Origin of the sequence: Streptomyces cynarae (assembly GCF_025642135.1) — a bacterium.
Classification (GTDB): Bacteria; Actinomycetota; Actinomycetes; order Streptomycetales; family Streptomycetaceae; genus Streptomyces; species Streptomyces cynarae.
In genome coordinates this window covers 7,219,779-7,277,449 of record NZ_CP106793.1, presented here as the reverse complement: position 1 = coordinate 7,277,449, position 57,671 = coordinate 7,219,779, and the positions used below count along the sequence as shown (strand labels likewise).

The window sequence follows — 57,671 nt, the reverse complement described above, 5'->3', positions numbered from 1 at the left end:
CCCCGCAGGCTGCACGTCCACTCCTCGAGGTGGTGGCCGCGGCTGAGATAGTCGTACGTCGCCTCCGGCGGGCAGTCGACGTACTCCTGGATGGTGCAGTACTCGCCGTAGACCTGCTGGTGCGGGTAGACGTCCGAGGTCATCTCCAGGCAGCGGGCGGCCAGTTCCTCCGGGCTGGTGTTCTCCACCCGCACGAGGCCCGGGATGTCAGCCAACGTGGATCGGTCGGTCATGGGTGTTCTTCTCCTCGTCATGGATCGGCCGGTGTCCGGGCGCGTCGGCGGCGCCCGGACCGGCTGCGGAGGCGGTCAGGAACGGCTGGAACGGTGGTGTCTCGCGGTGGTCGAGGTCCACGGCCACCAGGGCCGGTCCCCCGCAGTCGTTGCTGTGCAGCAACGCGGATCGCAGCTGTGCCGGGTTGCCGGCCGAGGCGACGCGCAGCCTGGGGAACATCGCCGACGCGCCGGCTGCTATGCGGGACGGGTGAAAGACGTTCTCGAGGCGGGCGCCGCCTTGGAAGAACTCCTCGCGCGTGACGCACATGGCGTGCGCGTTGTTGTTCAGGATGACGAAGGTGACCGGCGCGCCGTACTCGATGGCGGTGTGCACCTCCATGCCGTGCATGAAGAACGCGCCGTCACCGGCCACCACGTACGTCCGTCGGCCCGTGGCCAACGCGGCGCCTGTCCCGGCGCCGAAGGTGTAGCCCATGCCTCCCATGCCCACCGCCACGACGAAGCGTCCGTCACGGGGGGCCGGCAGAGCGTGGATGGCGGCGGCCCCCACGTTGCCCGCGTCCACGAAGACATGGGCGTCCTGTGGCAGCGCCTCGGCGATCGCGCCGATCACCGAGGTGTAGCCGGGGGTCGGACCGGAATCCCGAGCAGGGCGCAGGAGGGACGGCGGGTGATGGGCCGCGCAGGCCGGTGGCCGCGGTGACAGGTGGCGCTCCAGCGTCCGCAGAGTGTCCGCCACCGGCCCGAGCAGCGGGATTCCCGGAACGAAGGGCGGCTCCGGACCGACGCAGACCACGGGCATCCCGGTGAGCAGCGACTCCAGTCCTCCCCGAGCCAGGACGGGCAGACGCGTACCCACCAGCAGGCAGGCGTCGGCGCGGCGCAAGCAGTCCTCGACCTCGGGATGGCCCATGACCCCCGCCACGCCCACGAACCGGGGACTGCGGTTGTCGTAGACGTCCTTGGCGTCCGGGGACACAGCCACGCAGGCGCCCAGGTGCCGCACCAGACCGGCCAGTTCCTCGCGCGCCCTCGCCCCGGCCACGCCTTCGCCGGCGATCACCATGACGTGGGAGGCTTCCTCCAGCACGCCGACCGCCTCGCCGAGGCTGGCGGGATCCGGCTGCGGGCCGACGGGCGCGTGAGGCGTCCCTGCCGGCTGCGCCGCCCTGCCCGCTCCTCTCGCCGCGAGGGGTGTGTGCGCCGCCGTGCGTTTTCCCGAGGTTCGCGCGGCACTCGCGGGTGCTCCGGTGTTCGCGGGTACCGCGGACCCGGTGACCGCCGGCACCTCGAGACGTCCCTGCTGGGCGTCCTTGGGCAGGAGCAGCACGGCGGGGCCCCGGGGCTCGGTCTGCGCCACGGTGATCGCGCGGGCCAGCAGCCCGGGGATCTCGTCGGGTTCGGTCACCCGGGCGCAGAAGCGTGAGACGGGTGCGAAGACGTCCAGGGCGTCGAAGGAGCCCGCCTTGCCGCTGGAGTCCTGGAAGGCGCCCCGACCCTCCTGAAAGGTGGGCGGCTGTCCCACCAGGGCCAGTACCGGGATGCGCGAGGCGTGGGCCTCCGCCAGTCCCGGAACCAGGTTCATCGCACCGCCCCCTGACGTGGCTGCGACGACGCCGAGGCGCGCGGTGGTCCGGGCATACCCGTCCGCCATGGTGACCGCGGAGAACTCGTGTTTGGCCACGACACCGCGGATGCGGCCGGGGGCACGGTGCACCGCTTCGTACAGGTCCTCGATGTTGGCTCCACCCACGCCGAACACATACCGGACACCGATCCGCTCCAGTTCGCCCGCGACGTAGTCCACGAGACGCATCCGGCACGTCATGCCGACCTCCGTTCCGCCCATGGCGGCTCGACGGCCGGGCCGGAGTGCGTCCGCAACTGGAAGTGGTGCCGATACTGTGCGGGGGTGAGACCGACGACGGCGGCGAATGCGCGCAGGAACGTCTCGATTGCGGTGAATCCGCAGCGGCTCGAGATCTGGCGCACCGAGAGATCGGTCGCCTCCAGGAGTTGACGGGCCCGGGCGATACGTAATCGCCGTACGTACTGACCCGGTGTCATCCCCACCGCCTGCGCGAAGACACGGGCGAAGTGACGTGGACTCATATTCGCGCGTTCGGCGAGTTCGGACACCGGCAGCGTGCGATGGAGGTTCTCCTGGATCCAGCCCTGAAGGGACCGGATCGGCTCCTGATCGGTCAGCTGTGTGTCAAGAACCATGCTGAACTGCGTCTGGCCACCGGGCCGTTTGAAGTACAGCACCAGGTACTTCGCCGCCTCCAGGGCGCACGCCGCTCCCAGGTCGTCCTCCACCAGGGCCAGGGCCATGTCGATACCGGTGGACACGCCCGCCGAGGTGATGTAGGGGCCGTCCCGGACGTAGATCGGCTCGGGATCAACCGTCACCTCGGGGTAGCGACGCGCCATCTGCTCCCCGAAGGCCCAGTGTGTGGTGGCCCGTCGTCCGTCGAGGAGACCGGCCTCCGCCAGCAGGAAGGCCCCGCCGCACACGGAGGCCACGCGTCGGGACCGTGCCGCGGCGCGCCTGATCCACGTGACGAAGGACGTATCCGTCAAAGTCTCTTTGAGGCCCGGTCCACCGGGCACGATGAGGGTGTCGATCGCCCCCTCCGCAGCGTCCAGGGGGTCGGTCTGCACGACGAGACCCGCAGAGGTGGCCACTGACGGGGAATCAGGGGAAACGCACTGCAGACGGTAGGCGCTTGCCTGCTCGGCCATCAGTCGGTTCACCGTGTCGAAGACTTCGAGCGGTCCGCTGATGTCCAGGGTCTGGGCACCGGGATAGACCACGATAACAACACGTCGTTGTCTCATGGTGACAGCCTGTTCCCAGCGGAGGACCGTCCACAATGACGGGCTGTTGACCATTCCTGCCACGCGCCGGGCTCACTGCGCTGACCGGGCAAAAGACTCCGGGCGAGCGCAGGGTGAGACACATCACGGAAGATGCGTGACACCAGCCGGCCGAAGGCCACTGCCGGCCGGGCGAGGCAGCGGCGGCCGGCGAGCCGCAGGCAGGCGGGGTTCCGACTGCAGCGAGGCAGCAACGGCGAGGCGGTCACCGGATGGTCACCGCGCCCCTTCACCCACCGTGTTCGCCCTTCGACCATGCGGAGCCATCAACTCGCTTCGGCATACGGGGGCGTGCCTCGCACGGGGACCTGTCCTTGCCGGAATTCTCATCCGCCCTGGCCGATGCGGTTGCGCGGCATCAGGTTCTTCAAGAGGAACGCCGTCATCAGGGGGTCGTCGACGATCACGGCAGACTCCGAGGATTCTCAGCGCTCGTGGTTGTGCATGACGTGCTTGGTGCAGCCGTCATGCTCGAACTGATCGTGAGCTTCACGTGGCAGCAGCATTCGGCTCTGCCACTGGACCGTGACTGGTCCCATGCTCGGCTGGCCGACGCACTGCCCGCCCACGAAGACGGGAAGGCGACCGCCGACCGGCTGACCAGTGACCGGGGGAAGTCCGGGTTGAGGATGTTCCGGCGGTGTCCGTCGTTGGGGGGCTGTTCGGCGAGCATCTGCTTGGTGATACCGACTTGGTGATGCCGACGACCATGCTCGTGATGTCCGGCTGCGCGTCGGCCACCGGGGCACCTTCACCGATGTTTTGGCCGGCACGCCTACGGACCCGAGCTGGCCGCCCAGACCGCTGAGTGCAGACCTGCCGCCACGAGTTCCTCGACCGCACCTTGAACTGGAACCAAGCCCACCTGCTCCACGTGCTCGGGGAGTTGGAGTCGATCTACGATCAGCATCGGCCTCACCGCACTCTGCGCCGCGCAGCTCCCCTGCGGCCGCTTCCCGGACCAATCACCGGAACGGAAAGACTCGGCTGCCTCGACGTCCGTCGACGCGACCGGCTCGGCGGCCTCCTCCACGAGTACACGCATGCCGCCCGACCAGATCGGACGTCATATTCGGCACCCGCACCGACCCCTACGAGACGCTCGCCGTCGTCCTCTGCGGCGCCAACACCGATCCCATCGACCGGTCTCACTGATCCGGCGCCACTGCCCGATGGCCATCGCGGAGCTTCCGCGCATCCACGTCGGACCGAACCCTGACGGTCGGGCGCAGGCCGGCTTCGGCCGAAGCAGCACCGGTCGGCTGCCGAGCCCCTCGGCCGGAAGACCGGGATGCGGTGGCGGAGGAGGGCGAGCCCGTGCCGTGGGTCCGCCTCCCCCTACGCGGCACGTGGTCCGTCGTGGTGGATCGTCGTCTTGGAATCAGTCAGGGGGACACCCGTCCCTCCGCGCCGGGTCGCGACGATCTCCGCCGCGATGGACAGCGCGGTCTCCTCGGGCGTACGGGCGCCGAGGTCCAGGCCGATCGGCGACCTCAGCCGGGCCAGTTCATGATCGCTCAGGCCGGCTTCACGCAGCCGCCGGGTGCGGTCCTCATGGGTGCGGCGTGAGCCCATCGCGCCGACGAACGCGACCGGCATCCGCAGGGCCGACTCCAGCAGAGGGACGTCGAACTTGGCGTCGTGGGTGAGCACGCACAGGGCCGTGCGTCCGTCCGTCGCCGTGCGCCGCAGGTAGCGGTCCGGCCAGTCGACGACGATGTCGTCGGCCTCGGGGAAGCGGGCCCGGGTGGCGAAGACGGGGCGGGCGTCGCACACGGTCACGTGGTAGCCGAGGAACTTGCCCGCGCGTACGAGCGCCGCGGCGAAGTCGATCGCGCCGAAGACGATCATGCGGGGCGGCGGTACGTTCGCCTCTACGAGCAGCGTGAGACCGCCGGGGCAGCGCGAACCGTCCTCGGAGAGACCGACCGTGCCGGTGCGCCCGGTGTCCAGCATGGCCCGGGCCTCGGCCGCCGCCGTCCGGTCCAGCTCCGGGTGACCACCGAGCCCGCCTTCGTGCGTTCCGTCCGGGCGTACGAGCAGGGCCGCACCGAGGAGGCGGCCGGGCCCCGGGCGACCCGGACGACGGCGACCGGCTCGCCCCGGACGGCGGCCGACAACGCCTGCCGGAACACCGCCGCGGCGGGCGCGTCCGCGCGGACCGGCGTGATCATCACGTCGATGACCCCGCCGCAGGTCAGCCCGACGGCGAAGGCGTCCTCGTCGCTGTAGCCGAACCGCTCGAGGACGGTTTCGCCGTCCTCGAGCGCCTGGACGCACAGGTCGTACACCGCTCCTTCCACGCAGCCGCCGGAGACCGAGCCGATGACCGCGCCGGCGCTGTCGACCGCCAGGGCGGCCCCGGGACCCCGGGGAGCGCTGCCGCCGACGGCCACGACGGTGGCGACGGCGAAGTCCCGTCCCTCCTCCATCCAACCGTTCAGCTCGGAGGCGATGTCAAGCATTCCGGCCCGCCATGAGGACGCGGTCAGGCCGGATGGGCAGGTTCCGGTGGCGGGTCCCCGTCGCGTGCCAGACCGCGTTGGCGACCGCCGCCGCGGCACCCACAATGCCGACCTCGCCGATGCCCTTGATCCCGACCGGGTCGTCGGGGTCCGGGTCGTCGATCCAGTCCGCCTCGATGTGCGGCACGTCGGCGTTGACGGCGACGTGGTAGCCCGCGAGGTCGGCGGCGTAGTGGCCACCCGAGGCCCGGTCCCGGACCGCCTCCTCGTGCAGGGCCATGGAGAGGCCCCAGACCATTCCTCCGAGGAACTGGTTACGGGCCGTCAGCGGGTTGATGATCCGGCCCGCCGCGAAAATTCCGAGCATGCGGCGCACGCGCACCTCGCCGGTGGCGGGGTCCACAGCGACCTCGGCGAACTGCGCTCCGAAGGAGTGCCGTTCCTTCTGCGCGAGGGCTGCGAGGGCCTCGGTGGTGTCCGACCGTACGGTGATGCCCTCCGGGGGGATGTCGGCGCCCGGCACGAGCCGCTCCCGCAGTTCCCCGGCCGCGGCCGTGACGGCCCAGGACCAGGAACGGGTGCCCATCGAACCGCCGGCGATCCCAGCCGGCCCGAAATCGCTGTCCCCGATGCGTACGTGGACGCGGTCCGGTTCCGTCCCCAGCGCGTCGGCGGCGACCAGGGTGAGTGCGGTCCTGGCGCCCGTTCCGATGTCCGCCGCGTTGATCCGTACGGTGAAGGTTCCGTCGGCCTCGGCCGTCACGGCCGCCGTGGACGGCATGGCTCCAGCGGGGAAGGACGCCGCCGCCGTGCCGGTACCGAGCAGCCAGCGCCCGTCGCGGCGCAGGCCGGGGCGCGGGTCCCGGTCCGCCCAGCCGAACCTGCGGGCGCCCTCCCGGAAACAGGCGAGCAGATTGCGGCTGCTGAACGGCAGCCCGGAGACGGGACCCCGCTCGGGCTCGTTGCGCATCCGCAGCGTGATGGGGTCGATCCCGCACTTCTCGGCGAGTTCGTCGAGCGCCGACTCCACGGCGAACGACCCCGGTGCCTCACCCGGCGCGCGCATGAACGTCGGCGTCGGCAGGTCGAGCCGCACCACCCGGTTGGCCGTGTGGTGGGCGTCGGCGTCGTACATCACCCTGGCCACGCCGGCACACGGCTCGACGAACTGGTGCACGGTCGACGTGAGGCTCAAGGAACGGTGCTCCAGCGCGCGCAGCCGCCCGTCGGCGTCGGCGCCGAGCCTGATCCGCTGCGTCGTGGGGCTTCGGTAGCCGGTGAGGGAGAACATCTGCCGGCGTGTCATGACGACCCGGACCGGACGCTGGAGGACGGTCGCGGCCATCACGGCGGCCACCTGGTGTGCGCGGACGCCCTTGCTGCCGAAACCGCCGCCGACGTGTTCCGACCGTACTCGCACCGACTCCGGGTCGAGCGAGAACAGGTTCGCCAACTCGGACGCGACCCAGGTGGTGCCCTGGTTGGAGTCGACCACCTCGAGCCGGCCGCCGTCCCAGCGGGCCGCCGCCGCGTGCGGCTCCATCATGCCGTGGTGTTCTTCGGGCGTGGTGTATTCCTCGTCCACGACGAAGGCGGACGCGGCGAGTTCCGCGTCCAGGTCGCCCTTTTCCGCCACCCCCGGCATATGGCCGTCCACCGCGTAGGCGTCCGGGCGGTCCGCGGAGAACGCGATGTCGTGCGGCTCCTGCTCGTAGTGCACCACGAGCGCCTCGGCGGCCTCCCTCGCCTGCTCGGAGGTCTCGGCGACGACCAGACCGACCGGCCAGCCGAGGTACGGTACCCGGTCGTGCTGGAAGACGGCCACGGTTGGGTCCGGGGCTCCAAGCATGCCGACGTAGTCGGTGTCGAGGCGCGGGGCGTTGTGATGGTGCAGCACGGTGAGAACGCCCGGCATCGCGAGAACGGGCTCGGTCTCGATCGACCGGATGCGGCCCCGGGCGACGGTGGACAGCACGAGCCAGCCGTGGGCGAGGCCCGCGAAGGGGATCTCTCCGGCGTAGCGGGCAGCGCCGGTGACCTTCTCGCGACCCTCCACACGGGTGTGCGCGGTGCCGACGGAGCCCTTCGCCGCCGTAGTGCGGGGTGTCGCGGTGGTCATCGGGCGGTCTCCTCGGCGAGTTCGGACAGGACGGCCACGACGAGGTTGCGCAGCAGGGTGACCTTGTATCCGTTGTGAGGCAGCGGCTTCGCCGCCGCCAGTTCGGCGTCCGCGGCGGCGGCGAACGTCTCGGGACCGGCCGGTGCCCCGGTCAGTACCCGCTCGGCCGTCCGGGCCCGCCAGGGCCGCGACGCGACGGCCCCGAAGGCGAGGCGCACGTCGTGCACGGCGCCGTCCCGCACGTCCAGCGCGGCGGCGATCGATCCGATCGCAAAGGCGTACGAAGCCCGTTCGCGTACCTTCCGGTAACGCGAGCGCGCAGCGACCGGGGAGGGCGGCAGGGTGACGCCGGTGATCAGCGCGCCCGGGGGTAGGGCCGTCTCCAGGTGCGGGGTGCCGCCGACAGGCAGGTAGAACTCGGCGAGTGACACCTCGCCGGGCCCGTCGGCGGTTTCGTACGCCACGACGGCGTCGAATGCGGTCAGGGCCACGGCCATGTCCGAGGGGTGTACGGCCACGCAGCGGTCGGAGGCGCCCAGGATCGCGTGGTTGTGATGCTCACCTTCGATAGCGGGGCAACCGCTGCCGGGTACACGCTTGTTGCAGGGTTTGGTGACGTCGGTGAAGTAGCCGCAGCGGGTGCGCTGCAGCAGATTCCCACCGACCGTGGCCATGTTGCGCAGTTGCCCAGAGGCGCCTGCCAGCACCGCCTGCGCGAGCGCCGGGTAGCGGCGCCGGATCTCGGGGTGGGCGGCCAGGTCCCCGTTGGTGACGGTCGCGCCGACGCGCAGACCGCCCTCGGGCGTCGTCTCGATCTGATCGAGCGGGAGTTCACGGATGTCGATGAGCCGGGCGGGTCGCTCGGCACCGGACTTCATGAGGTCGACGAGGTTGGTGCCGCCGCCGAGGAAGCGTGCGTCCGGATCGGCGCCGAGCAGTGCGACGGCGCCGGCGACGTCGGACGCCCGCTGATAGCCGAACTCCCTCATACCACGGCCTCCTTCGGACCCGCTGCGGGGTTCACGCGTCCCTCGCCCGTCCGGGATTCCGCCGCGCGGGCCACCGCCTCGACGATCGAGACGTACGCGCCGCAGCGGCACAGGTTGCCGCTCATCCGCTCCCGGATCTCGTCGGTGGTCAGGGCCGGTGGCCCCGCTTCGGGACGGACGTCTTCGGTGACGGCACTGGGCCAGCCCGCCGCGTGTTCCTCGATCACCCCGATTGCCGAACAGATCTGTCCGGGAGTGCAGTAGCCGCACTGGAAACCGTCCAGATCCAAGAACGCCTGCTGAACGGGGTGCAACCGCTCACCGTCGGCCACGCCTTCGATGGTGGTGATCTCGCGGCCCTCGGCCGCGACGGCCAGTTGCAGGCAGGCGACGGCCCGGCGCCCGTCGAGCAGAACGGTGCAGGCGCCGCATTGCCCCTGGTCACAGCCCTTCTTGGTGCCGATGAGATCGAGACGCTCGCGCAGCGCGTCGAGCAGGGTGGTGCGGTGGTCGACAGGCAGTGTGTACTTCTCGCCGTTGATCTTCAAGGTGATGACACTGGACGTCGATAAGGCCATGGGGTGCTTCTTTCGCGTTTTCCAGGACAGACGGGAGAGGGTCGGCAGCCGGAGTGCCGGGCGCGCGGAAAGTGCATCGTGCGGGCGTGCACCATGAAGGCGAAGCAAGCGTGCGGATTCTCGGACCGAACAGTGGCAGTTGGCGACTGCCGCAGTGTCGCGTCCACAGCTATGGTGAACGTAAGCGGACAGGTGTCCACTACAGGAAAATCTAACGGACAGCTGTCCGCTTAGCAAGGGCGAGGTTCGGTCGCGAACCATCGAGGAGGACGAGTGCCTCAGCAGAAGGACTCACCCCGGCGCTCGGACGCGCAACGCAACCGCGAGCGCATCCTGCAAGTGGCTCTCGCCGAACTGTCGCACTGCGCGGACACCCCGCTGAGCGCGATCGCCAAGAAGGCCGGCGTCGGACAGGGCACGTTCTATCGCAACTTCCCCAATCGCGGATCACTCGTCCTCGAAATCTACCGCCACGAAATGCAGCAGGTCGCGGACTGTGCGGACCGCCTTCTCGTGACCCGGGCACCCGACGAGGCCTTGCGCGCCTGGATGGACCGGCTCTCCGAGTTCGCCATGGCCAAAGCCGGACTGGCCGACGCGCTCCGGCAGGTGACCGGCACACCGGGCGGCCCGGCGAAGCCGTCCCCCACGCCGGTGGCCTCCGCGGCGGAACGCCTGCTTCGCGCCAACGAGGAAGCCGGCACCATCCGGCCCGGAGTCACCGCGGACGACTTCCTCCTCGCCATCACAGGTCTGTGGCAGCTCGACCCGCACGACGACTGGCATTCACGCGCCACCCGGCTCTTCGACCTGATCATGGACGGCCTGCGGACAGGAGCGCCCAACACGTGAGTGTCGCGCCGCCGACGGCGGACGAATCACCCCCCTCTTGGCATGCCCATACCCGCGTAATCGGATCTATGACTGAACAGTCAGCCTGAAGTCGCAGGCCAGGATGGCGTCGGCCTGGGAGTGCAGGACGTCGGACCAGGTCGTGGCGGCCCGGTTCGGGCGCGGGGTCGATCCCCTCGTTCTTGAGGATCTCTCAGACGGTGGAGGCGGCGACCCTGATGCCGAGGGTGGCGAGTTCGCCGTGCACCCTGCGGCAGCCCCACGAAGGGGTCTCCCGGACCAGGCGCAGGATCAGGATGCGGATCGAGCGAATGGTGGGCGGGCGGCCCGGCTCTGCGGTCGGCAGGTGCGGGCATGGCGCTCCTTGATCAGGTGGCGGTGCCATCGCAGCACGGTGTCGGGCTGGACCAGCAACCGGAGCCGACGCAGAACCTGGCGCGGCAGCGGCACCAGCAGAGCGGCGAGGAAGGCTCGGTCTTCCGAGGCGAGCTTCACCCGGTCCTTCCCGAACTGTCGCTCGAAGACCATGGTCTGGTGGCGCAAGGCAACAGCGCGCCCGCGCCTACCAGCGGCAGGAACGCCCCAACCGGCGAAGCGGCCGGCGGCCCTACGTCCTGCGAGGACGGCTGAAGTGCACTCTGTGCGGACGCGAGATGCAGCCCTCTTCGATCACATCGTCTGCCGGGCACTGGATGCATGGATCGCCCGCGCCTCCGCCCCCAAGCGGCTCACCGCCACGATCACCGCACTCAGCCAGGCCAGCATTGCGGCAAGCGTCGCGCAGCCCCAAACCCCCGAGCAGGCCCGAGCCCGCCAAGCTCTCAAGGAATGCGAGCGGCGTCTTGCCCGCTATCAGGCCGCCCTCGACTCCGGAGCCGACCCAGCCGTCGTCACCCAGTGGATCAACGACGCACAACGTGACAGGGAAGCGGCACAGAAGAAGCTCGACGCACTGCCCAGCGTCACCCGGAAGAAGGAACCACCCCTCACCGCCGATCAGATCCGGAGATTACTGAGAGACTCGGAGACATCGCTCAACGTATCCAAGCCGCCGACGCTGACAAGAAGGAACCCCTCTACGACGCCCCGGGCATCACGATCACATACGACAACGCAACAAGGACCGCGACCGTTAGGTCGAGGCCCTCGCTTGCGTATCGTTATAAGGAGTGTCCGAGGGGCGAGTTGACCGCTGACGATACGGCCGCGGTGGCGCAAGGGAAGCTCTTCCTCTGAGACACCTGTCGGCGTATGCCAAGAATCTGCTGCCGAGACCGCCTCATCCGTGCCGCGAATACCACCTGAGCACAGACACCGACCTGCAAGCCCAGGCATGACGAACTGGCGTCTGCTCAGGCGTGAGCGAGCGGTTCAACAGGCGCGACAGCGCGTAACCCAGTGATACTAATCCCGACGAAGCGTCAGCGCGGAATCATCACCCATCGAGGCGCGGTCGCGGTCGCCCCGGACAGAGAGGAACGCCGCCTTCCCGCCTTCCTCGTTCTCCACTTTTCCGTAGATCGAGGTCGTCTGCATTTCCTGCCAGCGCAGAGGTCTCTCACACCGCCGGCACAGCGGCAAGGTAATTCAAGCATCCCAGGCCATTTTGAAGCGTCGAACTCCGGCGACACCTACCGCTCCAAACCGAAAGGAGAGGTACGAATCCATGCCGCCAAAGCGGGCAACATGTTTGCCGGTAGGCTCTGTTATCAGTTCAGAAGGACCCTCGTAGCCATATCCACAAATAGCCAAGTCACTTACCTGTTCAAAAACGACACTGAATCTTACCGCATTCAATTCCGAATCGTCATCAGGGTTCGGGGACTCGAAAGTCATCACAAGTTCGATCGGGTCGGGGCCGACATGCACTGAAATCAGGCTGAAGCCGGACAGCGCAGCAAGTGAATTGGGTCCGATGCATTCACCCGATAGCTTTGCAGAAAAACGGACAAATTCATCAAAGCTTCCCATGGAATGCCTCCTCCCACGGATCAGGAATCGCCTGATAGCGCATACTGTCCACCACCCCCAGGAAGAAATGCCTCCGACTTTTTTCAGCATCGTCTGAGACAGTGCGGCGGTATGCGCTCACATGCCCAGCGCGCAGTCGTCCTACAGCATGGAACCGCACATCGATATCCTGGCCAGTGACCTTGAAGGCAGCCATCTGCCCACCCAGGGAGCGCCCAGAGATCTCGACTTCCCTGGGTAGTCGGGGGAGCGACGCACTAACCTCTTCTACGGCCAGGAATTCTAGCGTCGCTTGCACCGTGTCACAGCCAGCTTGAACCCATGCAGCCGGAACTTTCTCAGGAAAGGTGGGAAGGTCCACCCTCATGAGGATCGTCGGACCCGCAGGCCTGAGGTGCAACGATTGCAGTTGCACCTCAGATCGCTCCGGAAATTTCCCATAGAGATCCCGAATGCGACTATCGGGGTCCAAGAAACTAACCCAAGGATGGATCATAGTAATAGTGCTCCTGGGCGCCAGGGACTACCCCGTTGCGCTGGTCATCGTACGGACGGACATGCACATGGGGAGGCTGATCACCGACCCCACCGGCACCATAGCTGTGACCTGTGTAATGGTCCTGGTAGACCACGATTTCCCCATCGCCTGTGAGATAGAACTCCTCGGGGAAATGAATGGGCTGATAGTTCTCGTCGAACAACTGCTTACCGCCTTGCGATTCTTTCGTTGTCGACGGCGTGAACCCCGACTCCAGGGGATCCGACCCCTCGGGAACTCCAGCATCCGAAAGCGCCTGCGCCTTCGCTGCTGACCGCGGAATTCCCTCGCCTGGTCCACCGGCCGCCGGAACAGAGCAGGCAATAGTAGGGCCGTTACTGTTGTGTACCAGGACCGGTGTGCCGGCCGCCAGCACATAGTACGTGTGGAGCTGCTGAACGGTGAGGTTCCAGCGATTCGCCGTGCCCGGTGTGGTGTGGGTGGCGGCGACGTAGACGTGGCCGTTCGTCGCGGTGCTGAGGGCGTCGCCGTGGCGGAGCTTTCCGGCGGGGACCCAGCTGTGGGTGGTGTCGTCCCAGAAGGGGTGGTTGGCCGTGGTGTGAAGGGTGGCGGTGTGGCCGTCCTTGGTGCGGATCGTGACGTCGAGGAGGTCGTGGTCGTGATTGATCCATACGTGCTGGACGGTGCGGGGCCCCCGGCGTTTGCCGGTTGTCGGGTCTCCGGCTTCTACCTTGTCGCCGGGTTTGACCGCAGCGATCGCCTTGGTCTTGCCTTGCGCTAGCAATACGCGGGTCGATGGGCTGAAGCTGCAGCCTCCTTCACCGTTGCCGGAGGCTCCGGTGCTGGGCTTGCTGGGAACTGCGGCGGTTGCTGTGGCTTCCTCCGTGGTCTCGCTGATGACGTTCTTGACCTCGGCCGCGGCTGCGATCGCGTCCTGGGTGTCGCGGGCGTCGGCGATGGCCGCGACGGCTCCCTCAGGGGCATCGCCGCCGCTGGCTGCCACCTCCAAGATGACTGTCGTGGCTTTGCCGGCCTTGTACGCGTCCGTGTTGGTGTGTGCGTGCAGGGCGTGCGCTACTGCATGGCGCGGCGCTACGTACGCCGGCGGGCCCACAATGCCCGGGGCCATACCGTTCGCCAGGTCATGTGCGGAGTTCATCATCGCCCCGCCCGGCGAGAGTTGCTCAAGCTGCTGTAGGGCCTCATCGAGCATGCCGGCCACGAAATCCTTGAGCTTTCCCGAAGTTGGCGGCCCGTGATGCCCCATCTGGTAGGCGTTGTAGACATCGCAGCCGAACTTCGACGCGACGTTGCAGGCCGGGGCAGCGGCCGGAGCCGCTGTGGTGTCTCCGCTGGAGGAGGTGGTGCCGCCGCCCCCTGTGCCGCCACCGGAGTTATCGGTGCCGCTGCTACCGCAGTCGATGACGCACACGTTCATCGACGGGTCGTTGTACCAGTCGTCGTAACCAGTCGGGTCGCTGCTGCTCGCGGGGTTGTCGGCGGCGTAGGAGTAGCCGCTCATCTGGTTGGGGTCGCCAGCCTCCATCAGGGGGTCGGCGGTCAGGAATCGGCCCTGGACGGGGTCGTAGTTGCGGGCGCCGAGCAGGTCCAGACCGGTGGTGGCATCGGTGGGTTTCCCGAGGTAGCCGTGGTTGTCTGCCCAGGCGGTGGGCTGGGGGCCGCGGGGGTTGCCGTAGGGGTCGAAGTAGCGGCGGGTGACCGCGAGGTTGGAGGCGGCGATCTCGGTTGTCGCCGTTCCCTGAACGTTGGACACCTTGTAGGCCAAAGTGCCGTCGGAGGAGCGGACCTCGGTGACGCCGTCCGGACCGGGGTAGTAGCGCAGGCCGGAGACTGTTCCCGCGCCCGTGGTGAGGGTGAGTTGCTCGGCGCCGCCGAAGAGGTAGAGGATCTTGCTGGTCGGCGTCGTCTGCAGCAGCAGGCTGCCGCCTGCGTCGTAGAGATAGCTGGTGGACTGGTCCTTGCCGCCGGACGGAGTCGTCACCGAGGCCGTGCGGCCCTCGGCGTCGTAGGCGAACGACTGCGTGGCGCCGGGCAGGACATTGCCCATCGTCACGTTGGTCCAGCGCTGCGCCGACGTCGCGTTGCACGTATAGATCTGCAACTGTGTGCCGTTGGTGGTCGAGGACGACGGATCGTCCAGGCACTTTCCGGAGGCCGGGTTGACCAGTGAGCCGTTCGCACCGGCCTTCCACTGCTGACCGGCACCTCCGTTGCAGGTGTACAGGTCGATCTTGGTGCCGTTGGCCGTTCCACCGCCTGACACATCAAGGCATTTACCGAGCACGCGAACCGTGCCGTCGGTGCCCATCGTCCACTGCTGGGCGCTGGTGCCGTTGCACGTGTAGATCTGGATCTTGTTGCCGTCGGTGGTGCCGGACGAGGAGTCGTCGACGCACAGCTTCGTGCCCGAGCGGGTCAGGCCGGAGACGAGCGGACCCGTCGTGGTGACCGTACGGCCGGTGGTGTTGCCCACTCCGTCGTAGTGCGGCGTCATTGTCGCCGTGCCGTTCGGCCCGGTGGTGGTGATCTGGGTGGCGGTGTTCGGCAGGGTGGCGGCGGTCGTGCCGCTGCCCGGGTAGGTTGCCGTCCGGGTGAGGTCGTTGGCGGTGTTGCCGGAGGTGTCGTGCTGGACCTGCTGGGTGCGGTCGCCGAGCGCGTTGTAGCTGTAGGACTGCCAGTACGGGGCGGGGCCGCCGATGGTCGACGCTGCTGGGGTGCTGGTCGTGCATCCGCCGGTGCTGCCGACTCCGGCCGAGGTCAGGCCCGCCGTGTCGGTCCACGCCGTCGTCAATCTGTTGAGCTGGTCGTAGGTGAAGCACTGGGTGTCCGTGGTACCGCCGGACTGGCTGTCGGAGATGGCGGTGACGTCTCCGGCCTGGTTGTAGCGGTAGCTGGTGACGTCGAGCGCGGAGGTGGAGCTGGTCTGCAGGTTCACGCTGGATTGCGTGACGCGGCCGGTGGCGCCGTCGTAGGAGAACGTCGGCTCGACCTGTTCTCCGTACAGCCCCCACCTGGTGTCGGTCACCTGGCCGAGCGGGGTGTAGTTGGTGGTGTCGAGGTAGGTGCTGGTGCCGCCGAATCCGTCGAGCAGGCCCTGCAGGTCGTAGCCGTAGCCGACGGTTTCGGCGGGGAGGCTGCCGTCCGCGCCGTAGTCGGTCTCGGAGAGCAGTCCCATGATCGGGGTGTAGCTGTACTTGACGCTGTAGGTGTTGGAGTTGGTGCCGGTGTTGTTGCTGGGGAAGCCGGTTGATGTCGGGATGGTGGTGGCGGCGCCGGTGGGCTGGTAGTCGGTGGTGTAGCCGGTGATGGCCTGGGTGTAGGCGTCTCCGCCTGCGCCGCCCACGTAGCGGGTCGAGGAGGTGGGGTGTCCCTTGGCCAAGGTGTCGTAGCTGAAGGACGCGAGTTCCTTGCTCGTGTCCGGGGTCGCGGACCAGGCGCCGGAGTACTCGGCGGTCTTGCGGTCCAGCGCGTCGTAGGTGTATGAGAGCGTCTGGCCGCGCGCGTCGGTGGTCTGCAGCAGGTTGCCGAGCTGGTCGTACTTGTCGAACGTCGTGGTGCCGGTGTCCGGGTCGGTCTGCTTGATCTCTTGGCCCAGCAGGTCGTAGGTGTAGCTCCAGGTGTTGCCCGCATTGTCGCTCATCGTGGCGACCTGGCCGGCGGGCGTGTACGTGTAGCTGGTGACGATCGCGTCCGATGCCTTGCCGGTCGGAGTGGCCGTGTCGTCGTACTTCCAGGTCGCGGTCGTCTGGCCGAGGGCGTTGGTGAAGGCGGAGGTCGCCGTGCCCCCCTGGGCGGGAGTGGTGTCGGTGCGGTCGACGCCCGGGTAGGCGATGGTGGACTGCCACTGCTGCGTTCCCTTGGACCACAGTTGGGTGGCGGTCGTGCGGCCCTGTCCGTCGTGCACGGTGACCTGCTGCGAGGGCACCTGGGTGTCGTTAGCGACCCACATGGTGGTGGTCGGAGAGGTGGTGCTCTCGTAGTAGGTGTTGTTGGCCTTCCGAGCCCAGCCGTGGCTGTCGTAGAACGTGTCGGAGATCAGCCGTCCGGCCTGGTTGTTGGCGGTGGTGGACTGCTCCTGGCGCGGCTGCAGCATGCCGTCGTAGATGGTGATGGCAGTGCTGTAGTTGCCGTCGTCGCGCAGGGTGTTGGTGGTGACTGTGGTGGGTGCTGTCGTGCCGTTGACGGCGTAGGTGAACGTTCTGCTGGCGCTTTGTGAGGTCGGGCGTCCCGGTAGCCACATCGCGGTGCGGCGGCCGAGTGCGTCGTAGTCGACGGTTGTGACACGGCCGTTGGGGTCCGTGCTGGTCAGCGTCAGGCCGCGCAGCGGGTCCATGACGGAGGTCGTGTTCCAGCCCTGCGGGTTGGTGGAGACGACCTGAGTCGGCAGCTGTCCGGCGGTGGGGGTGAAGGTGGTCTTGGTGGTGTTGGCGGCCGCGTCCTGGACCTGGGTGGCGCGCCCGTACTTGTCATAGGCGGTTGCCTGGGTCGTGCGGTACGTGGCAGTGCCGCTGCTGTAGCCCGTGATGACCTGGGTGGCCGTCAGGTTGCCGGTGGTGCCCAAGTGGCCGAGTGTTCCGGGGTTGGCGACGGTTCCGTCGCCGTCGTAGAACACCCGCTTGTCAGAGACTGTGTTGCTCGCGCTCGGTGTGGTGCCACAAGGGCCGGCGACCGTGAGGATCTCGTCCGGGTAGGCGAGCATCATCGAGTTGCCGCTGGGCGGGGTGGCGTAGCTTGTGGTGGCGCACTTCTCCTGGGATGCCACGCTGACGTCGCCCTTGGCGTCGACCGTGGTGGGCATCGCAGCGTTGTTGTACGACGTGTCTGTTTCGGACTGGCGCCACATGCCGCTCGAGAGAAGCCCGTAGTTCCGCTGCTGACTGGTCTTGATCATGCGGGCGACGAGCGCGGGCAACGAGGAGCCGCGGCTGTGGGTCGCGGTGGTGGTGAAACTCTGCGGGAGATTAATGTGTTTGGCGTCGACGCTGCCGCTAGCCTGCGAGTAGGTATCGGCTTCCAGCGGGGTCCCAGTCAGCCAGTCGCTGTCGGTGACGTTGTCGCCCGCACTGTCCGTCACGGTGACCGAGCGCTTGGATCCGTCCGCGCGGAGGTCGCCGTCCATGCCCTGCAGGTACGTGGTGGTCGTCTGCGTGATCGGATCGGGGGCTGCACCGGTGGTGACGGTGACGGTGCGGTAGCCGCGGAACTGGTCCCACGTACGGTGGGTGTCGTCGGTCAGTTCGGAATCGTCGCGGTGCCAGGCGGGTCCGGAGTAGGTGTAGTTCGAGACCTGCATGGGCGAGCCGGCACCGGTGGCGTCGGAGACGTCGACCGTCTTGACCCTGGTCTTGTTGAACCAGTCGGAGACCGGGTTCACACCGCCAGGGGTGGTCCAGTACACGTTGTAGCAGGACATCGTGTCGGCGTCGGGTGCCGACGGCATCGTGTTGTTCAGTCGGGAGCAGTCCGGATCGTCGTAGGTGACGGCGATGGACTTGCCGGTCTCTGTGGTGATGGAGGAAATCCGCGGGTGAAACAGCGGGGGCTGGCTGCCGCCGTCGACCCGGTTGTCGATTTCGGTACCGAGGAAGCTGACCTTCGGCAGTGTGATCGCGCTGCTGCTGCCACCGCCGGTGGTGTCGTCACCGGTGTGCTGGATGGAGCTGAGCCACATTACCGACTGCAACTCGCCCTGGTCGGCCGAGTCCTTGCCGGACTGGCCGGTGACCGGATCGACCGTGCCTCCGGCATCGGAGTAGGTCTGGTTGAGCTGATAGGTGTCGACATTCGTCAGCGTGCCGCCGGCGTTGACCTGCGTGACGATCGAATCCAGCCGGTAGGTGGACCAGAAGGAAGGCGCGGTTGTCAGGCAGACGTTCGATCCGGTGCCGGAGGTGACGTCCGTGGAGGGACAGTTCAGGTCATAGGGGACGTCCGGCCAGTTGGTGGCGGTCGAGTTGTTCAGGTTCGAGTACGAGCAGTCGGTGAACGTCGACGAGGTCTGGCAGCGCTGGGCCGTATTGAACAGAACGCGCGCGCCGGGCTTGCTCCCGGCAATCTCGTCCGTCAGTTGATAGCCGTAGTCGATCTCTGTCAGGTAGCCACCGCGGATGTACTTGGTCAGCGTTCCTGAACCGCCGGAGGCCGCCACCTGGCCGCCGCCCCGGTCGTAGTAGTTCGTCTCGGTGGCGTAGGTGTACCGCTGCACGTTGCTGTGCGGGTCGACGACGAAGTCGAGGTTGAACCGGTACCCCATGGTGCACTGGGAGTTCTTGCCCTGACTGGAGTCGTAGCAGGGGTCTTGCGAGTTGGGGCTGTAGACCGGCTCACCCCAGGCGCTGTTGGTGGCCGGGTCCGAGGTGGTCCCGGGGGCGTGGTTGAGCCCGAAGTAGTAGGCGGTGCCGTCCGTCGTGGTGACCTTGAAGTACTCGCCGTTCCACAGGCCGTTGCCCGCCCCGCCGAGTTCCTCGACCTTGGTTCCGTCGTCCCCCTGCAGGTGCCAGGTCTGAGTCGCGGTCGGCGTGGCCGAGTTGCTGGAGTCGTCGCGAACCAGGGTGCCGGAGTGGCCGTTGAGAGAGAGGGTGGCGGCCCAGCCGCCCCAGCACAAGTCGCTGGAATTGCTGATTCCGTCCTGCTTGCAGGGCTTGTAGGACCGCTCGATGAAGCCGGGTGAATACGACCAGCCGTCACCGACCCACGATGACTGTGAATTGCGGGCCGAAGTCTCGCCGTCCTCGGACTGGGAGTCGTAGGAGAGGGCGACGCCGGGCGCGGATCCGCCGAGCGAGCGCGGCACGGAGATCGGGTACGAGTAGGTAAACGCGCCGGTCCCGGTCGCGCTCCAGGCGCCCGAAGGGGCCAGGCTGGTCGCCGTGTAGTCACCTTGCGAGCCGGAGGTACCGGAGATCGCCTCGACGGCGGTCATCGGCGCCATCGAGGTGGAGCTGGACGTGGTGTCGGCGTGGATCCCCGCGCGGACAGTACTTGAAGACGTTGCGCCGGGCAGGTCGAGAGTGGCCGTGAGTTTCTTGGCGACCGGGTCGTTGGCGGAGGTGAGCGGGGTGCGCACCCGGCAGGCGGCCTTCTGAGGCGTCGTCAGGATGCAGCCTGGTACGGACACCAGATGCAGGCGGGATGCCCACCCGCCGCCGTATGCCTTGTCCAGGGCCGAGTAGTCCAGGGTGATCGCCACCCGCCCCGACGACGGAGCGCCATCGCCGCGTCCGAAGCCGACCAGCATCCCGTTGGCTCCGGCCGCCTGGACCTGAGCATGGCTGGCCATTCTTACGCGCACCGAAGTCGGCGTTCTCGAGCCCGCTCCCGCCTTCTTCGCCGGGCCGACCCACACCGGCAGAGCCCCGGCCCGCACCGGGGAGGCCGCGGGCTCGCCACCGGCCTTGTGCTTCGAAGCTGACCTCGAGGACTGAGTCATACGCATCAGCGCGACCGTGCTGCTGCCGGCGCTCGGCCACGCCGGGCGGGCCGGCCGGTAGGTCCGCAGCGGCTGGACGCTCTTGGGGAGTTCGACGGTACGTCTTGTCAGGGGATGCCCGCCGACGCTGGGCGTCTTGTAGGTCGGCCCGGCGCTCCACAGCTTGCCCTTGTAGTGGTACTCGGGCACCCCTTGGGCGACGGCCATCTGCACGACCATCGCGGAAGCGGCGACGGTTGCCGTCGCCACCGTAAGTCCACGCCCCCATATCCGTCTGCGCACGGTCGCAAACCACCGCAGGCCAGAAGCCACCTCGACGCCCCCTCTTACCGAGCGCCTCAAGGAGAAGTGATGAGCAACCTGTGATGGCGCAGTGATCTTAGATCGGGGGAACCTTATTGATCGGCCATCAGTTCGGCAATACCCTGTGCCGGCGGTCCCGTCTGGAACTGTGGCCGCTTCTGTCACCCAACTCGCCCGTCCGTGGTCGGGCGACCATACAGGAAATACGTCCAGTCCACCCGCGTACGCGTGGCTTCGGCTCACTGAGGCCTCGTAGGACACGACGCCTGTCCTGATCCACACCTCGAAGGGGTTCCCATGGGGGGAAGAACGCGCCGGTACCGCATGCGATGGCATACGGTGCCGCACCATCCGGCCGTCATGGCGATCCTTGTGGCGTTGGTCTTCGCGGGAGCCCCGACCGCCGCCGCGGACAGCCGCGGTCCCACCCCCGGCAACCCGACCCAAAGTGCCCTCCTGCAAGCCCAGTCGACCGGCAAACCCGTCTCGATCGACTCACTGACCAGCGAGACATCGACCACCACGGCCAATCCGGACGGATCGCTCACAACCACCGAGTACGTCCAGCCGGTGCGAGTGATGAAGAACGACGTCTGGATGCCGGTGGACGCATCACTGGTGAAGAACTCCGACGGTTCGTTCAGTACGGCGGCCACACCCAACGGCGTCACGCTCTCAGGTGGCGGCAACGGGCCTCTCGTCAACCTCACCGACCCGGCGGGGCGCAGCCTCTCGCTCTCCGTGCCGTTCACCTTGCCGGTCCCAACCGTCAACGGGAACACCGCGCTGTACTCATCGGTCCTGCCGGGCGTCGATCTCGAGGCCACCATCACCGAACAGGGCGGCTTCAGCGACGTGCTGATCGTCCACGACGCCACGGCCGCCACCAACCCCGAGGTGCGCCGGCTGACCCTGGCAGCCACCACCCACGGACTCACCCTGACCGGTTCGGCTGACGGCGGGATGTACGCAAACGCGGCGGACGGAACCACCGCCTACACAGCCAGCGCCCCCATGATGTGGGACTCCGGCACCACAACGGCCAGTCCGCAAACCGCGTTTATGCGTATGGACGACGCCACGACCACTACCTCGCCCACCGACGGTCCTGCGCCGGGGGCCGATGTCGCGCCGGTGACCATGACGACCACCAGCAGCGGCCTCACCCTTACCCCCGACTCGTCCATGCTCACCGGTAGTAGCACCAACTGGCCGGTGTACATCGACCCAGGCGTCGCCCCGAGCGAGACCACCAACCACTACTTCGAGGCCCAGCAGGGCTGCAACTCCTCATCGGCCAGCTCTCACGAGTACGACTACCCGCAGCGCTTCGGCGAGGGCGTCGGCTACCAGCGCTACGCCTCCTCCAACGGCGACTGCATCGGAGCCGAGCGCACCTTTTACGAGCTGAACACCAGCAACCTCAACAGCAGCATGCACATCATCACGGCGTACCTCAACCTGAGCGAGACCTACGCCGAGGCCTACAGCTGCTCCCACACCGCACCCCTCACCCTCAAGTGGACCGGGCGCATCTCCTCCGGTATGTACTGGGACACGCAGCCGAGTGTGGTCTCCACCATCGGCACCCAGAGCCCGTCCAGCGCCTACAACGGCGCCTACGTCAGCCAGCCCACCAGCTGCGGCGACCAGAGCGTGAAGTTCACGGTGACTGACAAGATCGCATCCATCGCCGCAGCGAACGACTCCACCTGGACCGTGGGCCTGTACGGCAACGAGGACTCCTCCTCCAGCGACATCGACTTCATGCGCTACTCCACCAACCCGTACATCACCACCACTTACGACATCCCGCCCGACACCCCCACCGGCGAGGCCACCACACCCGACGCGCAAAACCCCTCCGGCGCCAACTGCGGAAGCAGCACACGCGGCTGGCTCGGGCAGACAACGTTGAACGGCAACACCAGCGACATCACGCTCAACGCCAAGCTGACCTCCAACGTCAGCGGCGAAAACGTCAAGGCCGACTACACCGTCTGGGATGACGAAACCGCCAACAGCAGCGGCAACCCGGCCACGGTCTCAACACCGAGCAGCGGCTACGTCGCCTCAGGCACGACAGTGCGCACCAACATCGGAACATCCGTGCAAGACGGCCACCAGTACGGATGGCAGGTCCGCGCCTACGACGGAACCCTATATTCCGGGTGGAGCAGTCCGTGCGGGTTCATCGTCGACCTCACCCCACCCTCCCAGGCCGCGGTGACCGCGCCAAGCGCTGTGTTCCCGCCCTCCGGAAGCAACCAGACACCCACCGGATACGCCGGCCAGACCAGCAGCATCACTGTCACCAGCAGCGACCCCACCCCCACCGGGTGCACCCGCGGCACCTGCCTGTCCAGCGGCGTCTGGCGCTTCTGCTATGCACTCGACGTACAGCCAGCAGTCAACTGCCCCGACTATGTCACCGCGACCAACAACTCCAGCGGCACACCCAGCGCGTCGATCCCGCTCAAACCGACGACGTGGGGCACCCACACCCTCTACGTCGAATCCCAAGACCACGCTGGCAACACTCAGGCGCTACCGGCGACATACACCTTCTACGCCCCCTGGAACCCAGCCACAAAGGTCGCCGCAGGCGACCTCAACGGAGACGGCGTCCCCGACCTGCTCGGCACTACCAAGAGCGGCGAGCTCACCCTCCTGCCGGGCAACACGGACCCAGGCAATTCCCCCACCGTCGCCTCCACCGCTTCCCAGAGCCCTGACGGCAAGAGCGTCTGGAACAACTACCTGATCACCCACCGCGGCAGCATCAAACAGGACGGCATCGACGACCTGTTCGCGTACAACGAGAACAGCCACAACCTGTATGTCTACAAAAACGACGGTGCCGTCTCCGGAGGAACCGCCGGGCACTTCACCAACACCGCGGACGTCTACGGCCCTCTCGCCAGACCTCAGTGCCTCGCCACGGCGGACAACACCGCCAACTGCGCCACCTACAACCAGACTGACTGGTCCTCGGTAACCCAAATGATCGCCCCCGGCGACATCTACGGAACCGGCTACCCCGACCTGATCACGATCGAGAACAAACAACTCTGGCTCTACAAAGGCTCAGCGCAGGACAGCAGCTACTTCGGCCCCGCCACCGGCGGCACCGCCAGCACCACGCCCGTGCTGCTCGGCACCGGCGACTGGTCCCACTTCACACTCATCGCGCCGGGCACCGTCAGCAACACACCAACGCTCTGGGCCCGAGACAACAACACCGGGACGATCTACACCTTCCCCCTCACCATTGACAGCAACAGCTTGCCCCCGTTGCTGACCGCACCCAGCTCATCTGTACTGAACTCCGGCCTGACCGCCAACGGCGGCTCCAACCTGTGTGCGGACGACTACCACTCCGCCACACAGAACGGCAACAAGATCCAGGTCTGGAGCTGCAACAACTCCCTCGCCCAGTCCTGGACCCCCGCCGCAGACGGTTCGATCCGCGTACTCGGCAAGTGCTTGGACGTCACCCACAGCGGCACCGCCAACGGCACCCTGATCGACCTGTGGACCTGCAACGGCACCGGCGCCCAACAGTGGACGCTCGGCTCCAACAACTCGCTGGTCAACCCCCAATCGGGCAAGTGCGTGGACGACCCCAACTCCTCCACCACCACCGGGACCCAGCTGCAGCTGTACACCTGTAACGGCAGCAGCGCCCAAAGCTGGACATCCAGCGCACCAAGCACCTGGTACAACAACCGTGCCAACACACTGCCCGTCACCCTTGCGACCAGCGACTACCCGACCATCGCCTCGCCCGGAAACCTCAACGGAACCACCGCCGGCTACCCCGACCTCTACACGACCACGCCCGCCGGCGAACTCATCGAATACCCCGGCGCCGCCCCCGACACCAATGGCGTGGCCACCTTCGGCTCGCCCGTAACAGTCGGTTACTACAACTCCGCGAGCGCCGCCTGGCCCCTGAACGACGGCAGCGGCACCACCGCAACCGACTCCGTCGGCACCAACAACGCCACCCTCAACGGCGCTGCCGCCTGGACCAACGACTCGAGCCAAGGAACCGTCCTCAGCCTGGACGGCAACACCGGCTACGCCGCAAGTACCTCCAGTGCCCTCCAGACCGGCACACACACCGACCCCGTCGACGGCACGACCACCGACAACAACAGCTTCAGCGTCTCAGCCTGGGTCAAGCTCAACAGCCTGGCCAACAACTCCACCTTCGTCTCCCAGTCCGACAGCGCAGGCAGCGCCAACGCCTTCCAGCTGTACTACTCCTCCGGCGCCCAGGTATGGGCCTTCAACCGCCACAACGACGACACCACAAGCACCAACTTCACTGCCGCCTACGGCTCCAAGGCCACCACCGGCGTATGGACCCACCTCGTCGGCGTCTACGACGGTCCCACCAACACCCTCAACCTCTACGTCAACGGAGTCCTCACCGCGACCAAGACCTTCGGCGGCACACCCTGGCCCGCCACCGGCCCAGTCCAGATCGGCCGCCGCCTCTACCAAGGTTCCTACGGCGAATACGCCAACGCCTCCATCAGCAATGTCCAGCTCTACAACACCGCGCTCTCCTCATCCGAAGTAGGCGCACTCGACTACGACCAGACCCCCTACACACACCTCAGCTGAACCACGCCCACGTCGACGGGCCCCCGACTCATCAGAGACGGGGCCCGCCTCGCTGTGGGCATACGCGCCCCTCTCCGGCCTCCCCCGCCCTCGCGATTGTCAGCCTTGTCCTGCCCCAACCACCTCGGCCACTCCACCTCATGGGACACGGTCACAATGTTGCGTAAAAGATCCTCGGCATTTGTCATAGGCATCGCGATGCTGCCTCTCGTCCTGTGCTCCTGCTCGCCGTCGCCCAACAGGATCAGCCCCTCGGAGGCCAAGGCCCAATCCGAGGACCCCGACCACAACGTGTGGACTGGAGAAGACCTCAAAGCCCTCCTACTCCCTGTGAACGTACTACCCAAAAAATACAAGCCCAACAAGGACCTGACGGCCGACAGCGGAACCCACTTCGGCCCCACGGGGCAAAAACCCATTTCCACGGACTGCACGTTGCTTCAACGCACTTCTTGGGTTGATGCCGCTGGTACCGGCCTCGCCTCCTGGGCTCAGGCCGACTTCCGTAGTTCCTCCCAGGAAGAGTACTCCGAAGAGATCGACTCCTTCCGCGGCACCGACGCATGGACCGCGATGACCCGACTCAAGAAATACGCGGAGAGCTGCACTGCCTTCAAAGACTCCTACGACGGCACGACCGCGACGTACAAGGCGATAACGAAAACGGTGCCTGGACTGGGAGACGAAAGCTTCGAGACCGTCATGACGACCGCCGTCTACGACGGCGGAATGACCACAGTTGTCTCCCGGGTCGGCCACGACATCGTCTTCTCCAGCTACGACGTCCGCTCCAGCGACCTGGGGGCACCGGCCGTAGGGTTCGCCAGAAAACTCGTAGCCAATGTGAAGGCCAAGACCGGGAACTGAACCGCCGCCACGGTCGTGACCGTAGACCTGACCGCGCAGCAGCTGCTCATCCCATTCGTGCCGTTCAGCCTTGCAGCCCGCCACCGACAGCGAGTGCTTGCCCACAGTCGCCATGGGTTTACCCGCGTCGCCTGGGTGGCCTACCTCAATGCCTCGCCCGATGAATCTGCCCGTCCGCGCCTGCGACGAGCCGGTGTAATCTCAATCGTTCGCATGGGAACAACAGTCCGTACGCTTCTATCTTCTATCTCCACAGAACCGCGCAGGCGCGGATGAGCCCATGCCTTCAACACTGTCAGCAGCAATAGGAGGAACAGGTGGGCCAACGCCCCCTCAGACGCGGCTCCATCACGGTAGCCGCAGCGACCGCCCTGGTCTCAGGGCTCACCTCGTTCGCCGCGCCGATGGCCGTAGCGGACGCCCCGAGTGAGACCGTGGTTCCGGCGGCGATGAACCCGGATCCCGTCCCGGACACCGTCCTTTTCGCCGGACCAGGCGGTTTTCTCCACCAACGACAGTCCCAAAACGTGTGGACAAAGTACGCGGGAGGCCCGGACGTCCTCGTTTCAGGGGTTCACTATCCTGCGGTCGGCAACTCCGGGGCCGGTGCGGACATAGTGTCCACCGTCACCAGTAGTGGCGTTCATCTTCAGGACATGGACAGCGGCACGACGTCCACCATTCCGCTGCCGGGTGGGCAGCGTTACCGCGGGACCTTCGGATCCCGGGTGCTCACCGACACCTATCACACCGGTGCAGGCACCACCTATGACGTGCTGTCCTTGGTGAACGGACAGGTGGTCGACACCCCGGTCACCGGACTGCCCGCCGGGACGTACGTGAGCACCCTGCGGGCCGCTGACGCCAACTCCGTCGCAGTGATCTACGGCGCCAACGGCCAGTACCAGCTGGGACTGCTCGACATGGCCTCGGGGCAACTGGCACCACTGAACTCCGGCCCAGTAAGCCAGGGCACCCTCGCTGTGCTCACCGCTAACCGCATCGCATGGTACGACCCCACCGCCCAAGACCCAGTACTCCATCTACTGGACCGATCGGACCTCTCAGCACCTGAAACCACAGTCACGGTGCCCACACCGCCGCTGCCCGCCGGCTACACCGCATCGGTCCGGCAGATCGGCATCACCGGGAACTCGCTGCTCGTCGCGTACGCAGTGACACACAGTGGTGCCAGCACCACGGACGACACGCTCGGTTATCCGCTGTACTCCATGCCGCTGACCGGCGGAGAGCTCAGCACGGTCCTCGACCACGAGCGGGGCATCATCGAAACCTATGCCGACGGCGCCCTGGCGGTCGGCGGTCCGTCGCCCGCGGACTGGGCTGCTCGCCGGCTGGCACCCGCCTCCGATGGCACGTTGGGCTCTACCGCCCTGGACAACGACGACGCCAGGCCCTGGCCCATCAACGGTCTGTCGCTGGCCGGTGGCCAGCTTCTCACCATCGAGGGGACCTCGAGCGTCTACACGCGCAGCGTCCAACTCGGTACCCAGCCGACCTACGGGGCGCACACCGCGTTCGGGACCGCTGCGGTACCCAGCAACTGCGGCGTCGCCGGCTCGTGCGCACCGCCGATCGGCTCCGGCGACGGCCGGATGTCACAGCTGCAGGTCGGCACCAGCGGGGACTCGGCGACAACCCAAGGCCCCAAAAGCACCTCCAGGATGACCCCGGGCGCCCAGACCGGCGGAAGCCTGGTGGACTCCAACGGCCGTTACGTCCTGTACGGCAACACCTCCACCAGGGAGTTGTTCGTGGGCGACATGACGATGAACCACAGCTCGAACGTGCGCTACTACGAATCGCTCACCGCCTCCGCGCTGTCCGGCCAGACACTGTGGACCGCCAGTTCCAGCGCTGGTGTCCTCAACTCGCTCAACCTGTCGACGCTGCAGCCAGGACGGACCATCACCACCGGTCCGACGTGCAAGCCCACCGAGCTGCAGACCGCAGGCGGCCGCTGGATCTACTGGTCATGCGGTGCGTCAGGCCCGGCCGGCGTGTACGACCTGGCCACGGGCAAAGACATCTCTGTGCCCTCCGGGCCGTCCCAGCTCGGTGAAGGCTTCGTCGTCGAACACGATGCCACCCGCGGGAAACTGGTCCTCACCGACGTCCAAACCGATGCGGCGGTCACCACCGACCTCGCCGACCTCCCCGCACCGACTGCGCCGCTCACCGATGACCGGCACGTGACATGGGCGGTCGACAAGTACGACGGCGGCATCGCCTACCTTGACGCCACTGAGAACATCCACATCGTCGACCCCCACATCTCCCCCTCCCCAGCGTCGGGCTACCGCATCCTGCCAGGCCAGCGCCTCAACCCCGGTAACAGCCTGACCAGCGCCAGCATGAGACTGGTGATGCAGTCCGACGGCAATCTGGTGGCATACCTCAAACCGGGCGGCAGCGCCGCCCCGGCCGAGTGGTCCAGCGGAACCTGGGGTCACCCCGGCGCCTACGCAATGATGCAACCGGACGGCAACTTCGTCGTCTACAGCGCCGACGGCGGCCCCGGCACCGGCGGCGCGCTGTGGTCCAGTAACACCTCCGGCAACCCCGGCGCCTACGCCACCATTCAAGACGACGGCAACCTGGTCATCTACCGCCAGGGCACCACCGACCCGGCCAATGCACTCTGGTCCAGCGGCTCGTACGCACGCCCCCAGACCGTTGCATCCGGGCAGACCATGAAGCCCGGCTGGTGGACACAAGGCCAGTACACCTTCCTGGTGATGCAGCGGGACGGCAACCTTGTCATGTACCGCAAGCGCGACGGCGCGGCCATCTGGTCCACTAAGACCTGGGGGCACTCCGGCGCCTACGCGATGATGCAGAGCGACGGCAACCTCGTCGTCTACCCCAAGGGCAAGTCCGCCAGCACCGGCGGGGCCCTGTGGTCCACCAAGACCTGGGGGCACTCCGGCGCCTACGCGGTCATGCAGGACGACGGAAACCTCGTCGTCTACCCCAAGGGCAAGTCCGCCAGCACCGGCGGCGCGCTCTGGGCCAGCAACACCTGGAAGACCGCCTACTGACAAAACTGTGAAGGCGCCAGGAACGCCGTGATCGGCCTCGGCCTAACCAGCCGAGGCGGATCACGCCTCACAGGCACCCCAGGCACCCTCACCGGCCTCTACCAGCAGGCGCGCGTCTTGCCGCAGGCCATGACAGCGAACCGTGGCCAGTCACCCGGCAAGGGGTGAGCTGGGGCGAGTGAAGACCAGGACATCCTCGCGCTGGATGACGGCAAGGGGGATGCCAGCGCGGCGGGCGTCGCGGACGTTCTTCATCTGGAAGAAGGATGGGCGGGTGACCAGCCTGCCGTCGCGGATACCGGCCAGGAGCGCGACGCAGCGTTCTGTCGGGGTCAGCCTGGCGGCCTTGCCTGCGCCCAGGACGGCGGAGGGAAGGTCGATAAGTTCACCGTACTGGCGCCACGAGCGGGTGGTCACGGCCACCGTCCCGCCGGGCCGAAGAACCCTTCGGCACTGGGTGAGGATCTCCGTGAACGCTTCCAGCAGCTGGTCGGTGGAGACGTGGGCGAGGTTGGCCGGGTCGTGGCTGTAGCGGTGGTCCTTCTTGACCAAACCGCGAGTGCCGGTCTCCTTGGTGGAGCGGACCTGACCGTGTACCGAATTGCCGTAGGGAGGTGAGGTGACGACCAGGGCAATCCGACCGTGGTGTTCCTTGCCGATAAGGGTGGTCAGGCGGCGTGCGTCGCCGCAGACGACCTCGCCTCGGCCGGCCCCGGTGCCGGTGACGATGTGCTGGACATTGGCGGCGACCAAAGCAGCCCAGCGAAACTCGTATTTGGTGCCGATGGCCTGGCGGCCAAGCCGGATCGCTTCGACGAGGGTGGTGCCGATGCCGCACATCGGGTCGAGAACGAGGTCCCCGGGGCGGGTGTAGGTGGAGATCGCGTGGGCGGCGATTCGGGGCAGCATCTTGGCCGGGTGGGCGGCCGATCCTGGCACGTAGTTGTTCTTCGCTGCTTGGGCGCGGATGTGGGGGCGGTGTTCCAGATCGAGAAGGGAGGGGTCATGGGCTCTTCTCCTCGTGGACGGTGGGCTACGTGTGGCGGATGACGCCGAGGGCGATGAGGTCGCAGTGGGTGACGCCCGGGGAGGCGTCGGAGGGGGGCACCGGCACAAGTTGGTCGCCGTCCGGGTGGGCGTAGGCGACGACGATGTGCTGCAGGTAGCGGAAGCCCGCGGTGCGGGTGGCGGCGATCAGGGATCCGAGCGGGTCGGTGAGACGGCCGGAGTCCCGGCGCTGCCGGGTGGCCAGGAGCAGGTAGCCGTCGTCAGGGAGGAGTCGGTGGGCGCGGTGGAAGAAGCCGGGCCAGCCGTCCTCCGTCGTACCGGGCATGTCACCGGCGGTCGGGGTTGTGGATTCGCTGGGGGCGGGGAGCGCATCGGGGTGGAGTTCGGCCAGGAGGATATGCATGCGCTTGGGGGCGTCCTCGGTTGCCGGGTGCGCGGTGAAGGCGGTGGCGGGGATGCGGGCGTGGACGCCTGGATGCATGTCGCGAATCGCGATCTTCAACAGCGGCACAGGCAGGTGGTCGGGGTGCCCGACGAAGTCGGTGCGGACCTTGTCGATGGCCCAGACTGGGAGGCCACAGCCTGGGATCGGGGCGGTGTTGGGCTCGTCGGCGTCCGGAAGCCAGATTGTTGTCGGCAACGGGCTGCCGTGGTCGTGCGTCTTGCGGGGGGCGGTGGACTGGTTCATGGCAGGCGCGGCGCCGACGACCAGGCGACTGTGCTCATGCTGACACCAAGTCATAGAGAACTGCGGCCCGCGAGTTGCCATGGGGCGGGGCACATTCGAAAAACACGGTTTCGGGCAGCACGAGGTGACCAACGCATGACCCGCCTCGTCAACAGCAGGGGCCTGGTCGGCTGATGTGTATGAGAGCCAGTGCCGGTCCATGGGCGAGCCAGGCCCGGACCACACTTTCGGCCGCGTACGTGTGGCAAGACTCGGCCGCAGGATTCTTCTTAGTTCGATTTCTTGGACTTCGTGCGAAAAGTGCGGCAGGCCATTGGGCATGGTCGTGGGCGGCATCTCGTACAGGCCGGTCCATTTGTCCGGGCGTGCCACTGGGGTGGTCTGCCGGTGGGCCGGGGGCGGTTCGACGGCCTGACAGACGTGGCGGCGGAAGTTGTCCCCCCACGTCTCGGGAGTGCCGTCATGCAGCACCATCACCAAGTCCGCCGTCCCGTCGCCGCCCGTCAGTCGAGCACCGTCCGCCCCCCCTCTCATGGAGCTGGAGCAGGCGTTCCTCGCTCTCGTCCAGCGGTGGAGCCGCTCACGATGCCCGCCCGCCTCGTGTGCGACGAGCCCGACCGGGCCGCCTGGCCGGTCGACCTGATCCGCACCCACCTCGCCCACCCCTCCACACGACCGGAACTGCGCGAGCAGACCTGGCGTGAGGTGATCCGGCGCGCCCGGAGTCTGGGCGACCCCTGGGGCGTGGTCGCGGTGGCCATGTCTGTGCCCGTCCTGCGCCGGATGCTCGCCCGGCTGGCGCGACCCGCTCATCTGGAGCGGGCCGAGGTCGAGCAGGAGGCCCTCGCCGGGGTCGCCGCGGCGCTCTGCACCGTCGACGTCGACGGTGCACGGCCGGATCGTGAGCTGTTCCGGGCCGCTGACCGGGCCGTGCACCGTCTGGTGTACGCCGCACGGCAGCACTGTCTGCGCGAGACCGAGTTGGCGGTCGAGCACCCCAGGGACCTGGGCACGATGCTCCTGGAGGAGGTGGGCGAGCCGGTGGACGAGTTCACCGTGCTGGCGCAGGCGCTGCAGGCCGGCGTGGTGACTGCGGACGAGGCGCGGCTCATCGCCCGCACCCGGCTGTACGGCGAGCAGATGAAGGCTCTGGCGGTCGAGCGGGGGGTGAGCTGGCGGCAGCTGTACCGGCATCGGAGCGCCGCGGAGCGGCATCTGAAGGCCTATGTGCGGCACCGGATCCAGGAGCGGTAGGCGGAGCCGTTCGGACGACGTTCCTGGCGAGACGTCAATCCTCGGTGTCTGCTTTTCCATACACGGTGACGGCGGTTGAAGCGCTCGCGCATCAACCGCCTCTCCGGCTTCCCGGCGCGATGCATGTGCCGGGCTTGGGCCGGGTCCTCCGAGTGGTGTGGGGCGAGCACGACTGTCTCGTGCTGACACCCGAGATCTCAGTCCGTCAGCCTTCAGAAGGAGGTAGCGCCGGGCCCAGGGTCTGCTCGCCTCACACCGCTCCCCCCACCGGCGATGCTGCTGGCGTTGGATGCGACCTGGAGGCAGGTTACCGCCTCGGTGTGCGGTCTGGCTGAGCGTCACCACCGCCTGCACCGCCTTCGTGCATCCACACGACGGGCCGTTGAGGTCGAAGCGACAGCGCCCATTCGGGGGACGCTCAGCGGCCGGACGTCAATCTGCCCCGCTGCGGTCTCCATGCAGGGTGACGGCGAGCCCGCCCCCAGCCGCCGACCCGATCTGTGGCGCGCCACCCACACCGACCCTGGCCACAATCCCGACGAGCTCCCCGACCCTGGGCACGGGTCGTGGGGGTCGTCGAACATGACGGCGGGAGCCGCCGGGCTGGTACCTCCCCTCGGCGGGAACCAGCCCACCTGGCCCACCACGCCTTGGTCCGAGTCCCCCTGCGCCACCTCCCCGGCCGGGGCGGCGCAGCACGCTCAGGCCGGGCAGGTAGTGGTCCATGAGCCGGTACAGGGCCAGGTGCAGCCACGTAGGCGAGCGGCGCCATGAAGGAGCGGGTGGCCCACCAGCCGCCGTACAGCACCCCCCCTCCCAGCGGTGGCAGATCCTCCCCTCGGCTAGCTGCAGGGAGTTCCACGGCACACCTGACGCCTTCCTCTGGCAGTGGGCCGAGGAACCTGGCGGTCACGATCGCCAGCAGCAGCACGTACAGCTTGAGCCGGCCAGCGCCGCGCTGTGGTCCATCCCGCCCGGGCCCGCCGTATCCGGCTAGCACGCGCGGGAGTGGACGGTTGACGACCGTCCCTGGCGGTGACCGGGGCTGTCAGAGTTCTCCTCGGGCTCGTCCGCGGTGGGCACGTCCGGCTCCGTCTTCCTGCCCGTGGTCGGTCCTCGCCGCCCGGCTGCCCCGACCACGGGCCGCCAAGCAGGGCCTCGCTGAACAGGTCACCGACCGCCCACGCACCTACCGCCACTCCAACGAACCCGCCCACGAAGCGATCATCAGCCCCGATCTCTTCGATGCCGCCCGCACCGTGCGCACACAGCGCGCCCGCAACCAGGAACAGCAGGAGCGCGCCGGCAAACGGGGCGGGCGCCCCTACGCCCTGCGCGGCCGGGTCCGGTGGAGCCTGTGCGGGCGCAAGATGCAGCCCGCCACCATCCGCAGCCGCGTCTACTACCGCTGCGAGTTCAAAGAGGAAGAAGCCACCCTCTACCCCGACATGACCCACCCGCGCACCGTCTACCTGCGCGAAGACATCGTGTGCCAGGCCCTGGACCGGTGGATCGCCCGCGCCTTCGCCCCGGACCGGCTCTCCGCCACCGTCGAAGCGCTCACCCACGCCAGCGCCGCAGCAAGCACCGCAGAGCCCCAGACCCCCGAGCAGGCCCAAGCACGCCAGGCGATCAAGGAATGCGAGCGGCGGCTCGCCCGCTACCAAGCAGCCCTCGACGCCGGAGCCGACCCCGCTGTCGTCACCCAGTGGATCAACGAGGCCCAGCGGGACAAGGACGCGGCGCAGAAGAAGCTCGACGCACACCGCTTCGTCACCCGGAAGAGGCAGATCCCGCTCGACGCCCGACAGATCCGGCGGATCACTGAGAGTCTTGGAGAATCGCACAGCGCATCCAGAATGCTGCCGCCGAGAAGAAAGGCCCGCTGTACGAGGCCCTGGGCATCACGATCACCTATGAACACGCCACGAGGACCGCGACCCTAAGGTCGAGGCCCTCGTCACCGTATCGTCAATCGTTGTGTCCGAGGGGGGACTTGAACCCCCACGCCCGATAAAGGGCACTAGCACCTCAAGCTAGCGCGTCTGCCATTCCGCCACCCGGACGAGGTGTCCGCCGCCTTACCGGGGCTGTTCCCCGCGGCGACAGGGACAACAATACCAAGGTTTCGGAGTGCCCTTCACCTGCGTTTCCGTGCGGATGGCGTCGCCCCCCCCGGACCGACAGCGCGTGCGGACCTCCGGCGCGATCCGCGGAAGATCACGCGCTCGGTCCGGCTCCTGGTCGCTCCTGGTCTCGTGCGCAGACCCGGCGGTGACGGATGCCGCGGTGGGGAACTCGTCGCCGCCGGGAGCAACCTCATCCGGCTCAATCTGCCGCTGCCCCCAGGCATGGTCTCGCCCACCGGCCGGCCGGCGAGGTGATCGCCGGGTGGCGTCCGTCATGTGCGGACGCCACCCGGGCGTCCGTCACGGCATGAGCTGGTACTCGGGGAAGTTGCCCGGCAGCCGCTCCCCCGCCGGGCCCTGGGTCACCGCGCGGACCAGGAGGTCGCCGCCCACGAACGCGCCGCGCCAGGACGCGCCGAAGCCGCCGAACAGCTCGTCGCGGTCGCCGCGGGAGCGGGGCTTGCCGTGGCCGGTCTTGAAGGCGCGGATCTGCGGGGCCAGCCGGTCGAAGGTCGCCCGGTCGTCGGTGGAGAGCGTGGCGACCAGGGCGCCGTTGGACGCGTTCATCGCGGCCAGCAGCTCCGCCTCCGTGTCGACCAGGACGATCGTGTCGACCGGGCCGAACGGCTCCGCATGGTGCAGCGGTGAGGAACGCGGCGGGTTGAGCAGTGTCACCGGCTGGACGTAGGCCGAGGTGTCCTGGCCGGGCAGGAAGCGCGCGTCGGCCGCCTCGCCGCGGTGCAGCGGGATCGCGCCGCGGTCGATCGCCTCGGCGACCTGGTCGGTCAGCTCCTTGGCCTTGGCTGCGTTGATCAACGGGCCGAAGTCCAGCTCGGGGTAGGGGTCGCCGGGGTGCTCGACCGCGAGCGGGTGGCCGACCCGGAGTGTGCGGACGGCCGGCAAGTAGGCCGCGAGGAAGGAGTCGAACAGGTCACGCTGGACGACGAAGCGGGGATACGCGGTGCAGCGCTGCTTGCCGTAGTCGAAGAGTTTGGGGATGACGGCCGTGAGCGCGTCCCAGTCCGAGTAGTTCCAGATGCCCCAGGTGTTGAGTCCCTCCTGTTCCAGGATGTGCCGCTTGCCGAGGTCGGCGACGGCCGTGGCCACCGCGGCGCCCGTGTCGCGGCCGCCGACGAAGGACACGCAGCCGATCTCGGGCGCCCGCACCAGCGCCTCCGACAGCTCGCCCCCGCTGCCGCTGACGAGGGTGACGGGGACCCCCTCGCGTGCGGCGAGCGCGCAGGCCAGGGTGAGGCAGGCGACACCACCGTCGGTCGGGGTCTTGGCGATGACCGCGTTGCCCGCCAGCGCCTGTACCAGCATCGCGTGGACGAGCACGCTCATCGGATAGTTCCAGCTCGCGATGTTGGAGACCGGGCCGTCCAGCGGAGCCCGGTCGCCGATGATCTCTTCGATTCCGTCGACGTACCAGCGCACGCCGTCGATGGCGCGGTCCACATCGGCCTGCGCGAGCCGCCACGGCTTGCCGATCTCCCAGACGAGGAGGAGGGCGAGCAGTTCCCGGTGTTCGGTCAGGGCGTCGAGGGTGGCGGCGATCCGGGCCCGGCGTTCGGGCAGGGGCGTGTGCCGCCAGGCGCGGTGCTGGTCCAGCGCCGCGCGCACGGCGCGCCGGGCGGTGTCCCGGCCGACGCGTGGCGGGCCTGCGATGGGACTGCCGTCGACGGGGCTGGTGGCGGGCAGGGACCGGCCGTCCGGCTGCCAGGTGGAGTTCCAGAGGTTGAGGACACGGTCGTCCCGGAACGCCTCGGGGGCGACGGCGAGAGCGCGCCGCCAGGCGTCGGACCAGGACGTGCCGGATTTGAGGGTGAAGGTGGGTGCCATGAATGAGCTCCGCTCTCGGTGCACGGGCGAGAGGAACAGGGCGAGGAACAGGGTGCGTCCCCCGCACGGCTCGCACTGCCGTGCGGGGACGTCGTACGTCGTACGTCGTGCGTCCTGCGTCGTTCGGGGGAGCCGGTGACGCCGCGTGTCATGCGACGGTCACCTTCCGTCCACTATGGGTGAGGTCACGCCTGGTCTGCCAGTGCGCCGAGTGCCAGTCGTGCCGTTTCGGCCGGTGTGCCACCCACTTTCACGCCGACCGCCTCCAGCGCGTCCCGCTTCGCGCGGGCGGTGCCGGACGAGCCGGAGACGATGGCGCCGGCGTGCCCCATGGTCCTGCCCTCGGGCGCGGTGAAGCCGGCGATGTAGCCGACCACGGGCTTGGTGACGTGGTCGCGGATGTAGGCGGCGGCCCGTTCCTCCGCGTCGCCGCCGATCTCACCGATCATCACGATCAGCTCGGTGTCCGGGTCGGCCTCGAAGGCGGCCAGGCAGTCGATGTGGCTCGTGCCGACGACGGGGTCGCCGCCGATGCCGACGCATGTGGAGAAGCCGATGTCCCGCAGCTCGTACATGAGCTGGTAGGTGAGCGTGCCGGACTTGGAGACCAGGCCGATCCGGCCGGGCTTGGTGATGTCGGCGGGGATGATGCCCGCGTTGGACTGTCCCGGGGTGATCAGACCGGGGCAGTTGGGGCCGATGATCCGGGTGCCCGTGGACTTCGCGTACGAGGTGAAGGCGACGGAGTCGTGGACCGGGATGCCCTCGGTGATGACGACCGCGAGGGCGATGCCGGCGTCCGCGGCCTCCAGGACGGCCGCCTTGGCGAACGCGGGCGGGACGAAGACGACGGTGACGTCGGCCCCGGTGGCGTCCATGCCCTCGCGGACGGAGCCGAAGACGGGGACGGCACGGTTGTCGAAGTCGACACCGTGGCCCGCCTTGCGCGGGTTGACGCCGCCGACGACGTTCGTGCCGGCCGCGAGCATGCGGCGGGTGTGCTTCATGCCCTCGCCGCCGGTCATGCCCTGGACGAGGACCTTGCTGTCCTTGGTCAGGAAGATCGCCATGTCCGGTCTCCTCAGGCTGTCCGGGCGAGTCGGGCGGCACGGCGGGCGGCGCCGTCCATGGTGGTGGCCTGTTGCACGAGGGGATGCGCGCGCTCGTCGAGGATCGCGCGGCCCCGAGCCGCGTTGTTGCCGTCGAGGCGCACGACCAGCGGCCTGGTCAGCTCTACGGTGTCCAGGGCCCGCACGATGCCCTCGGCGACCGTGTCGCATGCGGTGATCCCGCCGAAGACGTTGACGAGGACCGATTTGACGGCCGGATCGGACAGGATGACGGACAGTCCGTCGGCCATGATCCGGGCCGAGGCTCCGCCGCCGATGTCGAGGAAGTCGGCGGGGCGCGCGCCGCAGCCGGCGACCACGTCGAGCGTCGACATGACGAGGCCCGCGCCGTTGCCGATGACGCCGACCTCGCCGTCCAGCTTGACGTAGTTCAGGCCCAGCGCCGCGGCGGCCGCCTCCAGGGGGTCGTCGTGGTGCTGGGCCTCCTCGGCGCCCCAACGCTCTTGGCGGAAGCCGGCGTTGTCATCGAGGGTGACCTTGCCGTCGAGGGCGACGATCCGGCCCTGCCGGGTGCGCACGAGGGGGTTGACCTCGACGAGGAGGGCATCCTCACGGACGAGCACCTGCCAGAGCCGTACGAGGACGTCGACGCTCTGCTGCGGCAGCCCGGCCGCACGGGCGATCTCGGCCGCCTTCGCGGAGGTGACACCCTCGGCCGGGTCGACGGGCACGCGCACCACCGCCTCGGGCCTGGTCGCGGCGACCTCCTCGATCTCCATGCCGCCTTCAGCGGAGGCGATGGCGAGGAAGCCCCCGGCCGTGCGGTCGAGGACGTAGGAGACGTAGAACTCCGCCTCGACGTCGATGGGTTCGGCCAGCATCACGGTGCCCACCGTGTGTCCCTTGATGTCCATGCCGAGGATCCGGCGTGCCGTCAGTTCCGCCTCCGCGGGATCCGCAGCGAGCTTCACCCCGCCCGCCTTGCCGCGCCCGCCCGTCTTCACCTGCGCCTTGACGACGGCCCGTCCGCCCAGCCTGCGGGCGATCTCGCGCGCCTCCTTGGGCGAGTCCGTGACCTCGGCCCTCGGCACCACGATGCCGTGATCCTCGAAGAGTTGCCTTGCCTGGTGTTCGTACAGGTCCATCCCGGCTCCTGTCTGCCAAGTCGTCTGGGGGCGTCCCCCAGACCCCCGAAAAGTGCCGCACGCCCCCTGGACACCACCCACCGGATGCGGGATAACAAGCTTCATACAGTATTCGTCGACTGTATGCAATGTACCGCGTGAGCCGTTCCAACCCCCTACGAAGGGACAGGACTTCGCCATGCCCGACGACACCCAGGACGTCATATCCGGTGGTCATCTCGTAGCCAAGGCACTGAAGGCCGAGGGCGTCGACCGCATCTACACCCTGTGCGGCGGCCACATCATCGACATCTACGACGGCTGCGTCGACGAGGGCATAGAAGTCGTCGACGTACGCCACGAGCAGGTCGCCGCCCACGCGGCCGACGGCTACGCACGCATCACCGGAAAGCCGGGCTGCGCGGTCGTCACGGCGGGTCCCGGAACGACCGACGCCGTCACCGGTGTCGCCAACGCCTTCCGGGCGGAGTCACCGATGCTGCTGATCGGCGGTCAGGGAGCGCTGACGCAGCACAAGATGGGGTCCCTGCAGGACCTGCCGCACGTCGACATGATGGCGCCCATCACCAAGTTCGCGGCGACCGTCCCGGACACGGCGCGCGCGGCGGACATGGTGTCGATGGCGTTCCGCGAGTGCTACCACGGTGCGCCCGGCCCCTCCTTCCTGGAGATCCCGCGCGACGTCCTCGACGCCAAGGTCCCGCTCGACAAAGCCCGCGTCCCGAAGGCAGGCCGCTACCGCGCCTCGACCCGCTCGGCCGGCGATCCGGAGGCGATCGAAAAACTCGCCGACCTGCTCGTGCACGCCGAGAAGCCGGCGATCCTGCTGGGCAGCCAGGTGTGGACGACCCGCGGCACGGAGGCGGCCGTCGAGCTGGTGCGCACCCTGAACATCCCCGCGTACATGAACGGCGCCGGCCGCGGCACCCTCCCGCCCGGCGACCCGCACCACTTCCAGCTCTCCCGCCGTTACGCCTTCTCGGGCGCCGACCTCATCGTGATCGTGGGCACCCCCTTCGACTTCCGCATGGGTTACGGCAAGCGGCTCTCCCCCGACGCGACCGTCGTCCAGATCGACCTCGACTACCGGACCGTCGGCAAGAACCGCGACATCGACCTCGGCATCGTCGGCGACGCGGGACTGGTCCTGAAGTCGGTCACGGAGGCGGCGTCGGGGCACGCTTTTAATGGATACAGGAACGGCGGCGCCGCGCAGCGCAAGGCGTGGCTCGACGAGCTGCGTGCCGCCGAGCAGACCGCGATCGAGAAGCGGCTGCCGCACCTGAAGTCGGACGCCTCGCCGATCCATCCCTACCGTCTGGTCAGCGAGATCAACGACTTCCTCACCGAGGACTCCATCTACATCGGCGACGGCGGCGACATCGTCACCTTCTCCGGTCAGGTCGTCCAGCCCAAGTCGCCCGGGCACTGGATGGACCCGGGCCCGCTCGGCACGCTCGGCGTCGGCATCCCCTTCGTGCTCGCGGCCAAGCAGGCGCGGCCCGACAAGGAGGTCGTCGCCCTCTTCGGGGACGGCGCCTTCTCGCTGACCGGCTGGGACTTCGAAACCCTGGTCCGCTACGACCTCCCCTTCGTCGGCATCGTCGGCAACAACTCCTCGATGAACCAGATCCGTTACGGCCAGGCCGCCAAGTACGGCAAGGAACGCGAACGGGTCGGCAACACGCTCGGCGACGTGCACTACGACAAGTTCGCCCAGATGCTGGGCGGTTACGGCGAGGAGGTCCGCGACCCCGCCGACATCGGCCCCGCGCTGCGGCGCGCCCGCGAGTCCGGGAAGCCCTCGCTGATCAACGTCTGGGTCGACCCGGACGCGTACGCCCCCGGAACCATGAACCAGACCATGTACAAGTGAGGAGCGCTTGGCATGACACACACCCCGACCAAGGCTCTCGACGGCATCCGCGTCCTGGACATGACGCACGTCCAGTCCGGGCCTTCCGCGACCCAGTTGCTCGCCTGGCTCGGAGCCGACGTCGTCAAGCTGGAGGCGCCGACCGGTGACATCACGCGGGGACAGCTGCGGGACATCCCGGACGTCGACTCCCTCTACTTCACGATGCTCAACTGCAACAAGCGGAGCATCACCCTCAACACCAAGACCGAACGCGGCAAGGAGATCCTCACCGAGCTGATCCGGCGCTCGGACGTCATGGTCGAGAACTTCGGACCGGGCGCGGTCGACCGGATGGGCTTCACCTGGGACCGCATCCAGGAGATCAATCCGCGGATCGTCTATGCCTCCATCAAGGGGTTCGGCGACGGCCCCTACACCAACTTCAAGGCGTACGAGGTCGTCGCGCAGGCCATGGGCGGGTCGATGTCGACCACCGGCTTCGAGGACGGGCCGCCGCTCGCGACAGGGGCCCAGATCGGGGACTCGGGGACGGGTGTGCACGCCGTGGCGGGAATTCTCGCGGCGCTGTTCCAGCGGGAGACGACCGGGCGCGGGCAGCGGGTGAACGTGGCCATGCAGCACGCTGTGCTCAACCTCTGCCGGGTGAAGTTGCGCGACCAGCAGCGCCTGGCCCACGGCCCGCTCGCTGAATACCCCAACGAGGACTTCGGCACGGAAGTTCCCCGCTCGGGAAACGCGTCCGGCGGCGGTCAGCCCGGCTGGGCGGTCAAGTGCGCGCCGGGCGGCCCGAACGACTACGTGTACGTCATCGTGCAGCCCGTCGGCTGGAAGCCGATCAGCGAACTCATCGGCCGGCCGGAACTCGCGGACGACCCCGAGTGGGCGACGCCTCAGGCCCGGCTGCCGAAGCTGAACAAGATGTTCCAGCTGATCGAGGAATGGTCCTCGACGTTGCCCAAATGGGAGGTCCTGGAGCGGCTGAACGCCCACAACATCCCGTGCGGGCCGATCCTGTCTACCAAGGAGATCATCGAGGACGAGTCGCTGGCCGCCAACGAGATGGTGGTGCGCGTCCCGCACCCGGAGCGCGGCGAGTTCGTGACCGTGGGCAGCCCGTTGAAGCTGTCCGACTCCCGCGTCGAGGTGAGGAGTTCACCGCTGCTCGGCGAGCACAACGAAGAGGTCTACATCGGCGAGCTGGGCCTCGGGGACGAGGAGCTGCGCCTGCTCAAGTCGAACGGAGTGATCTGACGTGATGGCCGAAGACCGGGCACTGATGGTGCGGTCGCTCCTGGACTCCGTGCGGGCGGAGGGACGGACCGCGCTCACCGCACCCGAGGGCAAGGTGATCGCCGACGCCTACGGGATCGCCGTACCGGGCGAGGAACTGGCGAGGGACGTCGACGAGGCGGTGGCGTACGCGGCGCGCTTCGGCGGGCCCGTCGTGATGAAGATCGTCTCACCGGACATCCTGCACAAGACCGACGCCGGCGGTGTGGTCGTCGGCGTGGAGGGCGCGGCGGACGTACGCGCCGCGTTCCACCGGATCGTCGAGAACGCCCGCGCGTACGCCCCGGACGCCCGCATCGAGGGCGTACAGGTGCAGGAACTGCTCCCCGAGGGGCAGGAGGTGATCGTCGGGGCGGTCACCGATCCGACGTTCGGGAAGGTCGTGGCCTTCGGACTCGGCGGGGTGCTCGTCGAGGTCCTCAAGGACGTCACGTTCCGGCTGGCGCCCGTGGACGCCGACGAGGCGCTGTCCATGCTGGACTCGATCCGCTCGGCGGAGATCCTGCGCGGGGTGCGCGGCCGGCCGGGTGTGGACCGGTGGGCGATCGCCGAGCAGATCCGCCGGGTCTCCCGGCTCGTCGCGGACTTCCCGGAGATCGCCGAGGTGGACCTCAACCCGGTGATCGCCACCCCGGACGGCGCGGTCGCGGCGGACATCCGCGTGATCCTTTCGGACGCGCCCGTGAAGGAGCGCCGGCGCTACACCCGCGAGGAAATCCTCGCCTCCATGCGCCGGTTGATGCAGCCGTCCGCCGTCGCCGTGATCGGCGCCTCGAACGAGCACGGCAAGATCGGCAACTCGGTGATGCGCAACCTCATCGACGGCGGCTTCTCCGGCGAGATCCACCCGGTGAACCCCAAGGCCGATGACATCTTGGGCCGCAAGGCGTACAAGAGTGTCACCGACGTTCCCGGTGAGGTGGATGTGGCGGTCTTCGCGATCCCCGCCAAGTTCGTGGCCTCGGCCCTGGAGGAGGTGGGACGCAAGAGGATCCCCAACGCCGTACTGATCCCCTCCGGGTTCGCGGAGACCGGTGAGCACGCGCTCCAGGCCGAGATCGTGGCGATCGCCGAGCGGTACGGCATCCGGCTGCTCGGACCGAACATCTACGGCTACTACTCGACGTGGCAGGACCTGTGCGCCACGTTCTGCACGCCGTACGACGTCAAGGGCGGCGTAGCGCTGACCTCGCAGTCCGGTGGCATCGGAATGGCCATCCTGGGCTTCGCCCGCACCACCAAGACCGGAGTGTCCGCGATCGTGGGCCTCGGCAACAAGTCGGACCTCGACGAGGACGACCTGCTGACCTGGTTCGGTGAGGACCCGCACACCGAGTGCATCGCGATGCACCTGGAGGACCTCAAGGACGGGCGCGCCTTCGTGGAGGCGGCGCGGGCGACCGTCCCGAAGAAGCCGGTCGTGGTCCTGAAGGCGGGGCGCACGGCGGCGGGTGCCAGGGCCGCCGGCTCGCACACCGGGGCGCTGGCGGGCGACGACGCCGTGTACGACGACATCCTGCGGCAGGCCGGTGTGATCCGGGCGCCCGGACTGAACGACATGCTGGAGTACGCGCGCGCGTTGCCGGTGCTGCCCACCCCCAAGGGCGACAACGTCGTGATCATCACGGGTGCCGGCGGCAGCGGCGTCCTGCTGTCCGACGCGGTCACCGACAACGGTCTGTCCCTGATGGAGATCCCGCCGGACCTGGACACGGCCTTCAAGAAGTTCATCCCGCCCTTCGGTGCGGCGGGCAACCCGGTCGACATCACCGGCGGTGAGCCGCCGTCGACGTACGAGGCGACGATCCGGCTGGGGCTCGAAGACCCGCGGATCCACGCGCTCGTCCTCGGCTACTGGCACACCATCGTCACTCCCCCGATGGTCTTCGCCGAGCTCACCGCGCGCGTGGTGGCCGAATTCAGGGAGCGCGGCATCGAGAAGCCGGTGGTGGCTTCGCTCGCCGGTGACGTCGAGGTCGAGGACGCCTGCCAGTACCTGTTCGAGCGCGGGGTCGTGGCGTACCCGTACACGACCGAGAAGCCGGTGGCCGTGCTCGGCGCGAAGTACCGGTGGGCGCGGGCGGCCGGACTGTTGGGGGGCGGTTCATGAGGTGAGTGAACCGCGGGGCGGCCGACGGTGCGCGTCGGCCGCCCCGGGACCCGTGCGCGCACGAAAGGCATTGGACAGGGGGCGCTGGCCAGAACTTTCGACGCAAGGGGTGCACGAGATGACATCCACCCAACATCCGACGTCCGTCACCTGCAGGCAGGCGACGGACGGCAACGGCCGCGTACACCGGGTCGGCGCGTCGGACGCCGACATTCCGGAGCAGCAGGACTCTTCGGCGACCCTGCGGTCCTTCGGGATCGCCCTCAGGGCGCTGCTGCGCACACACCGCTGCGGGCGCCGCGGCAGGCGGGTGACCGCCGGCGCGGTACCGGCCCGCTTTCTGAAGACACCGGGCAGGCCCAGCGTCCGGCGCATCGTCCCCAACCCGCACCCGCTCGGCGAGGAGATGGCGTGACATGACGGCAGACCCCATGGCAACGAACAGTTCGTCGGCCGGATCCGGCACCGCGCACCACCCCTACCGGGAGGTGACCGATGCGCATGGCCGCGTCTACCGTGTCGGCGAGACGGACCGGGACATACTAGGTCACTCGCGCAAGCTCATGGTGTACCTCCCGTGGATCTCCATGATGGCCATCAGCGTCTCCGAGTACGCCTACGGCTCCGCGGAGGACACCCTTTCCACAGCCCACGGCTGGACGCAGAGCAACACCTTCTGGATCCTCAGCGTCTGGGTCTTCTTCCAGGCGGGCATCGCCTTTCCGGCAGGCTGGCTGCGCGAACGGGGGATCCTCACCGCCCGCAGGGCCATGTACACCGGCTCGGTGATGTGCCTCCTCGGCTTCCTGGCGCTGTCGCACCTGCACAACGTGCTGCTGGCCATCCTCGGCTTCGGCGTCGTGGGCGGCATCGGCTCCGGGCTGATCTACGCGACGTGCATCAACATGGTCGGCAAGTGGTTCCCGGAGCGGCGTGGCGCGAGGACGGGCTTCGTCAACGGTGGCTTCGCCTACGGCTCGCTGCCGTTCATCTTCATCTTCAACTACGCCTTCGACACCGGCAACTACAACGAGGTGCTGGACCTCATCGGCGTCTACGTGCTGATCGTGGTCGCCTGCTGTGCCTGGTTCTTCCAAGACCCGCCGAAGAACTGGTGGCCGGCCGACGTCGATCCGCTGTCGCACTCCGGGAGCACCAGGAGCGCCGCGAGCCTGGCCAAGAACCCCCCGGCGGTGCGTCAGTACACGCCCAAGGAGGCCATCAGGACCGGCATGCTGCCGCTGATGTGGGTGACGGTCGTGATGACCGCCGGAGTCTCGATCTTCGGGATCTCCTTCCAGGTCGACTTCGCCAAGGAGATCGGCTTCGGGCCGCTGGTCGCGGCCTCGTCCATGGGCGTCATGGCCGTCATCAACGGCGTCGGCCGCGCGGTGGTGGGCTGGCTTTCCGACGTGTGGGGCCGCAAGACGTCCCTGGTCTTCGTGATCGTGGTGCTCGGGCTCGCCCAGTTCGGCGTCATCTGGGCCGGCGACATGAAGAACGAGTGGCTGTTCCTGTTCTTCGCCTTCCTCTCCGGCTTCGGCGGCGGCGCGTTCTACCCCATGTTCGCCGCCCTGACCCCGGACTACTTCGGCGAGAACTACAACGCCACCAACTACGGGCTCGTCTACAGCGGCAAGCTGGTCAGCGGCCTGTTCGGCGGCGGTCTCGGCTCCATGGTGGTGGGTGCGTGGGGCTACAACGGCGCCTACGCGCTGGCCGGCGGCGTCTCCATGGTCGCGGCGGCACTGGCGCTGTTGCTGCGGCAGCCCGGGCGCGGCGGCAAGGGTGTGCCGGAGACCGCGCCGCAGAAGGCGGGCTGACGGCACCGCTCCCGTGAGGAGGCCCTTCCCGGCTCGGCGGGAAGGGCCTCCTCACGTGTGGAGCGGTCAGTCGGCGTACGGGGCTGTCAGCACCTTTCCCTCAAGGAGTGCAGGTACGCGCTGGAACGGCGCGCGAACGTGAACGACTCGGCCGGGTTGTCGTGTTCCGCCTGCCAGTGGTGGGCGAGTCGCTCGCCGCGCAGCCGGGTCACGGCCGAGATGAACCGCTGGTAGTCGATGTCCCCGTCTCCGACGTCCGTCATGCGATAGCCGAACTGGTTCGAGGGGTCGCTCACACCGTCCTTCACGTGGAACAGCGGGTACCGGTGGGGCTGCTTCAGTACGTAGTCCAGCGGCTCGAAGGGGGCGGGAGTGCCGTCGGGGCGCTTGGAGAAGCGGAACTGGCCCGCGTACGCCCAGAAGATGTCCATCTCCAGGTGGACGAGGTCGGGGTCGGTCTCGGCGAGCAGGACGTCGTAGAGCCGGACCTTGGGGTCGTCGCTCGCGAAGCCGAACTCGTCCGAGTGGTTGTGCTGGTAGAACTTCATGCCGCGCGCCCTGGCCGCCGCGCCGTAGGTGTTGAACTCCTCGGCGGCGCGCTTCCAGGCGTCGACGGTCGAGCCGTAGCGGAACGGGCCCGACGCGGTACCGATGTGCTTGAGCCCCAGGGCCTCGGCGTCGTCGAGGACCTTGGTGAGGTTCTGGGCGAAGGTGTACGCGTTCGGGTCGCTGGAGTAGTAGCCGACGTGGCTGCCGATCGGGGTCAGCCCGTGGTCCTTCGCCAGCCGCCTCAGCTGGGCGAGGGTGATCGGGCCCGCCGAGCCCTGGGTGTAGCCGGCGAACTCGACCTCGTCGTAGCCGTACCTCTCCAGTTCGGCGAAGACGGGCGCGAAGCCGAGCGTGGCGACCTTGTCGCGCAGGCTGTAGAGCTGGATGCCGAGCCGGCCGGGCGGCAGGACGGGGCGGCCCCGGCCCGCGTCACCGGTCGTCGTGTCGGTCGCGGTCCCGGTGGCCGCGGCGGCGGGGGACGTGACGGCGCCCAGCAGCGCGGCGGCGGAGGCGCCGGCGGCCACGCCGAGCATGCCTCGTCTGGTGAGGCGGTGGGTGAGTTCGGGGTCGGTCTGCGGGATGCGGCTCATGCCTGGAACTCCTCGGTGTCTTGGGGCGTTGTCAGTGGTGAGTGCTTCACTTGTGACCAGTCGGATCCGGCGGCCGGTGGGGCCGGTACGTCAGGCGAGACCGGCGAGTTGGAGCAGGAGTGACTTCACATCGGTGGCCGCGACGCGGTCACCGACGGCACGGGGGGTGGAGCAGATGAGGAGCGGACCGTCGTCGTCGCTCGCGGGAAGGCGGCCGTGGCTGCCGCGAATAGGTGACGGGTCGAGGGGCACGACCGCCATGCGGTAGCGCATGCCGAGTTTCTTGCGCGCCAGGGCCGTGGCCGCTCTGACCTTGACGTAGGGGTCGAGGGGGTCCATGAAGAGTTCGGCCGGGTCGTAGCCGGGTTTGCGGTGGATGTCGACGAGCCGCGCGAAGTCGGGCGCACAGGCGTCGTCGAGCCAGTAGTAGTACGTGAACCAGGCGTCCGGCTCCGCGACGGCGACGAGTTCGCCGGAGCGCGGGTGGTCGAGGTGATGGGTCTTCTTGCCCTCGTCGTCCAGGAGTTGCTCGATGCCGGGCAGGCCGGTGAGGGCGGCCCGGGTGGCGTCGAGGTCCTCGGGGCGGCGCACATGGACGTGGGCGATCTGGTGGTCGGCGACCGCGAAGGCTCGTGAGGCCATCGGATCGAGGTACTCCATGCCGTCCTGCGTATGCACCTCGAGCAGTCCGGCATGACGCAGGGCGCGGTTGATGTCGACGGGACGGTTCACGCGGGTGATGCCGTACTCGGACAGCGCCACGACGGTACGGCCCTCGGCGCGGGCGTCGTCCAGCAGCGGCGCCAGCGCGGCGTCCAGGTCCGCGGCAGCCTTCGCCGAGCGCGGGTCGTCGGGGCCGAAGCGCTGCAGGTCGTAGTCGAGGTGCGGGAGGTAGCAGAGCGCCAGGTCGGGGTGCCGGGTGCGCAGGATGTGGCGGGTCGCGTCGATGATCCACTGGCTGGAGACCAGGTCGGCGCCCGGTCCCCAGAAGTGGAAGAGGGGGAACGTGCCGAGTTTCGCGGTGAGTTCGTCGTGAAGGGCCGGGGGCCTGGTGTAGCAGTCGGGTTCCTTGCGGCCGTCGGAGTAGTAGACGGGACGAGGGGTGACGGTGATGTCGGTGTCGGCGCCCATGGCGTACCACCAGCAGATGTTGGCGACCGTGTAGCCGGGGTGGGCGCGGCGGGCGGCGTCCCACAGCTTGTCGCCGGCGACGAGGCCGTTGTGCTGTCGCCACAGCAGGACGTCGCCGAGTTCGCGGAAGTACCAGCCGTTGCCGACGATGCCGTGCTCGGACGGCAGGGTGCCGGTCAGGAAGGTGGACTGGGCGGCGCAGGTGACGGCGGGCAGGACGGTGCCGAGCGGTGCGCGGCAGCCGGACCGGGCGAGCGCCTGGAGGCGGGGCATGTGGTCGAGGAGACGGGGGGTGAGGCCGACGACGTCCAGGACGAGGAGTGGGGTGGGGCCGGTGCCGGTCGGGGTGCTCATGGAAGCTCCTTCAGGCCGAGGTCCGTCAGCAGGTCGCGAGCCAGCGCGAGTTCGGCGGCGATGCCGTCGGCGAGCTGGGCGCGGGCGCGGGGCCGCAGCTCGGGCGGGAGGGCCTGCCAGGTGTACGTCTCGACCTCGAGGTGGCGGGTGAGCGGGTGCGGTCCGCCGACGAGCCGGGTCAGGGCGGCGCGGAGGACGGGGAGTGTGGAGGTGAGGGGCGCGGCGGGGGTCGCGTGCAGCGGGACGTGGAAGTGGGCGCGCCAGGGCGCGGTGTCGGGAAGGGTGTCGCCCTTCAGCGCCTGCGGGAGGTCGTCGGTGCCGCGCAGGCCCGCGGCGGTGAGGGTGCGGGTCTGGTGCAGGAAGCGGGGTTCGGCGAAGGCGGCCAGGGCCTCGCGGACCTCCGGCAGATGGGGGTGTTCGGCGTGCAGTGCGGCTGAGAGCTGCGATTTGACGACGGGGACGCGGGATCGCGTGAGCGCGTCCAGGGCGGTGTGCGGGTCTTCGAAGGAGGTGGCGAGGTGGCAGGTGTCGACGCAGATGCCGATGCGGTCGTGAGCGATCGCGGTCAGGGGGGCGATGGCGTCGCCGGTGGTCTCGACGGTGCAGCCGGGTTCCGGCTCCAGACCGACGCGGATGGAGCGGCCGGTCAGCTCCGCGAGGGCGTCGAGGCGTGCGGCGAGGGTGCGAAGGGCGGTGCGGGCCCTCTCGGCGCGCGCGGCGTCATCGGCGGTCCGCCAGGCGAGGGGCAGGGTGGAGATGCTGCCCTCGGTGACGTCGTCCGGGAGCAGGACGGCGAGGACGCGGGCCAGGGCGGTGGTGTGGTCGAGGCGTTCCGGGTCGGCCCAGTCCGGCTTGTAGACGCGGTACTTGACCTCCTCGGCGCCGAAGCCTTCATACGGGAAGCCGTTGAGGGTGACGACCTCGAGCCCACGGCGGTCGAGTTCGGCGCGCAGGCCGCGCAGGGCGGACGGATCGCTGACGAGGGTGCGGGCGGCGTCCCCGGCGAGCCACAGGCCGATGCCGAGGCGGTCACGGCCGAGGCGGCGGCGCACGGGCTCGCAGTGGTCGCGGAGCTGGGCGAGGACACCGTCGAGGGATTCGGCCGGGTGGACGTTGGTGCAGTAGGCGAGGTGGACGGTGGAGCCGTCGGGGTGCCGGAAACGCATCGCTCACTCCCCGCCGCGCAGCACGGAGTTGCCCTCGTGCGTGGGTGCGGTGGCGGCCACGTCGAGGGTGAGGCGGCCGCTGAGCCCGTAGAAGGCGACCGGGTTGCGCCACAGCACCAGGTCCACGTCGTCCTCGGTGAATCCCTCGGCGAGCATCGCGTCGGCGACCTTGCGGGTCTTCAGCGGGTCGCTCCTGCCCCAGTCGGCGGCGGAGTTCACCAGGACCCGCTCGGGCCCGTACGCGCGCAGGATCGCGACCATCCGCCGCTCGTCCATCTTGGTGTCGGGATAGACGGAGAACCCCAGCCAGCAGCCGCCGGCCTTGGCCTCCTTGACGGTGGTCTCGTTGAGGTGGTCGACCAGGACCCGGTCCGGGGGAAGTGCGGACTCCCGGACGACGTCGAGGGTGCGGCGCAGACCGGCGAGCTTGTCACGGTGCGGGGTGTGGACGAGCGCCGGCAGTTCGTGGTCGGCGGCGAGCTGGAGCTGGGCGGCGAGGGCGGTGTCCTCGGCGGGGGTCATGGAGTCGTAGCCGATCTCCCCGACGGCGACGACCTGGTCCTTGACGAGATACCGGGCCAGTTCGTCGAGGACGGGAAGGCAGCGCGGGTCGTTCGCCTCCTTGGGGTTGAGGGCGAGGGTGCAGTGGTGCGCGATGCCGTACTGGGCGGCGCGGAAGGGCTCCCAGCCGAGGAGGGAGTCGAAGTAGTCGAGGAAGGAGGCGGGAGAGGTGCGGGGCTGGCCGAGCCAGAAGGAGGGCTCGACGACGGCGCGGACGCCCGCGGCGTACATGGCCTCGTAGTCGTCGGTGGTCCTGGACGTCATGTGGATGTGGGGGTCGAAGATGCGCATCAGGACTCCTTGCCGTGGGGGGCGTCCGCGGAGTGCGGCGCAGGCGCCGGTTCGGTGAGGGCCAGCACGCGGTACAGGTCGTCGGGCACGGGACGGCCCGCGGCGGTGCGCTCCGCGGCGTAGTCGCCGAGCATGCGGGCCAGTTCGGTGTCGCCGCGGGCGCGCCCGGGCAGGTCGGCCACGCTGTCCACGCCGACCCCGGTGAACAGGCACTTCAGGACCGCCTGCCGCCACAGGTGGGGGCTGAGGTGCCGGGCGGCGTAGGGACCGACGGCCGCGGCGAGGAGCCGGGTGTCGTTGGTGCGCAGCGCGTCCTCGACGAGCGGCAGCCCTTCCGGGCCCGGCAGGAGGTGGGGCAGGGCGTGGAGGACGGCGCGGCGCTCGTCGGCGGTGCCCTGGTGGTAGACGCGGGTGAGCCCGTCCGCGTCGGGGCGCGCCGCGTGCAGGATGAGCACGCGGGCGGCGTCGGCGTGGGCGGTGCCGCACCGGCGGCGGCCTCGGCGAGGCGCAACTCCCACACGGAGATGGGCCCGTGGGTGCCGGGCTGGGCGGCCGCCTCGTCGAGGGCCTGGTCGAGCCAGGCGCGGGCCGCCGCGGGGAGCCGGGCGTCGAGGTGGGCGCGCAGTTCGGCCGGTGGGGTGAGGGCGATCCCGGTGCCGATCGTGGGGGTGGGCTGCCTGGCCTGCGGGTGGCTCATGCGGTGCTCCCTTCGGGTATGGCGGAGGGCTCGCCGGCAGGTGCTGCGGGGGGCGGGGCGTCCGGTGGGAGCCGCCGCCCGGTGGAGGAGGCCGCCGCGGTGTGGAGGAAGGGGAGGGAGATCGCGGCGAAGTGGGGTCCGGCGTGGGAATGACGGGGCAGTTCGACGACGGTCAGGCCCCGGTAGGCGGAGGCGGACAGGGCGCCGAGGACGGCCGGGACGTCGAGGTCGCCCTCTCCGAAGGGCAGGTGTTCGTGGACACCGCGGCGCATGTCCTCGATCTGGACGTGGCGCAGCCAGGGCGCGGCGGCGCGTACGCAGTCGGCGGGAGAGAGGGGTTCGAGGCACAGGCAGTGGCCGAGGTCGAGGGTGAGGCCGAGGTGTTCGGGGTCGCCGAGCGCGTGGCGCAGACGGTGGAAGTCGGCGAGGGTGGCGAGGAGGTGTCCGGGTTCGGGTTCGACGGCGAGGGGGACACCGGCGGCGGTGGCGGCCTCCAGGACGGGGGTGAGGGCGGTGGCCAGCCGTGTCCACGCCGTGTCGTCGTCGGTTCCGGCGGGGGTGACGCCGCTGAAGCAGTGCACGGCGTGCGCGCCGAGGTCGGCCGCGACGCCGACGGCCCGGGTCAGCAGGTCGATGCGGCGGGCGCGGTCGTCCGGGTCCGGGTCCAGGAGGGAGGGGCCGTGTTTGCGGCGCGGATCGAGCACATAGCGGGCGCCCGTCTCGACGGTCACCTCCAGGCCGAGCGCGTCCAGCCGGTGGGCGACCCGGCGGGTGCGGGCGGCGAGGTCGGGGGCGAGCGGGTCGAGGTGCATGTGGTCGAGGGTCAGTCCGACGCCGTCGTAGCCGAGGTCGGAGAGCAGGGCGAGGGCGTCGTCGAGGCGGAGGTCGGCGAGGCCGTTGGTGCCGTAGCCGAAGCGGAGCGGCGTGCCGCCGGGGGCCGGGGCGGACGCCGGGTCGCTCTGGGAGGGCAGCACGCTCATGTGACGCTCACCTTCCTCGCGAACCTGGCCGCCGACGGGGCCAGGGCCGCGGTCAGCAGGGCCGTGACCGGGGCGCCGGAGCGAGCGGACAGCGCGGCCTGGAGCGGGATCGTGGCGCGGATGCCGCCGCCGACGGCGCGTTGGGTGAGCGGGGGTGAGGGGTTGAGGGCGGCGTGGAGGTAGGGGCGGGCGGCGGTCGCGGCGTAGACGGCGGCGAGCGCTCCGCGCAGGGTGTCGGCTGCGGTGCGGAAGTGGGCCGGGCGCGCGGCGGTGGCCGGGCGGGCGCGCCCCCGGGCCAGCGATCGGGCCAGAACCCCCGTCGTGGCCAGCGCGGCGAGAGCGGGCACGGGCGAGCCGCCGCGGGTTTCCTGGCGGGACACGGTGGTGAGCGCCATGGTGTGGCCGGCGAGGAGGGCGGCCGGACGCAGGGCGGGGCGGACTCGGCCCGTGGTGGCCGCGGCGCCCAGGAGCAGGTCCAGGCCGCGGGCCGCCGCCATCGCGGCCGGGCCCGCCGGGGTGCGTTTCAGGGCCAGGTCGTACGCCCAGACGGTCGCCGCAAGGGGGCCGCCACGGTGAGTGCGGGACGGCCGGAGCGGGCCGCGAGGGCCAGCCCGGCCGTGGTGAAGGCGCAGGCCGCCGTGAGAGCGGCGGTGGGGCGGATACGGCCGGAGGGCAGGGGGCGGTGCGGGCGTTCCACGGCGTCCTCGGCGCGGTCGGCCCAGTCGTTGAGGGCCATGCCCGCCTCGTAGAGGCACAGGGAGGAGCCGATGGCCAGCAGTGTGCGGCGGCTGGGACGGGCGCGTACGGCGGCCGCGCCGGCCAGCGCGTCGCCGGGGACGGTGAACAGCGCGGGGAGGCGCAGCAGTTCGGCCCAGGCACGAGGGCCTCCACGGTCCCCGGTGCTTCCGCTCATCGGGCCTCCCCCGCCCGCTGCCCGGCTGGTGCCCGCCGCAGCCGCCGCGCGAAGTCCGTCAGTGCCGCGTACTGCTCCCCGAGCGCCGACGGCCCGTCCCCGACCGGATCCTTGAAGTAGAAGCCCAGGTCGGTGAGCGGGCCGGACAGGCCGGTTTCGTGGGCGCGCAGTGTCAGCCGGGCCAGGTCCAGGACCAGCGGGGCGGCCAGTGCCGAGTCGCAGCCCTGCCAGATGGTCTGCAACACCATGCGCGCGCCGAGGAAGCCGTCGAAGGCGACGTGGTCCCAGGCGGTCTTCCAGTCGCCGAGGGCGGGCACGTCGTCGATGTGGACCTCGCCCTCGACCCCCGCGCCGAGGGTGTCGGCGAGGACCCGCTCCTTGCCGGCGTTCTTCGCCGCTGCCGCGGCCGGGTCGGCCAGGGACGCGCCGTCGCCGCCTCCGAGCAGGTTGGTCCCGGACCAGGCCCGCACCGTGAGGGCACGCTGCGCGAACATCGGGCCCAGCACCGACCGCAGCAGGGTCTGCCCCGTCTTGCCGTCCCGGCCCGCGTAGGGCAGACCGCTCGCCGCAGCCGGCGACGCCAGCGCCGGGTGGTGCAGGCCCGTGGACGGGGTGAAGTTCACATACGGGCAGCCCGCGCGCAGGGCCGCCGCCGCGTACAGCGAGCTGGGCGGAAGCCGGTCGCCGGTGGCGGGAGGCTCGGTGGACGCCACGTTCACCACCACCGCCCGCGCGAGCCCCCGGCGTCGTACGAAGTCCTGGATGTCGGCGGCGAAGTCGTCGATCAGCTGTTTCTCGTCCCGGGTGTCCCCGGGCAGCGGGCCGCCCGGTCTGACCTCCCGGTCGGCGGCGGAGAGTTCGGCCGCGACGGCGGAGGGCAGACCGGGTGGCAGTACGCCGCCGGCGGCTAGGGCTTCCGCGCGTTTGGGCAAGGGGCAGTCCACCGTGTCGTGGCCGCCGAAGACGAGGGACGACAGGGCCACAAGGCCGCTGTCCGCGAAGACGGGGGTCTCGGTGACCATGCCCGTGGGCGGGTGCAGGCCCGCGGTCACGGCGGCGCAACCCGCGACGACGGTCGTGGCGACGGAACCGCGGGCGCCGATCAGCCACACCCCGAGACGGGCTCGGGCAGGGGATGCGGACATGGGCAGGCAGCCTCCTTGTCGTGCTGGAACCTCAACAGGGACGGGAGGAAAGCGGCGGGCGGGAGTCCGGCGTCCCCCGCCCGCCGCCGCTCACTTGCCCTTGACGGGCAGTTCCTTGATCCGGATGTCGCGGAAGGACACCTGGTCATCGGCACCGTGGTTCTGGATGCCGATGTGTCCGTCGGTGAGGCTCCGGACCGGATCGGTGTTGGTGAAATCGTTGATCTTCACGCCGTTGAGCCAGACGCGCAGGCGTTCGCCCTCCACGCGGATCTCGTACGTGTTCCACTCCCCCGGCGGGTTCAGCGCGCGGTCGCGCTTCTTGAGGTCGGCGGACTGGAAGCCGTAGACGGACCCGGTGGTCTTCTCGGGCACGTCGGTGGCGTCGATCTGGATCTCATAGCCGTTGTTCACGGCCGACCACGGGTCGTCCGAGGCCGGGAAGCTCACGAACACACCGGAGTTGTCGTCGCCGGCCGTCTTCCAGTCGAGCTTCAGCGAGTACGAGGAGAAGCCCGACGCGGCGTACCAGAGCAGGCCCATGCCGCCCTGCGACGTCAGGGTGCCGTCGTCCAGGGTGAAGGAGCCGGGACCCGCTTGTTTCCAGCCCTCGAGTGAGGTGCCGTCGAAGAGCGGACGGTAGCCGTTCTCCGGGCGGCAGTCCGCCTGGGCGTCGCCCACGGCCCACCGGATGCCGCCCAGCAGGTGCCGGCGGAAGGCGGGTTCGGCGTAGGACTCCTTGGTGTGGCCGCCACCGGTGTAGAAGGCGCGGCCGCCCTGGTAGTTCTGGCACCAGGCGATCGGGTGGTCGCCGTTCATGGTGCCGCCGGTGTACGAGGACTCGTCGAGCGAGGCGAGTACGTGGGCCCTCTCGCGGGGGTTGGAGCGGTAGTTGTACCACTCGTCGGTGCGTTGCCAGGTCCGGCCGAGCTCCGAGGTCGCCGGATGGGCGCGGTCCTCGACGTTCAGCGTGGCCGGCTGGATCGCCGGGTGCGACTGGAAGTAGGCGCCGGCGAGGCCGCCGTAGAACGCCCAGTCGTACTCGGTGTCGGCGGCCGCGTGGATGCCCACATAGCCGCCGCCGCGCCGGATGTAGTCCTCGAACGCGCTCTGCTGGGCGGAGTCGAGCACGTCCCCCGTCGTGGACAGGAACACGACGGCGTCGTACCGCCGCAGGTTCGACGGGGTGAAGGCGCCGGCGTCCTCCGTCGCGTCGACCGTGAAGCCGCCCGTCTCGCCCAGCTGCTTCACCGCCGCGATGCCGTCCGGGATCGAGTCGTGCCGGAAGCCGGCCGTCTTGGAGAAGACCAGCACCCGTGTGCCGTCCGCGGAGTGCGGGGCTGCGGGCTGGGTGATACCGCCGAGGAGCAGGGCGGCGCCCACCGCGGCCGTCGTCAGCCGTCCGGTCGTGTGCATGCCGTCCTCCGCTCAGCCGGTCGTGAAGGTGAAGTCGTCCACGTCGAACAGGGCTCCGGAACCGGTGCTCCCCTTGAAGACCAGGTAGAGCGTGGTCGTGCCCCTCGGCGCTCGGGACAGGTCGGCGCTGACGTCCTGGAAGTTCTCCCAGCCGCCCGTGACCGGCACGGTCGCCTTGCCGAGCAGGGTGCCCGTCGCCGAGCCCGCGCGGACCTCGAGGGTGCCGCCCGCGCCACCGGAGGCGATGCGCGCCGTGATCTTCTTGGCGTCGCCCAGCACGTACGGCGTGAAGGAGATCCAGTCGCCGTTGTCGATGTCGCCGACCGTCTTGCCGCCGTGCGCGGTGTCCTTGGCGATCACCGAGACACCGGAAGAGGTGCTGAAGTGCTCGGCCTGGCGGTGCCGGGGCTGGGCGACGTTCCGGTCGTGCGAGGTGAGCGGGGCCTGGCCGCCGCCTCCGCCGTCGGTGTACTCGGCGTCGAAGACGCCGAAGATGTTGGCGTCGTCGTCATGGCCGCCGTCCGCGCTGGTCTGGATGGTGCCGGAGCAGCCGTTCGCCGAGGTGAGCGGATGGCCGTGGGAGTCGTGGCCGAGGACGAAGGTGACCTTGACCTTCGAGCAGTCGACGCTCGCGCCGTCCTCCGGGTCGGTGACCCTCACCTTGAACGGGACGGCGTCGCCGAAGCTGAACAGCTGCCCGTCCTGCGGGAGTTCGAGCACCACCTTGGGCGCGGTGTTGCCGACGACGATCTGCACGCTCGCGCTGCCGGTGCGCCCGGAGGGGTCCTTGGCGGTCAGCGTCGCCGTGTAGGTGCCGTTCTTCTTGTACTTGTGGGTCGGGTCGGACGCCGTCGAGGTGGCCCCGTCACCGAAGTCCCAGCTGTAGGTGAGCGCGTCGCCGTCCTGGTCGCTGGTGCCCGCGGAGGAGAACGTCACCTTCAGCGGCGCCTGCCCGGAGGTGCGGTTCGCCGCGGCCTGCGCGACCGGCGAGTGGCCGTCGGTGGCGTTCTCGATGCGGTACAGGGCCGAGTGCTCGTCGCCGCCGAACCATGCGGTGCCGTAGTCGAGGACGTACAGGGCGCCGTCGGGCCCGAACGCCATGTCCATGATCTGTGTGCCGGACCAGGGGAAGGGGTTGATGGACTGCACGCTGCCGCCGGCGTCGGTCACGATGCGCTTGATCCAGCGGCGGCCGAACTCGCCCGCGAAGAAGTTGCCGTCGTACGCCTGCGGGAACTTCACCGGCGAGTCGAGCGCCGGGTCGTAGTGGTAGACCGGGCCGCCCATCGGGGACTCGGAGCCGTCGCCGAACTCGGGCACGGACGCGCCGTTGTACGGGATCCAGGCGGGCTGGGCCGGCGGCAGGTCGGTCAGGCCGGTGTTGTGCGGCGAAGTGTTCTTCGGCGCGGCGCAGTCGAAGCGCGCGCCAGACGTCTTCGTCGCGAAGTCGTAGTCGACGTAGGCGTCGTTGGCGCCGGTGCAGTACGGCCAGCCGAAGTTGCCGGGACCGGTGACACGGGCGAACTCGACCTGGCCGGCGGGCCCGCGGTTCGGGTCGGCCGCTCCGGCGTCGGGGCCGTAGTCGCCGACGTAGAGGATGCCGGTCTGCTTGTCGACGCTGAAGCGGAACGGGTTGCGGAAGCCCATCGCGTAGATCTCGGGCCGTGTCTTGTCCGTGCCGGGCGGGAAGAGGTTGCCGTCGGGTATCGCGTACGAGCCGTCCGCGTTCACCTTGATGCGCAGGATCTTGCCGCGCAGGTCGTTGGTGTTGCCGGCCGAGCGCTGGGCGTCGAAGGCCGGGTTGCGGTCGGAGCGCTCGTCGATGGGGGTGAAGCCGTCCGACTGGAAGGGGTTGGTGTCGTCGCCGGTCGAGAGGTACAGGTTCCCGGCGGCGTCGAAGTCGATGTCACCGCCGACATGGCAGCAGATGCCACGGGAGGCGGGCACGTCGAGGATCTTCTTCTCGCTCGCCGCATCGAGTGTCCCGTCGGTCTTCAGGACGAACCGGGAGAGGCGGTTGACGCCGTCGAAGGGCGCGAAGTCGGCCGCGGTGCCGGTCTCGGGCGCGTCACCCGCCGGGGTGTTCAGCGGGGGCGCGTAGTAGAGGTAGATGAAGCGGTTGGTGGTGAAGTCCGGGTCGACGCCGATGCCCTGGAGGCCCTCCTCGTCGTGCGAGTAGACGTCGAGCTTGCCGGCCAGACGGGTGTTGCCCGCCGCGTCGGTGATGCGGAGTTCACCGTCGCGGGAGGTGTGGAGGACGGAGCGGTCCGGGAGGACGGCCAGCGACATGGGCTCGCCGACCTCGGCCTCGCCCTTGGCGAGGGTGACCTGCTGGAAGTCCTCCGCCGCCGCGGTCCCCGTGTCGGAGACGGCTGCGCCGGCCTGGGGGGCGACGAAGGTGAGGGACGCGCCTGCCAGCAGGGCGCCGCCGAGCAGGGCGACGGCTCTGCGCAGGGACGGGCGTCGTTCGGGCGTGGTGACTCTGCCGGTGCGGGTGGTGCGGTCGTTCCCGTGCACGAATGCCTCCAGAATGGGGCCGGTTGTACGGGCGGGTGCGGTACGCCGGGATGCGCCGTCATCCCGGAGAGCTCGATGGGGGCCGATCAGTTGCCGAACGCCGCGTCGAACGAGGCCGACGGCGGCTCGAAGTCGTACGCCTTCAGCCGGGTCAGGGCCTCGGGGGCGCCCTGGAGCCGGTCCATGCCGGCGTCCTCCCACTCCACGGAGACGGGCC

The 57,671-nt window shown here is 69.1% G+C and carries 34 protein-coding genes, 1 tRNA gene and 6 pseudogenes (2 of these 41 cut by a window edge); 13 read left to right on the top strand and 28 right to left on the bottom strand.

Annotated features, from left to right (window positions below):
- The 3 genes in view from N8I84_RS32950 to N8I84_RS32940 are tightly spaced (each overlapping or abutting the next) and all read right to left on the bottom strand, a layout consistent with a single transcriptional unit that may run on beyond the window.
- Positions 1 to 233, bottom strand: the start of a protein-coding gene (locus N8I84_RS32950) for an SRPBCC family protein (protein ID WP_263233069.1). 418 nt of this gene lie to the left of the window's left edge; 233 of the gene's 651 nt are visible here — the first part of the coding sequence; it begins with the start codon at positions 231 to 233; its stop codon lies beyond the left edge, outside the window.
- Complete coding sequence (locus N8I84_RS32945; protein ID WP_263233068.1) at positions 208 to 2,064, bottom strand: thiamine pyrophosphate-binding protein; 1,857 nt, start codon at positions 2,062 to 2,064, stop codon at positions 208 to 210. The genes N8I84_RS32950 and N8I84_RS32945 overlap by 26 nt, the downstream gene beginning before the upstream one ends.
- A complete protein-coding gene (locus tag N8I84_RS32940; RefSeq protein ID WP_263233067.1) occupies positions 2,061 to 3,077 on the bottom strand; it encodes a GlxA family transcriptional regulator in 1,017 nt (338 codons plus the stop codon). Before N8I84_RS32940 ends, N8I84_RS32945 begins: the two co-directional genes overlap by 4 nt.
- 847 nt (positions 3,078 to 3,924) lie before the next feature.
- On the opposite strand from N8I84_RS32940, the pseudogene N8I84_RS32935 reads away from it, so the two are divergent.
- A pseudogene (locus N8I84_RS32935) lies at positions 3,925 to 4,167 on the top strand (integrase); the annotation flags it as partial.
- Between the two features lie 287 nt (positions 4,168 to 4,454).
- Here the strand turns inward: N8I84_RS32935 and N8I84_RS32930 are convergent.
- The 4 genes and pseudogenes from N8I84_RS32930 to N8I84_RS32915 all read right to left on the bottom strand — a co-directional run bounded on the left by N8I84_RS32930 (position 4,455) and on the right by N8I84_RS32915 (position 9,267).
- Positions 4,455 to 5,581: pseudogene (locus tag N8I84_RS32930) on the bottom strand (XdhC family protein).
- A complete protein-coding gene (locus tag N8I84_RS32925) occupies positions 5,574 to 7,700 on the bottom strand; it encodes a xanthine dehydrogenase family protein molybdopterin-binding subunit (protein WP_263233065.1) in 2,127 nt (708 codons plus the stop codon). The pseudogene N8I84_RS32930 and the gene N8I84_RS32925 overlap by 8 nt, the downstream one beginning before the upstream one ends.
- Positions 7,697 to 8,689 carry an FAD binding domain-containing protein gene (locus N8I84_RS32920; protein ID WP_263233063.1) on the bottom strand — a complete coding sequence of 331 codons (993 nt, stop codon included), beginning with the start codon at positions 8,687 to 8,689 and terminating at the stop codon, positions 7,697 to 7,699. Before N8I84_RS32920 ends, N8I84_RS32925 begins: the two co-directional genes overlap by 4 nt.
- Complete coding sequence (locus tag N8I84_RS32915) at positions 8,686 to 9,267, bottom strand: (2Fe-2S)-binding protein (protein ID WP_263233061.1); 582 nt, start codon at positions 9,265 to 9,267, stop codon at positions 8,686 to 8,688. Before N8I84_RS32915 ends, N8I84_RS32920 begins: the two co-directional genes overlap by 4 nt.
- A gap of 273 nt (positions 9,268 to 9,540) precedes the next feature.
- Here N8I84_RS32915 and N8I84_RS32910 point away from each other — a divergent pair, with 273 nt between their 5' ends.
- Positions 9,541 to 10,119: a TetR/AcrR family transcriptional regulator gene (locus N8I84_RS32910; protein ID WP_263233059.1), complete on the top strand. Its 579-nt coding sequence runs from the start codon at positions 9,541 to 9,543 to the stop codon at positions 10,117 to 10,119.
- A gap of 87 nt (positions 10,120 to 10,206) precedes the next feature.
- On the opposite strand, the pseudogene N8I84_RS32905 reads toward N8I84_RS32910, so the two are convergent.
- A pseudogene (locus N8I84_RS32905) lies at positions 10,207 to 10,569 on the bottom strand (helix-turn-helix domain-containing protein); the annotation flags it as partial.
- Here N8I84_RS32905 and N8I84_RS32900 point away from each other — a divergent pair.
- The gene (locus N8I84_RS32900; protein ID WP_263235074.1) at positions 10,474 to 10,749 is read left to right on the top strand and encodes a hypothetical protein; all 276 of its coding nucleotides are present in this window, start codon (positions 10,474 to 10,476) and stop codon (positions 10,747 to 10,749) included. The pseudogene N8I84_RS32905 and the gene N8I84_RS32900 overlap by 96 nt on opposite strands.
- 957 nt (positions 10,750 to 11,706) lie before the next feature.
- Here N8I84_RS32900 and N8I84_RS32895 read toward each other — a convergent pair.
- The 3 genes from N8I84_RS32895 to N8I84_RS32890 are packed head-to-tail and all read right to left on the bottom strand — an operon-like array spanning position 11,707 to position 20,288.
- The gene (locus N8I84_RS32895) at positions 11,707 to 12,090 is read right to left on the bottom strand and encodes a hypothetical protein (RefSeq protein WP_263233057.1); all 384 of its coding nucleotides are present in this window, start codon (positions 12,088 to 12,090) and stop codon (positions 11,707 to 11,709) included.
- Positions 12,077 to 12,586, bottom strand: coding sequence for an Imm50 family immunity protein (locus N8I84_RS43210; RefSeq protein WP_390898972.1), 510 nt, complete (start codon positions 12,584 to 12,586; stop codon positions 12,077 to 12,079). The genes N8I84_RS32895 and N8I84_RS43210 overlap by 14 nt, the downstream gene beginning before the upstream one ends.
- A complete protein-coding gene (locus tag N8I84_RS32890; protein ID WP_263233055.1) occupies positions 12,567 to 20,288 on the bottom strand; it encodes a ricin-type beta-trefoil lectin domain protein in 7,722 nt (2,573 codons plus the stop codon). Before N8I84_RS32890 ends, N8I84_RS43210 begins: the two co-directional genes overlap by 20 nt.
- Positions 20,289 to 20,702: 414 nt before the next feature.
- Between N8I84_RS32890 and N8I84_RS32885 the strand changes: the two genes are divergently transcribed.
- The 3 genes from N8I84_RS32885 (at position 20,703) to N8I84_RS32875 (ending at position 28,906) form a co-directional block, all read left to right on the top strand.
- On the top strand, positions 20,703 to 24,977 hold the full coding sequence (locus N8I84_RS32885) for a LamG-like jellyroll fold domain-containing protein (RefSeq protein ID WP_263233054.1): 4,275 nt from the start codon (positions 20,703 to 20,705) through the stop codon (positions 24,975 to 24,977).
- Between the two features lie 198 nt (positions 24,978 to 25,175).
- Positions 25,176 to 25,844, top strand: coding sequence for a hypothetical protein (locus tag N8I84_RS32880; protein ID WP_263233053.1), 669 nt, complete (start codon positions 25,176 to 25,178; stop codon positions 25,842 to 25,844).
- Between the two features lie 656 nt (positions 25,845 to 26,500).
- Positions 26,501 to 28,906 (top strand): hypothetical protein, encoded by a 2,406-nt coding sequence (locus tag N8I84_RS32875; RefSeq protein ID WP_263233051.1) that lies wholly within the window; start codon positions 26,501 to 26,503, stop codon positions 28,904 to 28,906.
- A gap of 150 nt (positions 28,907 to 29,056) precedes the next feature.
- Here the strand turns inward: N8I84_RS32875 and N8I84_RS32870 are convergent.
- Together N8I84_RS32870 and N8I84_RS32865 are read right to left on the bottom strand one after the other, a co-directional pair.
- Positions 29,057 to 29,913, bottom strand: a pseudogene (locus N8I84_RS32870) (DNA methyltransferase).
- Positions 29,914 to 29,939: 26 nt separating this feature from the next.
- Entirely contained in the window at positions 29,940 to 30,602 is a 663-nt protein-coding gene (locus N8I84_RS32865; RefSeq protein ID WP_263233050.1) for a hypothetical protein, read from the bottom strand.
- Positions 30,603 to 31,187: 585 nt separating this feature from the next.
- Between N8I84_RS32865 and N8I84_RS32860 the strand changes: the two genes are divergently transcribed.
- A complete protein-coding gene (locus N8I84_RS32860) occupies positions 31,188 to 31,856 on the top strand; it encodes a hypothetical protein (protein WP_263233048.1) in 669 nt (222 codons plus the stop codon).
- 1,016 nt (positions 31,857 to 32,872) lie between these two features.
- The gene (locus tag N8I84_RS32855; RefSeq protein WP_263233047.1) at positions 32,873 to 33,802 is read left to right on the top strand and encodes a hypothetical protein; all 930 of its coding nucleotides are present in this window, start codon (positions 32,873 to 32,875) and stop codon (positions 33,800 to 33,802) included.
- Positions 33,803 to 33,837: 35 nt separating this feature from the next.
- Here the strand turns inward: N8I84_RS32855 and N8I84_RS32850 are convergent.
- The 4 genes from N8I84_RS32850 to sucC all read right to left on the bottom strand — a co-directional run bounded on the left by N8I84_RS32850 (position 33,838) and on the right by sucC (position 38,042).
- A tRNA-Leu gene (locus N8I84_RS32850) sits at positions 33,838 to 33,922 on the bottom strand.
- A 363-nt stretch (positions 33,923 to 34,285) separates the two neighbouring features.
- Complete coding sequence (locus tag N8I84_RS32845) at positions 34,286 to 35,827, bottom strand: aldehyde dehydrogenase family protein (protein WP_263233046.1); 1,542 nt, start codon at positions 35,825 to 35,827, stop codon at positions 34,286 to 34,288.
- A gap of 185 nt (positions 35,828 to 36,012) precedes the next feature.
- Positions 36,013 to 36,897 carry a succinate--CoA ligase subunit alpha gene (gene sucD / locus N8I84_RS32840; RefSeq protein ID WP_263233045.1) on the bottom strand — a complete coding sequence of 295 codons (885 nt, stop codon included), beginning with the start codon at positions 36,895 to 36,897 and terminating at the stop codon, positions 36,013 to 36,015.
- Positions 36,898 to 36,908: 11 nt separating this feature from the next.
- On the bottom strand, positions 36,909 to 38,042 hold the full coding sequence (gene sucC, locus N8I84_RS32835; protein WP_263233044.1) for an ADP-forming succinate--CoA ligase subunit beta: 1,134 nt from the start codon (positions 38,040 to 38,042) through the stop codon (positions 36,909 to 36,911).
- A gap of 178 nt (positions 38,043 to 38,220) precedes the next feature.
- Between sucC and N8I84_RS32830 the strand changes: the two genes are divergently transcribed.
- From N8I84_RS32830 to N8I84_RS32810, 5 genes are all read left to right on the top strand, one after another.
- On the top strand, positions 38,221 to 39,918 hold the full coding sequence (locus N8I84_RS32830; protein ID WP_263233043.1) for a thiamine pyrophosphate-binding protein: 1,698 nt from the start codon (positions 38,221 to 38,223) through the stop codon (positions 39,916 to 39,918).
- A 12-nt stretch (positions 39,919 to 39,930) separates the two neighbouring features.
- The gene (gene frc, locus N8I84_RS32825) at positions 39,931 to 41,172 is read left to right on the top strand and encodes a formyl-CoA transferase (protein ID WP_263233042.1); all 1,242 of its coding nucleotides are present in this window, start codon (positions 39,931 to 39,933) and stop codon (positions 41,170 to 41,172) included.
- A gap of 4 nt (positions 41,173 to 41,176) precedes the next feature.
- On the top strand, positions 41,177 to 43,321 hold the full coding sequence (locus tag N8I84_RS32820) for an acetate--CoA ligase family protein (RefSeq protein ID WP_263234957.1): 2,145 nt from the start codon (positions 41,177 to 41,179) through the stop codon (positions 43,319 to 43,321).
- 118 nt (positions 43,322 to 43,439) lie between these two features.
- A complete protein-coding gene (locus N8I84_RS43205) occupies positions 43,440 to 43,736 on the top strand; it encodes a hypothetical protein (protein ID WP_390898971.1) in 297 nt (98 codons plus the stop codon).
- 1 nt (position 43,737) lies between these two features.
- The gene (locus N8I84_RS32810; protein ID WP_263233041.1) at positions 43,738 to 45,144 is read left to right on the top strand and encodes an OFA family MFS transporter; all 1,407 of its coding nucleotides are present in this window, start codon (positions 43,738 to 43,740) and stop codon (positions 45,142 to 45,144) included.
- 86 nt (positions 45,145 to 45,230) lie between these two features.
- Here the strand turns inward: N8I84_RS32810 and N8I84_RS32805 are convergent, their stop codons facing one another.
- From N8I84_RS32805 to N8I84_RS32755, 11 genes and pseudogenes are all read right to left on the bottom strand, one after another.
- Positions 45,231 to 46,283: a sugar phosphate isomerase/epimerase family protein gene (locus N8I84_RS32805; protein ID WP_263233040.1), complete on the bottom strand. Its 1,053-nt coding sequence runs from the start codon at positions 46,281 to 46,283 to the stop codon at positions 45,231 to 45,233.
- A 90-nt stretch (positions 46,284 to 46,373) separates the two neighbouring features.
- Positions 46,374 to 47,768: a nucleotide pyrophosphatase/phosphodiesterase family protein gene (locus N8I84_RS32800; protein WP_263233039.1), complete on the bottom strand. Its 1,395-nt coding sequence runs from the start codon at positions 47,766 to 47,768 to the stop codon at positions 46,374 to 46,376.
- On the bottom strand, positions 47,765 to 48,934 hold the full coding sequence (gene eboE, locus N8I84_RS32795) for a metabolite traffic protein EboE (RefSeq protein ID WP_263233038.1): 1,170 nt from the start codon (positions 48,932 to 48,934) through the stop codon (positions 47,765 to 47,767). The genes N8I84_RS32800 and eboE overlap by 4 nt, the downstream gene beginning before the upstream one ends.
- A gap of 3 nt (positions 48,935 to 48,937) precedes the next feature.
- On the bottom strand, positions 48,938 to 49,786 hold the full coding sequence (locus tag N8I84_RS32790; protein ID WP_263233037.1) for a TatD family hydrolase: 849 nt from the start codon (positions 49,784 to 49,786) through the stop codon (positions 48,938 to 48,940).
- A pseudogene (locus N8I84_RS32785) lies at positions 49,786 to 50,483 on the bottom strand (EboA domain-containing protein). Before N8I84_RS32785 ends, N8I84_RS32790 begins: the two are co-directional and overlap by 1 nt.
- Positions 50,480 to 51,463, bottom strand: a complete 984-nt coding sequence (locus tag N8I84_RS32780) for a sugar phosphate isomerase/epimerase family protein (protein WP_263233036.1) — start codon at positions 51,461 to 51,463, stop codon at positions 50,480 to 50,482. Before N8I84_RS32780 ends, N8I84_RS32785 begins: the two are co-directional and overlap by 4 nt.
- Positions 51,460 to 52,376 (bottom strand): annotated as a pseudogene (locus N8I84_RS32775) (SCO3242 family prenyltransferase). The gene N8I84_RS32780 and the pseudogene N8I84_RS32775 overlap by 4 nt, the downstream one beginning before the upstream one ends.
- Positions 52,373 to 53,521 carry an inositol-3-phosphate synthase gene (locus tag N8I84_RS32770; RefSeq protein ID WP_263233035.1) on the bottom strand — a complete coding sequence of 383 codons (1,149 nt, stop codon included), beginning with the start codon at positions 53,519 to 53,521 and terminating at the stop codon, positions 52,373 to 52,375. The pseudogene N8I84_RS32775 and the gene N8I84_RS32770 overlap by 4 nt, the downstream one beginning before the upstream one ends.
- A gap of 90 nt (positions 53,522 to 53,611) precedes the next feature.
- Positions 53,612 to 54,937, bottom strand: coding sequence for a ThuA domain-containing protein (locus N8I84_RS32765; RefSeq protein ID WP_263233034.1), 1,326 nt, complete (start codon positions 54,935 to 54,937; stop codon positions 53,612 to 53,614).
- A gap of 12 nt (positions 54,938 to 54,949) precedes the next feature.
- Entirely contained in the window at positions 54,950 to 57,454 is a 2,505-nt protein-coding gene (locus N8I84_RS32760) for a PQQ-dependent sugar dehydrogenase (protein ID WP_263233033.1), read from the bottom strand.
- A gap of 86 nt (positions 57,455 to 57,540) precedes the next feature.
- Positions 57,541 to 57,671, bottom strand: partial view of a sugar phosphate isomerase/epimerase family protein gene (locus N8I84_RS32755; protein WP_263233032.1) — the 3' end only. Its footprint extends 868 nt past the window's final position; the window shows 131 of its 999 coding nt (coding positions 869-999); its start codon lies off the right edge, out of view — the gene reads right to left on this strand; its stop codon occupies positions 57,541 to 57,543.

Excerpts from the sequence above, each read along its gene's own strand:
- N8I84_RS32830 (WP_263233043.1), top strand. The coding sequence starts at position 38,221 with ATGCCCGACGACACCCAGGACGTCATATCCGGTGGTCATCTCGTAGCC.
- N8I84_RS32915 (WP_263233061.1), bottom strand. The coding sequence starts at position 9,267 with ATGGCCTTATCGACGTCCAGTGTCATCACCTTGAAGATCAACGGCGAG.
- N8I84_RS32805 (WP_263233040.1), bottom strand. The coding sequence starts at position 46,283 with ATGAGCCGCATCCCGCAGACCGACCCCGAACTCACCCACCGCCTCACC.
- N8I84_RS32875 (WP_263233051.1), top strand. The coding sequence starts at position 26,501 with ATGGACAGCGGCACGACGTCCACCATTCCGCTGCCGGGTGGGCAGCGT.
- N8I84_RS32770 (WP_263233035.1), bottom strand. The coding sequence starts at position 53,521 with ATGTCCGCATCCCCTGCCCGAGCCCGTCTCGGGGTGTGGCTGATCGGC.
- sucD (WP_263233045.1), bottom strand. The coding sequence starts at position 36,897 with ATGGCGATCTTCCTGACCAAGGACAGCAAGGTCCTCGTCCAGGGCATG.
- eboE (WP_263233038.1), bottom strand. The coding sequence starts at position 48,934 with ATGCGTTTCCGGCACCCCGACGGCTCCACCGTCCACCTCGCCTACTGC.
- N8I84_RS32885 (WP_263233054.1), top strand. The coding sequence starts at position 20,703 with ATGGCGATCCTTGTGGCGTTGGTCTTCGCGGGAGCCCCGACCGCCGCC.
- N8I84_RS32810 (WP_263233041.1), top strand. The coding sequence starts at position 43,738 with ATGACGGCAGACCCCATGGCAACGAACAGTTCGTCGGCCGGATCCGGC.
- N8I84_RS32925 (WP_263233065.1), bottom strand. The coding sequence starts at position 7,700 with ATGACCACCGCGACACCCCGCACTACGGCGGCGAAGGGCTCCGTCGGC.
- N8I84_RS32820 (WP_263234957.1), top strand. The coding sequence starts at position 41,177 with ATGGCCGAAGACCGGGCACTGATGGTGCGGTCGCTCCTGGACTCCGTG.
- frc (WP_263233042.1), top strand. The coding sequence starts at position 39,931 with ATGACACACACCCCGACCAAGGCTCTCGACGGCATCCGCGTCCTGGAC.
- sucC (WP_263233044.1), bottom strand. The coding sequence starts at position 38,042 with ATGGACCTGTACGAACACCAGGCAAGGCAACTCTTCGAGGATCACGGC.
- N8I84_RS32865 (WP_263233050.1), bottom strand. The coding sequence starts at position 30,602 with ATGAACCAGTCCACCGCCCCCCGCAAGACGCACGACCACGGCAGCCCG.
- N8I84_RS32845 (WP_263233046.1), bottom strand. The coding sequence starts at position 35,827 with ATGGCACCCACCTTCACCCTCAAATCCGGCACGTCCTGGTCCGACGCC.
- N8I84_RS32780 (WP_263233036.1), bottom strand. The coding sequence starts at position 51,463 with ATGAGCGTGCTGCCCTCCCAGAGCGACCCGGCGTCCGCCCCGGCCCCC.
- N8I84_RS43210 (WP_390898972.1), bottom strand. The coding sequence starts at position 12,586 with ATGATCCATCCTTGGGTTAGTTTCTTGGACCCCGATAGTCGCATTCGG.
- N8I84_RS32860 (WP_263233048.1), top strand. The coding sequence starts at position 31,188 with ATGCCCGCCCGCCTCGTGTGCGACGAGCCCGACCGGGCCGCCTGGCCG.
- N8I84_RS32920 (WP_263233063.1), bottom strand. The coding sequence starts at position 8,689 with ATGAGGGAGTTCGGCTATCAGCGGGCGTCCGACGTCGCCGGCGCCGTC.
- N8I84_RS32800 (WP_263233039.1), bottom strand. The coding sequence starts at position 47,768 with ATGAGCACCCCGACCGGCACCGGCCCCACCCCACTCCTCGTCCTGGAC.
- N8I84_RS43205 (WP_390898971.1), top strand. The coding sequence starts at position 43,440 with ATGACATCCACCCAACATCCGACGTCCGTCACCTGCAGGCAGGCGACG.
- N8I84_RS32895 (WP_263233057.1), bottom strand. The coding sequence starts at position 12,090 with ATGGGAAGCTTTGATGAATTTGTCCGTTTTTCTGCAAAGCTATCGGGT.
- N8I84_RS32900 (WP_263235074.1), top strand. The coding sequence starts at position 10,474 with ATGGCGCTCCTTGATCAGGTGGCGGTGCCATCGCAGCACGGTGTCGGG.
- N8I84_RS32765 (WP_263233034.1), bottom strand. The coding sequence starts at position 54,937 with ATGCACACGACCGGACGGCTGACGACGGCCGCGGTGGGCGCCGCCCTG.
- N8I84_RS32940 (WP_263233067.1), bottom strand. The coding sequence starts at position 3,077 with ATGAGACAACGACGTGTTGTTATCGTGGTCTATCCCGGTGCCCAGACC.
- N8I84_RS32790 (WP_263233037.1), bottom strand. The coding sequence starts at position 49,786 with ATGCGCATCTTCGACCCCCACATCCACATGACGTCCAGGACCACCGAC.
- N8I84_RS32945 (WP_263233068.1), bottom strand. The coding sequence starts at position 2,064 with ATGACGTGCCGGATGCGTCTCGTGGACTACGTCGCGGGCGAACTGGAG.
- N8I84_RS32880 (WP_263233053.1), top strand. The coding sequence starts at position 25,176 with ATGCTGCCTCTCGTCCTGTGCTCCTGCTCGCCGTCGCCCAACAGGATC.